The organism is Roseateles sp., assembly GCF_039595595.1.
Classification (GTDB): Bacteria; Pseudomonadota; Gammaproteobacteria; order Burkholderiales; family Burkholderiaceae_C; genus Roseateles.
Genome location: NZ_JBCNLG010000012.1, coordinates 1 through 57,671, shown reverse-complemented (window position 1 = coordinate 57,671; position 57,671 = coordinate 1). Strand labels below are relative to the sequence as shown.

Annotated in this window: 40 protein-coding genes (1 of these 40 running past the window's edge); 22 read left to right on the top strand and 18 right to left on the bottom strand. The window is 70.2% G+C overall.

The genetic code is table 11. From position 1 onward, the window contains the following. A protein-coding gene (locus ABDW61_RS15605) for a methyl-accepting chemotaxis protein (RefSeq protein WP_343639915.1) crosses the window boundary here: on the top strand, positions 1-455 show its end. It extends 1,090 nt beyond the left edge of the window; 455 of the gene's 1,545 nt are visible here — the last part of the coding sequence; its start codon lies off the left edge, out of view; it ends in the stop codon at positions 453-455. A gap of 42 nt (positions 456-497) precedes the next feature. Here ABDW61_RS15605 and ABDW61_RS15600 read toward each other — a convergent pair whose 3' ends face one another. Then, positions 498-1,520, bottom strand: coding sequence for an expansin EXLX1 family cellulose-binding protein (locus tag ABDW61_RS15600; protein WP_343639913.1), 1,023 nt, complete (start codon positions 1,518-1,520; stop codon positions 498-500). 198 nt (positions 1,521-1,718) lie between these two features. On the opposite strand from ABDW61_RS15600, the gene ABDW61_RS15595 reads away from it, so the two are divergent. Continuing rightward, positions 1,719-3,692: a phosphatase PAP2 family protein gene (locus ABDW61_RS15595; RefSeq protein ID WP_343639911.1), complete on the top strand. Its 1,974-nt coding sequence runs from the start codon at positions 1,719-1,721 to the stop codon at positions 3,690-3,692. A gap of 14 nt (positions 3,693-3,706) precedes the next feature. Further along, positions 3,707-4,498 carry an NPP1 family protein gene (locus ABDW61_RS15590; RefSeq protein ID WP_343639909.1) on the top strand — a complete coding sequence of 264 codons (792 nt, stop codon included), beginning with the start codon at positions 3,707-3,709 and terminating at the stop codon, positions 4,496-4,498. A 24-nt stretch (positions 4,499-4,522) separates the two neighbouring features. On the opposite strand, the gene ABDW61_RS15585 is transcribed toward ABDW61_RS15590, so the two are convergent. The 3 genes from ABDW61_RS15585 to ABDW61_RS15575 form a co-directional block, all read right to left on the bottom strand. Continuing rightward, positions 4,523-5,179, bottom strand: coding sequence for a GNAT family N-acetyltransferase (locus ABDW61_RS15585; RefSeq protein WP_343639907.1), 657 nt, complete (start codon positions 5,177-5,179; stop codon positions 4,523-4,525). Between the two features lie 15 nt (positions 5,180-5,194). After that, positions 5,195-7,474 (bottom strand): LamG-like jellyroll fold domain-containing protein, encoded by a 2,280-nt coding sequence (locus ABDW61_RS15580; protein WP_343639905.1) that lies wholly within the window; start codon positions 7,472-7,474, stop codon positions 5,195-5,197. Positions 7,475-7,598: 124 nt separating this feature from the next. Next, on the bottom strand, positions 7,599-10,577 hold the full coding sequence (locus ABDW61_RS15575; RefSeq protein ID WP_343639903.1) for a diguanylate cyclase: 2,979 nt from the start codon (positions 10,575-10,577) through the stop codon (positions 7,599-7,601). Positions 10,578-10,831: 254 nt separating this feature from the next. Here ABDW61_RS15575 and ABDW61_RS15570 point away from each other — a divergent pair, with 254 nt between their 5' ends. From ABDW61_RS15570 to ABDW61_RS15540, 7 genes are read left to right on the top strand one after another with little or no spacing between them, the layout of a single operon-like run. Then, complete coding sequence (locus ABDW61_RS15570) at positions 10,832-12,901, top strand: TonB-dependent siderophore receptor (protein ID WP_343639901.1); 2,070 nt, start codon at positions 10,832-10,834, stop codon at positions 12,899-12,901. A gap of 40 nt (positions 12,902-12,941) precedes the next feature. After that, positions 12,942-14,147 (top strand): siderophore biosynthesis protein, encoded by a 1,206-nt coding sequence (locus ABDW61_RS15565; RefSeq protein WP_343639899.1) that lies wholly within the window; start codon positions 12,942-12,944, stop codon positions 14,145-14,147. Continuing rightward, positions 14,144-15,958: an IucA/IucC family protein gene (locus ABDW61_RS15560; protein WP_343639898.1), complete on the top strand. Its 1,815-nt coding sequence runs from the start codon at positions 14,144-14,146 to the stop codon at positions 15,956-15,958. The genes ABDW61_RS15565 and ABDW61_RS15560 overlap by 4 nt, the downstream gene beginning before the upstream one ends. Further along, entirely contained in the window at positions 15,955-17,136 is a 1,182-nt protein-coding gene (locus ABDW61_RS15555; protein ID WP_343639896.1) for an MFS transporter, read from the top strand. The genes ABDW61_RS15560 and ABDW61_RS15555 overlap by 4 nt, the downstream gene beginning before the upstream one ends. Before the next feature lie 22 nt (positions 17,137-17,158). Further along, positions 17,159-18,970, top strand: a complete 1,812-nt coding sequence (locus tag ABDW61_RS15550; RefSeq protein ID WP_343639895.1) for an IucA/IucC family protein — start codon at positions 17,159-17,161, stop codon at positions 18,968-18,970. 15 nt (positions 18,971-18,985) lie between these two features. Next, positions 18,986-20,212 carry a type III PLP-dependent enzyme gene (locus tag ABDW61_RS15545; RefSeq protein ID WP_343639893.1) on the top strand — a complete coding sequence of 409 codons (1,227 nt, stop codon included), beginning with the start codon at positions 18,986-18,988 and terminating at the stop codon, positions 20,210-20,212. Further along, positions 20,196-20,987 carry an aldolase/citrate lyase family protein gene (locus ABDW61_RS15540; protein ID WP_343639891.1) on the top strand — a complete coding sequence of 264 codons (792 nt, stop codon included), beginning with the start codon at positions 20,196-20,198 and terminating at the stop codon, positions 20,985-20,987. Before ABDW61_RS15545 ends, ABDW61_RS15540 begins: the two co-directional genes overlap by 17 nt. Positions 20,988-21,128: 141 nt before the next feature. On the opposite strand, the gene ABDW61_RS15535 is transcribed toward ABDW61_RS15540, so the two are convergent. Genes ABDW61_RS15535 through ABDW61_RS15525 form a run of 3 tightly spaced genes read right to left on the bottom strand, consistent with a single transcriptional unit; the run spans position 21,129 to position 23,753 of the window. Beyond that, positions 21,129-22,613 carry a PA domain-containing protein gene (locus ABDW61_RS15535; protein ID WP_343639889.1) on the bottom strand — a complete coding sequence of 495 codons (1,485 nt, stop codon included), beginning with the start codon at positions 22,611-22,613 and terminating at the stop codon, positions 21,129-21,131. A gap of 3 nt (positions 22,614-22,616) precedes the next feature. Beyond that, on the bottom strand, positions 22,617-23,051 hold the full coding sequence (locus ABDW61_RS15530; protein WP_343639887.1) for a hypothetical protein: 435 nt from the start codon (positions 23,049-23,051) through the stop codon (positions 22,617-22,619). A 60-nt stretch (positions 23,052-23,111) separates the two neighbouring features. Then, positions 23,112-23,753 (bottom strand): choice-of-anchor J domain-containing protein, encoded by a 642-nt coding sequence (locus ABDW61_RS15525; RefSeq protein WP_343639885.1) that lies wholly within the window; start codon positions 23,751-23,753, stop codon positions 23,112-23,114. A gap of 431 nt (positions 23,754-24,184) precedes the next feature. Here ABDW61_RS15525 and ABDW61_RS15520 point away from each other — a divergent pair, with 431 nt between their 5' ends. Beyond that, positions 24,185-24,964 carry an alpha/beta hydrolase gene (locus ABDW61_RS15520; RefSeq protein WP_343639884.1) on the top strand — a complete coding sequence of 260 codons (780 nt, stop codon included), beginning with the start codon at positions 24,185-24,187 and terminating at the stop codon, positions 24,962-24,964. Positions 24,965-25,130: 166 nt separating this feature from the next. Further along, positions 25,131-26,606 (top strand): HD domain-containing phosphohydrolase, encoded by a 1,476-nt coding sequence (locus ABDW61_RS15515; RefSeq protein WP_343639883.1) that lies wholly within the window; start codon positions 25,131-25,133, stop codon positions 26,604-26,606. A gap of 204 nt (positions 26,607-26,810) precedes the next feature. Here the strand turns inward: ABDW61_RS15515 and ABDW61_RS15510 are convergent, their stop codons facing one another. The 3 genes from ABDW61_RS15510 to ABDW61_RS15500 all read right to left on the bottom strand — a co-directional run bounded on the left by ABDW61_RS15510 (position 26,811) and on the right by ABDW61_RS15500 (position 30,949). Then, the gene (locus ABDW61_RS15510; RefSeq protein ID WP_343639881.1) at positions 26,811-28,031 is read right to left on the bottom strand and encodes an MFS transporter; all 1,221 of its coding nucleotides are present in this window, start codon (positions 28,029-28,031) and stop codon (positions 26,811-26,813) included. Positions 28,032-28,122: 91 nt separating this feature from the next. Further along, on the bottom strand, positions 28,123-30,174 hold the full coding sequence (locus tag ABDW61_RS15505) for an ATP-binding protein (RefSeq protein ID WP_343639879.1): 2,052 nt from the start codon (positions 30,172-30,174) through the stop codon (positions 28,123-28,125). An 85-nt stretch (positions 30,175-30,259) separates the two neighbouring features. Then, entirely contained in the window at positions 30,260-30,949 is a 690-nt protein-coding gene (locus tag ABDW61_RS15500; RefSeq protein ID WP_343639878.1) for a response regulator transcription factor, read from the bottom strand. A 421-nt stretch (positions 30,950-31,370) separates the two neighbouring features. Here ABDW61_RS15500 and ABDW61_RS15495 point away from each other — a divergent pair, with 421 nt between their 5' ends. The 8 genes from ABDW61_RS15495 (at position 31,371) to ABDW61_RS15460 (ending at position 45,548) form a co-directional block, all read left to right on the top strand. Further along, positions 31,371-33,983: a TonB-dependent receptor gene (locus tag ABDW61_RS15495; RefSeq protein ID WP_343639876.1), complete on the top strand. Its 2,613-nt coding sequence runs from the start codon at positions 31,371-31,373 to the stop codon at positions 33,981-33,983. 4 nt (positions 33,984-33,987) lie between these two features. Then, positions 33,988-34,971 carry a glycoside hydrolase family 43 protein gene (locus tag ABDW61_RS15490; protein WP_343639874.1) on the top strand — a complete coding sequence of 328 codons (984 nt, stop codon included), beginning with the start codon at positions 33,988-33,990 and terminating at the stop codon, positions 34,969-34,971. Between the two features lie 95 nt (positions 34,972-35,066). Then, positions 35,067-36,815, top strand: coding sequence for an IlvD/Edd family dehydratase (locus ABDW61_RS15485; RefSeq protein WP_343639873.1), 1,749 nt, complete (start codon positions 35,067-35,069; stop codon positions 36,813-36,815). A 97-nt stretch (positions 36,816-36,912) separates the two neighbouring features. Continuing rightward, complete coding sequence (locus tag ABDW61_RS15480) at positions 36,913-38,466, top strand: alpha-L-arabinofuranosidase C-terminal domain-containing protein (RefSeq protein ID WP_343639872.1); 1,554 nt, start codon at positions 36,913-36,915, stop codon at positions 38,464-38,466. Positions 38,467-38,512: 46 nt separating this feature from the next. Continuing rightward, positions 38,513-41,092, top strand: coding sequence for a glycoside hydrolase family 127 protein (locus ABDW61_RS15475; RefSeq protein WP_343639871.1), 2,580 nt, complete (start codon positions 38,513-38,515; stop codon positions 41,090-41,092). A 148-nt stretch (positions 41,093-41,240) separates the two neighbouring features. After that, positions 41,241-42,068 carry a MipA/OmpV family protein gene (locus ABDW61_RS15470; RefSeq protein WP_343639869.1) on the top strand — a complete coding sequence of 276 codons (828 nt, stop codon included), beginning with the start codon at positions 41,241-41,243 and terminating at the stop codon, positions 42,066-42,068. A gap of 9 nt (positions 42,069-42,077) precedes the next feature. Continuing rightward, positions 42,078-43,220: a sterol desaturase family protein gene (locus ABDW61_RS15465; protein ID WP_343639867.1), complete on the top strand. Its 1,143-nt coding sequence runs from the start codon at positions 42,078-42,080 to the stop codon at positions 43,218-43,220. A 186-nt stretch (positions 43,221-43,406) separates the two neighbouring features. Further along, positions 43,407-45,548: a glycerophosphodiester phosphodiesterase family protein gene (locus ABDW61_RS15460; RefSeq protein ID WP_343639865.1), complete on the top strand. Its 2,142-nt coding sequence runs from the start codon at positions 43,407-43,409 to the stop codon at positions 45,546-45,548. On the opposite strand, the gene ABDW61_RS15455 is transcribed toward ABDW61_RS15460, so the two are convergent. The 7 genes from ABDW61_RS15455 to ABDW61_RS15425 form a co-directional block, all read right to left on the bottom strand. Then, positions 45,509-46,390, bottom strand: coding sequence for a glycerophosphodiester phosphodiesterase family protein (locus tag ABDW61_RS15455; protein ID WP_343639864.1), 882 nt, complete (start codon positions 46,388-46,390; stop codon positions 45,509-45,511). The genes ABDW61_RS15460 and ABDW61_RS15455 overlap by 40 nt on opposite strands. An 87-nt stretch (positions 46,391-46,477) precedes the next feature. Then, the gene (locus tag ABDW61_RS15450) at positions 46,478-47,368 is read right to left on the bottom strand and encodes an ABC transporter permease (protein ID WP_343639863.1); all 891 of its coding nucleotides are present in this window, start codon (positions 47,366-47,368) and stop codon (positions 46,478-46,480) included. After that, positions 47,365-48,237 carry an ABC transporter permease subunit gene (locus ABDW61_RS15445; protein WP_343639861.1) on the bottom strand — a complete coding sequence of 291 codons (873 nt, stop codon included), beginning with the start codon at positions 48,235-48,237 and terminating at the stop codon, positions 47,365-47,367. The genes ABDW61_RS15450 and ABDW61_RS15445 overlap by 4 nt, the downstream gene beginning before the upstream one ends. Beyond that, entirely contained in the window at positions 48,234-49,307 is a 1,074-nt protein-coding gene (locus ABDW61_RS15440; RefSeq protein ID WP_343639859.1) for an ABC transporter ATP-binding protein, read from the bottom strand. The genes ABDW61_RS15445 and ABDW61_RS15440 overlap by 4 nt, the downstream gene beginning before the upstream one ends. Beyond that, complete coding sequence (locus ABDW61_RS15435; protein WP_343639857.1) at positions 49,307-50,578, bottom strand: extracellular solute-binding protein; 1,272 nt, start codon at positions 50,576-50,578, stop codon at positions 49,307-49,309. Before ABDW61_RS15435 ends, ABDW61_RS15440 begins: the two co-directional genes overlap by 1 nt. Beyond that, complete coding sequence (locus ABDW61_RS15430) at positions 50,575-51,435, bottom strand: DUF1868 domain-containing protein (protein ID WP_343639856.1); 861 nt, start codon at positions 51,433-51,435, stop codon at positions 50,575-50,577. The genes ABDW61_RS15435 and ABDW61_RS15430 overlap by 4 nt, the downstream gene beginning before the upstream one ends. Before the next feature lie 14 nt (positions 51,436-51,449). Next, positions 51,450-54,116, bottom strand: a complete 2,667-nt coding sequence (locus ABDW61_RS15425) for a TonB-dependent receptor (RefSeq protein ID WP_343639855.1) — start codon at positions 54,114-54,116, stop codon at positions 51,450-51,452. Between the two features lie 157 nt (positions 54,117-54,273). Between ABDW61_RS15425 and ABDW61_RS15420 the strand changes: the two genes are divergently transcribed. Then, entirely contained in the window at positions 54,274-55,449 is a 1,176-nt protein-coding gene (locus ABDW61_RS15420) for an ROK family protein (protein ID WP_343639854.1), read from the top strand. A gap of 18 nt (positions 55,450-55,467) precedes the next feature. Here ABDW61_RS15420 and ABDW61_RS15415 read toward each other — a convergent pair whose 3' ends face one another. After that, entirely contained in the window at positions 55,468-56,082 is a 615-nt protein-coding gene (locus tag ABDW61_RS15415; protein ID WP_343639853.1) for an N-methyl-D-aspartate receptor NMDAR2C subunit, read from the bottom strand. Positions 56,083-56,462: 380 nt separating this feature from the next. Between ABDW61_RS15415 and ABDW61_RS15410 the strand changes: the two genes are divergently transcribed. Then, positions 56,463-57,563 (top strand): YopJ family acetyltransferase, encoded by a 1,101-nt coding sequence (locus tag ABDW61_RS15410; RefSeq protein WP_343639852.1) that lies wholly within the window; start codon positions 56,463-56,465, stop codon positions 57,561-57,563. Positions 57,564-57,671: the final 108 nt, after the last annotated feature.

The following is a 57,671-nucleotide window of genomic DNA, read 5'->3' as shown; positions in this document are numbered from 1 at the left end:
TCATCGATGGCATCGCGTTCCAGACCAACATCCTGGCGCTCAATGCGGCCGTGGAGGCGGCGCGCGCGGGGGAACAGGGGCGCGGCTTCGCCGTGGTGGCCGGCGAAGTCCGCACGCTGGCGCAGCGCGCGGGCACCGCGGCCAAGGAGATCCGCGCGCTGATCGGCGAGAACGTCAGCCGCGTCGAAGCCGGCTCGCGCCTGGTCGAGGGCGCCGGCGGCACGATGGACGAGATCGTGCGGCAGATCCAGCAGGTGGCGCGCCTCATCGCGGAGATCGGCACCGCGACCGACCAGCAGAGCCTGGGCATCGGCGAGGTCAGCAAGGCAGTCCACGTGCTGGACCAGGTGACGCAGCAGAACGCCGCGCTGGTCGAGGAATCCGCCGCCGCGGCGGACAGCCTCAGCCAGCAGGCCCGGCGGCTGACCGAGGTGGTGGGCGCCTTCAAGCTATGAGCGGCCGGGCGCTCGTGGCGCAGGGCCGCCTGAGCGTCTCGATCAGCGGTTCGCGCAGAACCCGAAGCTGGTGTTCGCGCCGGCCTGCAGCGTCTGGTTCCAGGAGACGCCCACGGCGCTGGCCGTCGCGCCGCTTTGCGTCACCGTGGCGTTCCAGGCGGTGTAGACCGCGCCAGTCACCGGGAAGGACACCGTCCAGTTCAGCGGCGCCGCATTCGGATTGGTCACGGTGACATTGCTGCAGTAGCCCTGCCCCCAGTCGTTGGCCACGCTGATGCTCACGGTGGCGGACTGCGCCGGCGTCGTCGGCGAGCCGCCGCCCCCTCCCCCACCGCCGCTGCTGCCCGAACCTGGCTTGGGCAGCACCGCGGGGAACTGCTGGCCCAGATCGATCTCCGTCGTCACCGCGAGGGCAACACCTGGCGCCAGCAGTTGCTGACCGAAGACATCGGTGATGCGGATGTCGTAAGGCCCCGGTCCCATGCCGCTCGGCGCGATGAAGTAGTTGTACATCTCGCGCCCGAGCGCTGTGAACCCGCCGCCGCTGCTGGGGCGGTACTCGAGCGTCGCCACCGGGCTGCTCTGGTCGCGGACTTGCACGCCCGTCCACCACTGGCTGGACCCTTCCTTGAAGAAGAGCTTGGCCGAGCGCGCCGGGCACGACACATAGCGCCAGCTGATGGGAATGCGGCCCGCCTCGATCGGCGAAATCTTCGCGAAGGCCTCCTGCGACAGGTCCACGTCGCCCGGCGCGCACTCGGGGCAGCGGTCGTCGACGCGGGCCGTCACCGACTGCTGGGTGTTGAGGTTGGTGACCTCAATGCAGGCGCCGCAGGCCTGCGCGGTGTTGTAGTCCGCCGTGTTCATCGCCACGGTCAGCAACTCGGTGGGCTTGGGCAGCGAGCAGTTGCCGCCCCCGCCGTATCCGTAGAAGGTGCCCTGCCCGGTGTGGGTCTGCTGGTAGTTGCCCTGGGCCAGGGCGGTGAGCGGCACGCCGGCCGCCAGCAAGCCCCCCGCGAGCAGCGGCAGGAACGCGCGGCGATGCGCCGCAGGTCGTGAAGTCATGGCGATCTCCCCTCGTCGAATCTCGTTGAGCCTCGTGGAACCTCGATGAACACGGCTCAAGGCCGTGAACCGCCCGAGTGTCCGGACTTCCCCGGCAAGCCCTCGTGAGATTGGGTAACGGCATATGACTGCGTTGTCATCGGCACGACATCGACGCGTCCTAGAGTCCGCCGCCGTTCCCACCTGATCCCTCCATCGATGTCTCTCTCCGCCTTCCCTTCGAAGCGCAGCCCCCTGCTGCTCGCCTTGCTCCCCCTCCTCGTGCCGGCGCTGCTGCTGGGCGCCTGCTCGTCCGATGACGACAACCAGGACGCGCCCCTCGTCGTCCCCGCCGCGCCGAAGGGCCTGGGCACGGTCGACACCGCCGCCGTGCAGGACGAAACGCAGGTCCCGCCCTTCATCGACAACATCGCGAGCAACCAGCGCGGCGACGCGCGCTACGCGACGCTGCAGACCAACGCCGGCGTGCGCGTGGTCGCAGGCTTCCTCGACATCTGGCAACCGAGCACGCTGCTGGTCGACGCTGGCGTGACCGCGCCGGCGCGCGATGGCTTCGCGGCCGTGGCGAACTCCTCTTGGAGCGGCATTCCCGGCGACGCCACCGATGGCAAGGTGCTCAACGCCGCCGTGCACGCGGCCAACGTGCAGTACGTCGTGGACGCGACGACACGCCGCACCGCGGCGCAGGAACTGGCCGCCTACCTCGACGACCGGCGCAACAAGGGCTACAGCATCAGCGACGGCCTGGGCCCGCTGACGCCGGCTTGGCGCACCCTCAGCGAGCAGACGACCACCATCACCGACATCGCCCCGGACGCGACCACGGTGCTCTACAACGACAAAGGCAACGACATCGGCAACGCCGGCGCGGCCAACAGCCACGGCTTCGGCGCGGCGATCGACCTGGTGGGCAACATCGGCAACAACGCCTCGACCGAGCCGGCCAAGCGTTTCTACAAGTACGCGCGCCCGTGGCGATGGAGCGCCAGCGTCAAGGTGGTGCCGGCCCTGGAGCCCGCGAAGAGCGGCACGCCCGCGACCGACGGCGGCTTCATCAGCGGCCACACCGCCGAAGGCGTCCGCAAGGCGCTGGCCATGGCCTACCTCGTGCCCGAGCGCTATCAGGAGATGGTGACCCGCGCCCTCGTCATGGGCGAGAACCGCGTCCTCGCCGGCATGCATTCGCCGCTGGACGTGATCGGCGGCCGCATCCAGGGCGTCGCCGCGGCGGCGGCCAACCTGGCCACCGATCCCAACAAGTCCGGCCGCCAGGCCGCCTACGCCCAGGCCCGCACCGCGCTGATGGCGGCCGTCGGCGCGAAGGACGCGGCGGCGCTGCAGGCCTATGCGCATTCGCTGCCGGCCTCGCAGGATGCCTACGCGGACTACGCCGCCAACAAGGCGACGGTGCAGCGCCTGATGACTTTCGGCCTGGCGCCGATCGGCGCGACGACCAAGGCCGCCACCGTGCCCAAGGGCGCGGAAGTGCTGCTCGAGACCCGCCTGCCCTACCTGAGCGCCGACCAGCGCCGCGTGGTGCTGAAGACCACCGCGCTCGCGTCCGGCTCGCCGGTGATGGACGACGCCGAAGGCTGGGGCCGCCTGAACCTGTTCGCCGCGGCGGACGGCTATGGCGCCTTCGATGGCGACGTCAGCGTCACGATGGACGCCGCCCAGGGCGGCTTCCAGGCGCTGGACATCTGGCGCAACGACATCCGCGGCGCGGGCAAGCTGACCAAGCTGGGCAGCGGCACGCTCGTGCTCGCCGGCGGCAACAGCTTCAGCGGCGGGACCCAGGTCTCGGCCGGCGTGTTGCGCGCCGACAGCGCCAAGGCGCTCGGCACTGGCGACGTCTATGTCGACACCGGCACGCTGATGACGCAGGCCGCCACGCCGGTCGCGGTCACGAACTACACGCAGCTGGCCGGCGGCACGCTGGAGCTGCATGTCGGTGCCTCGGGCGCGGGCAGCCTGGCGGCGCAAGGCAATGTGGTCATCGCCGGCGGCACGCTGACGCTGAAGTTCCAGCCCGGCTTCACGCCGCGCAGCGGCGACACCGTCACGCTGATCCAGGCCGCGTCGCTGAAGGGCGTGTTCGACAAGATCGTCGCCGACGGCTACACGGTCACGGCGAACTACACCGCCACCGGCCTTCAGATCCGCATCAACTGACGAGGACCTTCTTCATGCATCACTTCCGACTCGCGTCGCTGACGCTCCTGTCCGCGCTGGCTGGCACGGCCGCGCACGCCAACGACTTCCCCGCGCTGTCGGCCGCCTGGCCGGCCAACGTGTCGATTGCGGCCAACTATCCGCTGTTCGACTTCGACACCGACGGCTGCCTGCCGAGCGCCGGCATCAGCCGCAGCGGCCAGCAGAATGGCGGCCTCAAGACCTCTGGCGGCGTCACCTCCGGCTGCCGCCGCTCGGACTTCCTGGACTACTCGAACACGCTGCACCGCCATGCCTGCGTGAGCAGCGGCGGCAACGTGTACTGCGGCCACTTCTACGCGCTGTACTTCCTGAAGGATCAGGTGACGCCGTTCGGCGGCGGCCACCGCCACGACTGGGAGCACGCCGCCATCTGGACCGTCAACGGCGTGGTCACGCATGCGGGCTACAGCGCGCATGGCAAGCTGACCAACGCGGAAGTCAACACGCTGGCCGTGCAGAACGGGCATGTGCGCTTCGTCTACCACAAGGACGGCGCGCTGACGCACGCGATGCGCTTCGCGGGCACCGACGAACTGGCCGCCGAGAACCCGTATGGCCAGTGGGTCACGCCCGCGATCATCAGCTGGACCGCGATGACCGGCGACGGCGTCAGCAATGCGACGCTGCGCGGGCTGTTCGACAGCTACGACTACGGCTCGGGCGACGTGCCGGTCAAGGACAGCAACTTCCTGAACAACCTCAACAACGGCCGCCCGGCCGGCTATCCGGCCTTCACCCAGGAGAGTCTGGACGCTACGCGCTGAGGCGCGGCTGCCGCCCGAGGCCTCTCAGACCTTGGGCGACCGCAGTTCCGCAGTGCTCAGCAGTCCCATCACGGACCACCCCAGCCGCTCGTACAACGCGCGACCATCGTCGGTCGCGACGAGCACCTGCGGCGTCGAAGGATTCCGCCGCGCCTGGCCAAGCGCGCCCATCACCACGCTGCCCAGGCCCCGGCGCTGATGGGCATCTTCCGTGACGATGCGGTCGTAGACGAACTGATCCGCCGTCTCCGCGGCGAAGCCGCTGGCGGCCAGCTCACCGGTCTCGGTGACGACCCGCGCCTGCGTCACGGCACCGTCCTGGATCACTTCCAGCCGATAGCCGGCGGGGACAGGCCTTGCCCGGCCCGCGGGCGCCAGGCCCTCATCGCCCGCCTGCATGAAGAAGCCGATTGATTGCAGCTCCCACCAGTCAGGCAACTGCGCCATCAGCGCCTCGGGCGGCCCGCAGAGCTTGAGGAAGTGCAAGGGCGCGGTGATCTCGCGTCCCAGCGCGGCCAGCCCCTCGAGCGGCTCGGCGAACACCCAGCGCCGCTGCTCCTTCTCGGACATCGTGTCGACCCGAAAGCCCCCGCGGTCGGCCACCGGCAAGGGCAAGCCCCGCCCGATCGACCGTGCGGTCAGCCACGCCCGGGCCACGCAGGCCGTCACTCGTCCACCCATGAATGCTCCGTTCGTTCAGGCCTGCGCGAGCGCCTGGACCTGCGCCGCGGACAGCGCGCCCCCATGGATGCGGAAGTCCTGCAGCCGGCCATTGAAGTACGGGTCCTGCCCGTACTGAGCCCGGCCCAGCCAATTCTGCCCGGTGCGGCCGAGCTGATACGGCGCCAGGTCCATCGTCGCGATCGAGGCCGCCGCCGCTCCATCGACATAGAGCGTGCAGGTCCTGTCCTTGAGCGTCATCGCCAGATGCACCCAGCGGCCCTTCGCCAGCGGGGCGGTCGAGACCGTCTGCTCGCCAAAGTAGGTGGTGTTGGTCACGCTCACCCGCATCGCGTCCGGGCTCACGAACAGCGCGAGGTAGGTGATGTCGCTCGAGCCGAAATCGAAGACGCGCGCGTTGCCCTTGCCCACGCCGTTCCACCAGACCCAGCCGGAGATCGTGACGTCACCGACGCCCGCGAGCACGCCTTCCGGCAGCGCGAGATAGCCGGATGCGCCGTCGAGCGCGAGTGCCTTCGTCCCGGCCTTGCGGCCCTCGCCCCAGGAGGCGCCGCCATTGAGCGTGCCCGTGAGGCCGCGGCCGCCGACATCACGCGCCGCGGTGCCCTGCCCGTCATCCAGCGGCAGGCTCAGCAGCACGGGCGCGCCCAGGTCCACCGTCGCGGTGACCGACGTCGACAGCGTCGCCCCCGCGGCATCGAGCGCGCGGATCTGGTACTGCCAGCGGCCTTGCGTGACCGTGCCGTCGGTCCAAGTGTTGAGTTCGCCCGCCTGGATGCGGCCCAGCTCGGTATACGTGCTCGAGCCCGCCGGCGCCCGCAGCACCGCATGCGACGCCGCGTCCGCGCTGCCCCACCAAGAGAGCTGCGCCGCGCCGCTGCGCACGATCGCCTGCAGCCCAGCCGGCGCCACGCGCGACACGTCCGCGTCGCGCGAGAAGGTCAGCGTTCCGAAGCTCAGATCGTCGCCAAGCCAGGTGTTGCCCTCCGGCCTCAGTTGCGCCGCCAGCGCGCTGACCCACGGCGCGGCCAGGCCCTTGCGCTTCACGTAATGGTTGTAGATCGGCTCCCAGCACGGCCGTCCGTTCGGGCGTCCGCCGTCGGACACCGCCGTGAAGGTGCCCTGACGGTTGATGTAGACGTAGAACGGCAGCGAGTAGAACGCGCCCGCCGCGTCCTTCAGGTTGGACTTGGCGACGTATTCGGCACCGGCGAGCAGGCGGTTGTCGTCCATGCCGTAGAGGTCGTCGCCCTGATTCCAGGCCATCTCGCACAGGTACCCCGCCATGCCCAGGCTCAGCGTCGAGTGGCCCTGGTCGCGGCCGCTTTCCTGCCACTGGCCCATGTGGCCGGGATGCCGCGCATAGACCATGTGCTGCGACGCGCCGTTGCCGCGGCCGCGGTTGAAGTAGTCCAGCGCCTCCTGATAGACATCGGCCCGGTCCGCGAAGACGCCGATGGCCAGCATGCCCGCCAGGCTCACCAGGTCCCAGTTGGCCCATTGATTGGTGATGTTGGTGGCGTTGTGATCCTTCAGGAAACTGCTCGTCAGCGGATAGAAATTGGCCATCAGCCACTTCTGGCAGGCGGCGATGTCGGCGGCGCTCCAGCCGCTGTAGGTACGCAGGATCTCGGCCGCGTTGGCCCATTGATAGCCGTAGATGCCCGCGGCAAGGAAGCGGTCGCCATTGCCGGTCAGGGTCGTCATCGTCGAGACCCACGCATTGATGTAGCGCACCGCCTGGTCGGCGTAGGCCGTGTCGCCCGAGACCTTCCAGCGCAGCGCCAGCTGATAGGCCCGCTGCACGTCCTCGACCATCGCGCGGAAGTTCTCGCCGTCGCCGCCACGGATGGCCGTCACCACCGGCTGCGGATCACGGCCAAGCTGCGCGCGGCCGCTCGACGTCAACGCGCGGAACCCAGCCACCCAGGGCTCCCGCCCGGCCGCGAGCTGCGCGCGCATGCGGGTGAAATCGGCCTCGGTGTGCAGCAGGCCAGGATGCTTGAAGACGCGCGCGCCGGAGGCACTGCCGCTGGTGGCCGCTCCACCGCTGACGCCGCCCGTTCCAGCCGTGCCGCCGCTGCCGGCCGAACCGCCGGCGGCCGCCTCGGCCGACGCGGCCCCATCGGATCCGCCGGACCCGCAAGCGGCCAGCCCGAAAGCGGCCCCGCCGCTCACGAGGGTCTGGCGCAGCCATTGGCGGCGATTGCTGGTGGACGCGAGCCACGCGTCGAAGTCGAAGTCCATCACGATGGGAGTGCCTGTGTCGAAGGGGAAGCCATGCAGAAGCGCCATCGGCGCGTGCCGTGCATCTTGGCTCGACACCGTTGTCACTTCAGTCGCTGTTTCACTCTGTGACCGCTTGCCGTCGGAGTCCCGCAACATCCGGCAAGGCTTGGGCCGTATTGTCACCAAACACTCACGACGCGATCACCGACCGGTTCCGGCCGCCATGCTTGGCGTCGTAGAGGGCGGCGTCGACGCGCTCGATCAACGCCTCGAGTGACGCGTCGTCGCCGGCCTCGACGCCGATCGCGCCGGCGCTGCAGGTCGCGCTCAGAGGCTCACCGGCACCGATGTCGAAGGGCTGGGCGCCCACGCTGCGTTGCAGGTGCTCGACGCGCCGCCGGCCGTCCGCCTGCGCCAGCGACATCCCCGGCAGCAACAGCAGGAACTCCTCGCCGCCCCAGCGGCCGATGGCGTCGTAGTCGCGCATGGTCAGGCGCAGCCGTCGCACCAGCTGAACCAGCACCGCGTCGCCGGCGGGATGGCCGTGGGTGTCGTTGATGCGCTTGAAGTGATCGATGTCGATCAGCATCAAGGTCACCGCCGCCTCGCCGCGCCGGGCCCGCGCGAGCTCGCGCGCCGCGAGGTCGGCGATGGCGCGCCGGTTCATCGCGCCGGTGAGTCCGTCGGTCAGCGCGAGCGTGCGCATCTGCTCGTAGGACTCCTTCAGTTCCGCCGTGCGCAGCCCCACGAGGGCCTCGAGCTCGCGCTGCCGGCGCACCCAGGCGCGCACCCGCCATCGATAGACCAGCGCCACCAGCGCCGCCGCGCTCGCCGCATAGGCGGCCCAGGCCCAGCCGCTGCGCCACCACGGCGGCCGGATCTCGAAGGACAGCGACGCAATGTCGGAGGTCACGCCCAGATCGGGGTTCTCCACGCGGGCCTCGAAGACGTAGCGCCCGCCGGCGAGCGCCGGAAAGCTGACGTCGTCATGCGGCGTCGTGCTCCATTCCTCGCTCAGCCCGCGCAACCGGTAGCGCACCTGCTGCGACGACCGGTTCATGAAGGCCGGCGCGGCCCACGCGATCTGCAGCGCGCCGGCCGACCAGTCCGCGGTCCACGCGCGGTCGCGCGGCATCTCCCGGCCATCGCGCGTGAGCTGCGTGAAATGCAGATCGACCCGTACCGGATCGAGCAATCGTTCGGGCGCCAGCACCTGCGTCGCGCCGCGGCTCGTGCCGATCCAGATACCGCCCGAGACATCCTCATGGAGCGCGCCCTGGTTGCAGTCGTTCCATCCCAGGCCGTTGCTTTCGTCGAAGCGCCGCCAGGCGCGGCCATTCCAGACGAGCACGCCATCGTCGGTCGTGGCCCAGAGCCAGCCGCGGCGGTCGGAGAGCAAGGCCATCACCGACCGCCGCCCGAGCGCGGCGTCGCTTGGCAAGGCCTGGGCGCGCCAGTTCGCGCCGCTGCCCGAGACCCGCCACAGCCGCCCGTCGCGCGTGCCCGCCCAGACCGTGCCGTCGCGCCCGCAGGCGATCTGCTCGACCGGCATGCCGGCGGGCAACTGGGCGATGGCGGGCTGCGTGAGGCCGGCGTCCGCATCGTGGGTCATCATCCCCGCCGACGTGGCGAACCAGGTGCGGCGCGACGGCGTCGTGCAGGCGGCGAAGACCGTCATCGACAGCGCCCGTTCCGGCTCCATGCCCGGCGCCGGAAGCAGCTTCGGGCGCTCGGCGCTGGTCTCCGAAGGGGGCACAACATGCAACCCCTTGTCCGCCCCCAGCCACAGGGCGCCGTCTGGGCTGGCGTGCAGCATCAGCACGAGCGGGAGGCCCTCGGCCACGCGCTGCCACGCCCCGCCGCGCAGGCGCAGCAGCTCGCCGGAGTAGGTGGCCATCCAGATCTGCCCGGACGCATCGCGAGCGAGTCCGCCGACTTGGTCGGTGGTGCCGCGCCGCGGCAGCGGGATCGCCGGCACGGTCGCGCCGGCGGTGTCGATCAAGGTCACGCCGCTGCCGGTCCCCAGCCATAGCCGGCCGTTCGAATCGTCCAGGAACGACCAGACATCGTCGCTGGCGACGCCCTGACGGCGCGTCCAGTGACGCCAGTGTTCATAGCCGCGCCAGTGCACCAGCCCGTGCCCGGCCGTGCCGATCCACAGGTCGCGATCGCGGTCCTGCAGGACCGCGGAGATACCGCCGGATTCCAGCCCCTGCGCCTCGCCGAAGCGCGTCCAGCGGCCCGATTCCCAGCGCAGCAGGCCCGCGTCGCTCGAGGTCAGGATCCGGCCCTGGCGATCCTCCATCAGCGGCTGGTGCAGCAGCACGGTGCCTTCGCTCAGCTGCTTCGGCGTGAAGTCCTCGAATCGCGTCTCGCCCGGTGCCGCGCGCAGCACCTGCTCCTGGCTGCGCGCCCACAGCGCCCCGTCGCGCGTGCGCAGCACGTTGGCCCAGCGCGCGGGTTTCACGCCCTCGCGTTCGCCGAATCGCCGCAGCGCCCCGCTTCGCCAGTGACACAGCGCCTGGCCGCAGCCCAGCCACCAGCCGCCGTCGGGCTCCACCAGCACGCTGTGAATCGCCGTCAGCGACGGCTCCCGGTCGCGCAGCGCCTGGGGGAACGCGGCGGAGGCGCGCAAGCGGCCGTCGGCGGCATCGCGCCGCACCGCGTAGAGACCGTCGAACGCGGCCACGAGGGCGCCTCCCTCCGCGGTGGCGGCGATCGAACGCTGCCCCTGCCGCACGACGATCTTGGACTGCCCTATGTCCACAGGCTCGAGCCCGCGCTCGTCCAGATGGAACACGCCATTGATCATCGCGACCCAGAAGCCGCCGCGGCCATCGGGCGCCAGGCCGCTCACGAGCCGGTTGCCGATCGGCGCGTCACGCTCGTCCACCCGCGAGATGCGGGCGCCATCGTGCCGATACAGGCCGTTCTCGGTGCCGATCAACAGACGGCCATCGGGCATCTGCATCAGCCCGGTGACCGCCAGGTTGGACAGCCCGTCCGGCTGGGCGTGCCGGGTGAGCGCGAGATCCTGCGCGAGCGCTCCGGCCGCGACACCCGCGGCGGCCGCGCCACCGGCGAGGCATCGGAGGAGGCGGTGCAGCCGCCTCAGCATGCGGGAATCCTTGTCCTGCTCAACGCGGGTCTCCAGGCCGGGGGTCGCCATGCGTTCGGACTATGCCTCGCTTCGCCGCCCTGTCGCGCGCCAATGACGCCCTCGGCCCGGTCACTTTTTCTCACGGGGACATTCACACCGCTCAGGGAAAACGTGTGTAGGATGGCCGCCGATGCAAATCGTTCGCATTTGCATCTGACACCGATCCACAGGCGCTACGCCGGACAACCAGAAATCGAGAAGCCATGCGCGAAGAACCCGTCCACCGTCCGACTCCCTCCCCCGTCGCCCTTGCGGCGCGACTGATGTTCGCTGCCGCGGCCTGCGCGGCGGCCCAGGCTCAGGCCCAGGAAAGCGCCTCGCCGCCGGCCCCCGAGGCCTCCGCGGCCCAGGTCGCCGCAGCCTCGCCCTCGCGGCTCGACACGGTCACCGTGAGCGGCGGCTGGCTCGGTTCGACGACGGCGGCCAGCGCCCGCAAGCATCCGGGCGCGCGCACGGCGATCGACGCCAAGGATCTGATCGACAGCGGTGCCCGCAGCGTCGACGACGCCCTGCGCCAGGTGCCAGGCATCACGGTCGTGGACGAGAACGGCTCCGGCACGCTGCCCAACATCGGGGTGCGCGGTCTGAACCCGCTGCGCAGCGAGCAGGTGCTGCTGCTCCAGGATGGCATGCCGATGACGCTGGCCCCGTACGGCCAGACCGGGGCGTCGCTGTTTCCGCTGACGCTGCAGTCGGTGGAGGCGATCGATGTCGTGCGCGGCGGTGTCGCGGTCCACTACGGGCCCAACAACGTCGGCGGCGTCATCAACTTCGTGACGAAGCGGATCCCGTCCAAAACCACCTTCACCGCGAGCGAGTCCCTCACCATCGGCCGCTCCGGCCGTGTCCTGACCGACAGCTACGTGCGGGCCGGAGGCTTCCTGAACGACCACCTCGGCGTGCAGCTGCAGGCCAACGTCATCGATGGGGAAGGCGAACGCGCTCATTCCGACACCTCGGTGAAGAACGTGACGCTGGATGCCGAATGGCTGGTCACCGACCGCACCGAGGTCCGCGCCAGCCTGCAGCGCTACCTCACACGCAACGAACTGCCTGGCGCGCTCACGCCGGCCGCCTACGAGCAGGACCGCCACCAGTCGACGCGGCCGCTGGACCGTTTCGACGGCGACACCACGCGCGGCTCGCTGACCTTCACGCATGATTTCGGCACCGGCACGCAGCTCACGTGGAAGAGCTTCGGCCATCGCAGCACGCGGGTGTTCGAGTTCGGCAACGCGACCAACGCCGACACGCCCTCGACGCTGCGCCAGACCTCGCCGCGCGAGTTCCGCGTCTACGGCACCGAGCCCAGTCTGAGCATCGACCTGCGAGGCCCCGTGCCGCAGAAGATCCTGGTCGGCGCGCGCCTGATGCGCGAGGAGGTCGACTACAAGGTCGACAGCCGCGTGCTCCCCACCGGCGTCTACAGCGTGACGCGCGACTGGCGCTTCGAGAGCGACGCCTACGCCGCCTACCTGAGCGACACCTTCTCGCTGCTCGACGGCCAGCTCAAGGTGACGCCGGGCGTGCGCCACGAGGACCTGCGGCTGCGCTATCGCAACAACGCCACGCAGGCGCAGACCTACAACCCGACCAAGGACTGGCTGCCCGGCCTGGACGTCGGCTACCAGGCGAGCGCGGACGTCTTCCTCTTCGCCAACGCGCACCGCTCGCTGCGGCCGGTGCAGTTCACGCAGATCACCTTCGGCGGCGACCTGGCCGCCGAGCGCGCGAAGAACTACGAAGCCGGCGCGCGCTGGGCCGCGAGCTCCTCGCTGGACCTCACGGCCACGGCTTTCCGCTTCGATTTCGACAACAAGCTCGAGTTCATCAGCGCCACCGCCGGCTATCGCAACCTGGGCCGCGCCCGCCATCAGGGCGCGGAGCTCGAGGCCAAGTGGCACCCGGCACTGGTGCGCGGCCTCGAGCTGGGCGTGGCCTACACCCGCGTGGACACCGAGCAGCGCTCCGGCGCCTTCCTCGGCAACGACCTGCCCTATGCGCCGCATCACCAGCTGGCGCTGGACGCGCGCTACCGCGTCGATGGCTGGAGCTGGAACCTCAACGGCCAGTACCAGAGCGCGATGTTCAGCGACGGCGCCAACACCGTCGCGGAAACCGCCACCGGCTCGGCGGGCCGCATCCCCGGCTACTGGCTGATGAACGCGCATGTGAGCCGCGGCTTCAGCTGGGCCGGCACCCGCATGACGCTGGGCCTGGGCGTCAACAACCTCTTCGACCGCGACTACTACTTCCGCGGCGTCGACTACAGCCAGGGCCGCATGCCCCAGCCCGGCCGCGCCGTGATGGCCCGCCTTCAGGTGGAAATCTGATGAACCTCTGACCCCGTCACCGATCCAGGGAGAACAGCAAATGAAAGAACTCGTGGTGCTGGCGCACGTGCCCACCGATGCCGTCAACGAAGGATTCCTGCCCGCCGCGCGGCGGCTGGGCCTGGCCGTCACGCTGGTGACCGACTGCGCGGAGGCGCATCGGGCGCACTTCGCCAAGCCGGGCCTGGCGGCCTATCCCGACGAGATCCTGAGCTGCGACGTCTTCAACCCGATCGCCGTGCTGGATCTGCTGTCGCATCGCGCCGGCCGGCCCGCGGCAGTGTTCTCCAACAGCGACCACCTGCAGACGAGCACCGCGGCCGTGGCCAGCTTCCTCGGCCTGCCGGGCAAGGACTGGCACACCACCTACCGGGCAAAGAACAAGGCCGAGATGCGCCGCCGCCTCGCCGCGCTGGGCATCGACGCGCTCTGGCACGCCACCGTCTGCGACGCGGCGATGCTGGATGCAGTGGCGGCGCCGCCCTTCCCCGTCGTGGTCAAGCCGCGCGAGGGCGTGGCCAGCCTGCAGGTGAGCCTGGCGCGCGACGCCGCCGAGCTGCGCGAGCAGTGCGCGCGCGTCTGGGCTGAGCATCCCGGCCGCCCGATGCTGATCGAGGAGTACATCGACGGCCCGCTGTACACGCTCGAGACCCTGGGCGACGGCCGCGACATGGCGGTACTGGGCGGTTTCCGCGTCGAGCTCTCGCCGCCGCCGCACTTCGTCGAGCATGAGGCCGTGTGGCAGCCCGGGGCGCCGCAGGGCCCGGCGGCCCGCGTGCTGGAGATCATCCGCGCCTTTGGCGTCGGCTTCGGCGCCTGCCACACCGAGTACGTGATGACCGATCGCGGTCCGCGCCTGATCGAGATCAACTACCGCAACATCGGCGATTACCGCGAGTTCCTGCTGCAGGACACGCTGGGCTTCCCGCTGTTCGAGACGGTGCTGCGCCTGTACCTGGGCGAGCCGCTGCCCGCGCTGCGCCTGGCCGACCATGCCGCGCGCATCCGCTACTTCGTCGCGGCGCAGGCCGGCGCGGTCGCGAGCGCGCCCACCGCCTTCTCCGAGGACGGCGAGCATGCCCGTCTGTCCTTCCAGCCGCTGCGCTCGACGGGCGACAGCTTCGCGCTGACCCATTCCAACAAGGACTACCTCGGCGTGCTGCGCGGCTGCGGGCCCGATGCGGGCCGGCTCGCCGCCGCGATGGACCAGGCGTCGCGCCGTCTGAACTGGGAGATCCGGGCATGAACCGCCGTGACCCGAAAGGCGCGGCGCTGGCCGATCCGGACGCCGTGTACATCGCCACGCGCGTGATCGACGCGCTGCTGCGCGAGGACGTGCGCGGCTGCGTGAGCCAGGGGCGGCTGGTCCAGGAGGCAGCCATCGCCGCCGGCATGACGCTGCCCGAGGGCCACGCCTGGCTCGCGATCGAGCATCTCGGCCAGGGGCGCCTCTGGATCCCGGTGGCACCGGAGCGTTTCATGCAGACCTGGCGCCTGTCGCGATTGCCGCTGCTGTCCGAGCGCGGCGGCCAGGTCGAGGCGCTGTTCTGCATCGGTGAGATCCTCGCCCGCTTCGCCGAGGGCTGCGATGCCGACACTGCCGCGCGCTTCGCCGAGTTCGCCGTCGAGAGCGATGTCGCGCTGGCGCATCGCCGCGCGGCCGAGTCGGCCCGCCGCGACTGGTTCGCCTCGTCGCCTCGGGCGGCGGACGCCGCCGAGACCGGCGAGTGGCATGACCGCATGCAGCATCACGATCGCCTGGCGTCGTACCTCGACCATCCGCTGTACCCGACCGCGCGCGCCAAGCTCGGCTTCGAGGTCGAGGACCTGCGCCACTACGCGCCGGAGTTCGCGCCCTCGTTCGAGCTGAACTGGCTGGCCGTGCCGCGCGCGCTGCACCACCCGCGCGGCGACGGCCTGCCGCCGGGCTGGCCGGCCTTCGCCGACGTGGGCCTGCCCGCATCGCTCGAGGCGGATCACGCCCTCATGCCTGTGCACCCCTTCCTCTGGCGCAACGGCCTGGACGTGATGCTCGAAGGCGCCGGCCTCGCCGGTCGCGTGACGCGCGCGCCCAGGACCCATCTGCGCGTCACGCCGACGCTGTCGGTGCGCTCGCTGGTGGTGCTGGACGCGCCGGAGTGGCACATCAAGCTGCCGCTGACGATCCGCACGCTCGGCGCGAAGAACATCCGCACGATCAAGCCCAGCACGATCGGCGACGGCCAGCGGGTGCAGGACCTGCTCGCCGCGGTGCTGGACGCCGAGCCGGCACTGCGCGAACGCGTGCTGCTCACCCGCGAGGACACCGGCGCGCATGTCGGCGGCCACAACTTCCTGGGCATGATCGTCCGCCGCTATCCCGCGCAGGCGCTCAGGGGCAGCACGCCGGTGCCCGTGGCCGGCCTGCTGGCGGAGACGCCCGATGGCCGCTGCGTCAGCCAGTCGTTGGCGGACCGCTTCCATGGCGGCGACCTGGGGGCCTTCTTCGATGCGTACCTCGACCTCACGCTGCGCCTGCATCTGACGCTGTGGGTGCGTTACGGCATCGCGCTGGAGTCCAACCAGCAGAACTCCGTCGTCGTGCTGTCGGAGGCCGCGCCGCGCCTGCGTCTGCTGCTCAAGGACAACGACGCCGCGCGCCTGCATCGCGCGAAGCTCGCCCAGGTCTCGCCGGCGCTGGCGGCCCGGCTGGACGCGCTCGAGGACCCGCGCCTGCTGGTGCCCGACGAACTGCCGCTGGCGCAGATGTTCACGACGATCACACTGCAGCTGAACATCGCGGTGCTCGCCGAAGGCCTGGCCGCGAAGGTCCCCGGCTTCGATCGGGCCGGCGCCTACGCGGCGGTGCGCGACCGCGTCGCGGCGATCCTCGACGACCTGGCCGCCTCTGGCGGCGATGTCGAGCTGGCCCGCCGGACGCTGCTGCGCGATGACCGGCTCTGCCTGAAGTACCTGTTGACCGCCGCCACGCTGCTGGACAAGGCGACCACCGGCGCCGCCGACGTCAACAAGTTCTACGGCCAGACCGCGCCCAACTTCCTGAAGTTTCCCGCGTGAGCGCCGCCGGATCGCGCATCGTCGTCCCGGCGGTGATGGCCGGCCACTTCGTGGCCTCGTTCGCGGCGCTCGGGATGCCGCCATTCTTCGGCCTGGTGCTGGAGCAATCGCTGCACAACGACGCCCGCTTCCTCGCGGGCTGGCTCTACGTGCTGCCGACCTTGCTGGCGGCGCTCAGCAGCCCGTGGTGGGGGCGGCTTGCCGACCGCTACGGCAAGAAGCGGCTGCTGATCCGCGCGCAGCTCGGGTTGGCCGCCAGCTTCGTGCTGGCGGGCTACGCCACCAGCACCTGGACCTTCGCCGCGGCGCTCGCGCTGCAGGGGCTGCTGGGCGGCACCTTCGCGGCGTCGAACGCGTACCTGGCGACCGTCGCCAGCGGACCCGCGCTGGCGCGCAGCCTGACCGCGATGCAGTGGTCGGCGCGCGCCGCGCTGGTGGCGGCACCGGCGGCGCTCGGTCTGGTGCTGCAGGCGGGCGGCGGTTCACCGATCGAGGTCTACCGCTGGATGGCGCTGCTGCCGCTGGCCGCCGCGGGGCTGGCCGCCTTCCTGCCCGCTGGCGGCGAGGCCCATCGCGCGCCCGGCAAGGCGCCGCCAGCGGCCGCGCCCGAGCTGTCCGCGCGCGGCGTCTATCTGCTGCAGTTCGTCTTCGTGTTCTGCACGGTGTCGACCTTCCCGTACTTCGCGCCGCACGTTCAGCAGCACTTCGCCGGTCTGTCGACGGCGGCAGCCGGCCTGCTGTTCGGCCTGCCACATGCCGTGTACCTGGTCGCCGCGTGGCCGCTGACGCGCTGGAGCACCCGAGGCCGCCGCAGCGCGTGGCTCGCCGTGTCGTTCAGCGCGCTGCTGGTCTCGCTGCTGGGCCAGGCGGTGGCCGATTCGACGCCGCTGCTCATCGCCTGCCGGCTGCTCATGGGCGTGGCGATGACGCTGGGCTTCATCGCGCTGCACGGGCTCATCGCGGCCACGGTCCATGCCGGCAACGCGGGACGCAGCTTCGGCTGGTTCGAGAGCAGTTCCAAATGGGGCGGCGTCGCGGCCGGCCTGGCCGCGGGCGTCGCCGCCCAGGCCTTCGGCCTGCGCTCGCCCTTCCTGCTGGCGGCCGCCGCGCTGCTGCCGGCGCTGATCGGGCTGGCCGCGCTCGCGCTCAGGCGCAGGCCGCAGCCGGCATTTTCCTGAACGAATCCCTGGGAGTACCCGCATGCAAGAGACCCAAGTCCGGCCTGCTGCGCTGACCGACCTCGCCGCGAGCGCGGCGGGCCAGCGCAGCCAGGAAACCCTGCTCAACTGCTACTGCCGCGAGGTCGCCGGCCCCGCTGGCGAAATGAGCGTGGGCCCGATGTTCTGGCAGAACGACTGGCCCACCGCCATCCAGCTGACGCTGCAGCGCGAGGGCGGGCAGGTGCTGCACGTGCAACTGCCCCACACCGGCGAGCGCCTGCTGGTGGTCGTCGCCGGCCCGGCGCTGACGGGCAGCTTCCGCTACCGCTCGCCGGTCTTCCACAAGGCCCCGGGCAAGCCCTGGACGCTGCTGGACTGGCAGAGCCAGGCCGCCGTGCTGCTGCGCGAGATGGCGCTGCGGCATGACGTGCCGCCCAACATCGAGCTGATGACGCAGGTGCGCGACAGCGTCGCGATGGCCACCCTGGCGCTGCGCACGCCGCCGGCCGCTGCGATTCCGGCCGATCCCGTCGACGCCTTCATCGAATCGGAGCAGTCGCTGGTCTTCGGCCATCCCTTCCACCCGGCGCCGAAGAGCCGCCAGGGCTTCTCCGCCCCGGACCTGCGGCGCTATTCGCCGGAGCTGGGCGCGCGCTTCGCGCTGCACTGGTTCGCGGTGCGCGAGAAGTTCGTGATCCAGCAGTCGCTGCTGCCGCAACGCTGCGAGGAGATCGTCGCCGCCGGTGCGCCAGCGGTGGAGCCGGGCTACGTGGCGGTGCCGGTGCATCCGTGGGAGGCAGCCCACCTGCTGCGTCTGCCGCTGGTGAACGAGGCCATTGCCGACGGCCGGCTGCGCCACCTCGGCGAGCACGGCGCGCCCTTCCACGCGACCTCGTCGGTCCGCACGCTCTATCAACCGGGCCATCCGTTCTTCTACAAGTTCTCGCTGCACGTGCGGCTGACCAACTGCGTCCGCAAGAACGCCTGGTACGAACTCGAAGGCGCGACCCAGGTCAGCGGCGTCCTGCGCGGCCTGCTGCCGGGCCTGCAGCGCGACTTCCCCGGCTTGGAAGTGCTGGAGGAACCGGCCTTCCTCTCGGTCGACCTGCGCGACGCCGACGAGGCACGCAACCGCGAGGTGGTCGAAGCCTTCGGCATGATCCTGCGCCGCAGCGTCGAGCCGCAGCTGCTTCCGGGCGCGACGGCGCTGCTGGCAGGCTCGCTGTTCGGCAACCACGTCTATGGCGAGCAGCGCATGAGCGCCCTGCTGGAGGCGCTGGCCGAGCGCGAGGGCAGCCCGCGCGCGGCCGTGGCCGAGCGCTGGTTCTCGGCCTACGTCGAGCTGTTGATGCCGCCGGTGCTGCACTGCGCCTTTGCGCATGGGGTGATCTTCGAGCCGCACTTGCAGAACGTCCTGCTGGGCCTGCAGGAGGGCTGGCCGCGCCAGCTCTTCCTGCGCGACTTCGAGGGCGTCAAGCTCGTCCCGGCCTTCCATCCGGCGCACACGCTGCAGGGCGTCAGCGCGCGGGCGCGCGACGCCCTCTGGTACGGCGAGGAGCAAGGCTGGAAACGCATCGCCTATTGCCTCTTCGTCAACAACTTCGCCGAGGCGATCGCGCAGCTCGCGCCCGACGACACGGCGATGCAGCTGCGGCTGTGGGCCGTCGTGCGCCAGCAGTTGCAGCGCTACCAGGCGCGCTGGGGCAATGCGGCGTCCGCGCGGCGCATCAACGCGGTGCTCGCGGGCGAGCCCTTCCCGGGCAAGACCAACCTGAGCAACCGCTTCCTGCAACGCCCGGATCGCAGCGCGGGCTACGTGCCGGTGGCCAATCCGATCGCGCTGGCCGGCTGAACGCGGAGGACCCCGATGGAACTGCGAATGGAGGCGGTCGAACGCCGCCTGCGCGAGCTGCTGGACGAGACGTCCGAGCCGCTGTGCGCCTACGTCTACGACCTCGAGGCGCTGCGCCGCCATGCGGCGGCGGTGACCGCGGCGCTGCCGCCGCGCTGCGAGCTCTTCTATGCGATCAAGGCCAACTCCGACCTGCCGGTGCTGCGCACGCTGGCACCGCTGGTAGCGGGTTTCGAGGTCTCGTCGGGCGGCGAGCTGGCGTGGGTGCGAGAGCATTTCGCCGACGCGCCGGTGATCTTCAGCGGTCCCGGCAAGACCGATGAGGAACTGCGTCTGGCGATCCGGTCAGGCGTCGAGGCGATCCATGTGGAGAGCCTGAACGAGCTGCGCCGCCTGGCCTGGCTGGCCAACGCGCAGGGCCGCCAGGCGCCGGTGCTGCTGCGGATGAACCTGTCGCTGCCCGGGCTCGCCGCCACGACGCTGATGATGGGCGGCAAGCCGACGCCCTTCGGCATCCCGGCCGACCAGTTGCCGCACGCGCTGCATCTGCTGCGCGATGCGCCATCGCTGCGCCTGCGCGGCTTCCACTTCCACCTGCTGTCGCACCAGCTCGACGCGGCCGCCCATGTCGAGCTGATCGCCGGCTACGCGGCCCAGGTGCGCGACTGGTGCCGCGAGCACGGCCTGTCGATCGATCACATCAATGTCGGCGGCGGCATCGGCGTGAACTACCGCGAGCCCGCGCGCCAGTTCGACCTGGCCGCGTTCGCGGACGGCCTGCGGCGGCTGTGCGAGCGCGATCCGTCGCTGCCGCGTCTGCGCTTCGAATGCGGCCGCTACATCACCGCCGCCTGCGGCTACTACGCGATGCAGGTCATCGACCTGAAGCACGCCTTCGGCCGCGACTACGTCGTCGCGCGCGGCGGCACGCATCACTTCCGCACGCCGCCGGCGCAGGGACACAGCCATCCGTTCACGGTGCTCCCGGTCGAGCATTGGCCCTATCCCTGGGAGCGGCCCGCGCTGAGCGATGCGACGGTCAACGTCGTGGGCCAGCTGTGCACGCCCAAGGACGTGCTGGCCTTTGACGCGCCGGTGACGCGGGTGCGCGCCGGCGATCTCGTGGTGTTCCCCTTCGCGGGCGCCTACGCGTGGCACATCTCGCACCAGGGTTTCCTGCGCCATCCGGCGCCGCGCCAGGAATTCCTTCCCGTGGAGGACGAGCATGCTGCGGCCGAATGAGCTCCGCGCCCGGCTGGCCGCCGGGCGGCGCGTGCATGGGCTGATCAACTCGATCCCGGCGCCGCTGCTGGTCGAGATGATCGGCTACGCCGGCTTCGACTTCGTGATCCTGGACCTGGAGCATGCCGGCGTGAATCCGCAGACGCTGGAGGACCTGATCCGCGCCGCCGAATGCTGCGGCCTGACGCCGCTGGTGCGCGTGCCCGGCGTCGAGCCGGGCCCCATCCTGCGCGCGCTCGACGCCGGCGCGATGGGCATCGTGGTGCCGCGGGTGCAGGACGCCGGCCAGGCCCGCGAGGCGGTGCGCGCGGCGCGCTACCACCCGCTCGGCGAGCGCGGCATCAGCGGCGGCCGCACGACCGGCTTCGGCACGCTGCCGCTGATCGAGTACATGGCGATGGCCAGCCGCGAGCTGATGGTGGTGGCGATGATCGAGGACGCGCGGGGCGTCGAGCACATCGATGCGATCGCGGCGGTGCCCGGCATCGACATGGTGCTGGAGGGCGCGATCGATCTGTCGCAGTCGCTGGGCGTGCCGGGTCAGGCGCAGCATCCGTCGGTACAGGACGCGATCCATCGCGTCGCCGCGGCCTGCCGCGCGCGTAGCGTGCCCTTCTGCGCGATCCCTCGCGCCGGCGGCCAGTACGAGGCCTGGTGCGAAGCCGGGGTCACCGCCTTCCTGCATGGCGACGATCGCGGCATCGCCGCGAAGGCGCTGCGCGCGCATCTGGCTGGCTTCGCCAACGCCGCAGCCGGCACTTCACGCGCGAAATGAAGAAAGCCCGGCGCTTTCGCACCGGGCGGGGACAGCGAAAAAGCCCGGCGCTTTCGCACCGGGCGGGGACAGCGAAAAAGCCCGGCGCTTTCGCACCGGGCTTCGGGGCTCACCGCGCCCGTCGCGCGGTTCGAGCCGGGATCACCAGCCCAGGTCCTTCAGCAGCGGCTTGGTCAGGTCCTTCGGCGGCACCAGCACCAGGCCCAGGTCGGGCGAGATGTTGGGCTCCATCAGCAGGTTGGGCGAGGCCGACACGTCCCAGTGCGACACCGATGAGCCCGGCACCAGCGGGTTCGGCGTGTACAGCAGCGGACGGCCCAGCGCGTCGGCGCCGGCGCGGCGGCTCGGGTCGCTGGACAGCGAGCCCGTCGCCACGCCCGGCTTGCTGCGCGTGCCGTAGGGGATCGACGCCGTGATGGCCGAGCGCAGCTTGACGCCATCGGCCTGCGACACGCTCACCGTCGGGATGGTGATGGTCGGGTCGGAGCCGCCCAGGCCGGGCGCGGCGCCCGCGACGTTGTTGGCGATGATCACGCCGATCGCGCCGGCGTTCTGCGCGTTCTTCGCCTTGACCGCGAAGCCGCACACGCCGCGATCGATGATCGCGACCTTGCCGCTCACGGCCGCCGTGTCCGCCGCGCTGAACGCGGTGCAGCCCTGGCCCTGGCCGGCGGCCGGCGCGGCGATCGTCGCCAGCGCGCCCAGGCCCTGCCCGCTGCTCACCGCCGGTCCGAAGGACGCGGTGCCGTAGGGGTACTGGCCCGAGGCGCCGGGCGCGGAACTCGCGACCTTCAGCACCGGCGTGGCCGCCAGCATGCCGGCGCCGGCCAGCACGTTCGGGCCGGTCCAGGCCAGGCCCAGCGGATTGATCGCCGAGGCCTTGCGCTCCGCGCTGGTCATGTTCAGCCACGACTTGCCAGCCGTGTTGTCGAACATGTAGCGCTCCCAGATGCTGGGCAGACCGTCGTCGGCGTAGACGCTGCCGTCGGCGCTGATGCGCTTGCCGGTGGAGGTCTGCACCGACAGCACGGTGAAGCCCAGGCCATGGCCCAGCTCATGCAGCAGCGTCTCGACGAAGTTCACGCCGGTGCCGAAGTTGCCGTCCAGGCCGAGGTAGAACGGCGAGCCGTCCAGGCAGCCCGGCTGGCCCAGGTTCACGTTGAACTGGGTCTTGATGTCGACGCCGGCGTAGCCGCTGCCGTCATCGGGCATGCCCTCGCTGAGGTTGACGCCGGAGAGCTTGTTGGCAAGCGCCTGCGGGTACCAGGTGCCGGGGTCGCCGCCGGCGAAGTCGTGCCAGAGGTTCCAGGGGCTGGCGCTGCCCAGCGTGGCCGACGACGAGGTGCAGGTCAGTGCCTGCCAGCCGGCGTTCACGGTGATCGTGACGTTGCTGTCCAGCGCCTTCTCCCACACGTCGGCGACGTAGCGGTAGACGTACATGCGCTGCTCGCCGAGCGTGGTACCCGGGTTGCCGCCCACCGGCGCCACCGGCGTCGGGTCGTTGAAGCCGACGCCCGCCGGGTCGCGGCTCTGGATCACGATGGTGGCGGCCTGCGCCAGGCCGGCGCCGCACAGCGCGGCCAGCACGGCCGAGCGCAGCAGGGTCTTCTTGAAGGTCTTCTGCATGGCTTACTCCGTGGGCAGGGCCGTCTTGGCGGCGGTGGCGCCGGACTTCATGAAGTTCTCGGCTTCTTCCTTGCTGGCGAAGCAGGCTTCGATCAGCTTGCCGTCGGCGCCGCGCACGACGACCGACTGGCTGGCCATGTCGTCGGTGACGCGGATGCCCACCGCGCCGCTGCTGTGGCGCTTGAGCTGCGGGCCGATGGCCATCGCGCGCAGGGCCACGCGGGCCTTGCCCGACGCGGGCAGCGCCTTCAGCGCGGCATGCTCCTCGGCGGTGGCCGGGCGCAGCTTGCCGGTGTCGGCGTCGCGCACGATGACGAGCGACTCCTGGGCCGCGGCGGCGGTGGAGTCCGGGGTCGCCGCGGCGGCGGCTTCGTGAGCCTGCGCCGCCAGCGGCAGGGCCGCGGCGATCGCCAGGCCCAGGGAAATGCGGGTGATCATGGACGTTGTCCTTGCTTCGATGACTCGGAGATGACTCGGATGATTCGACGGCTCGAAGGCTCAGCGCTGCGCGCGGCGGCGGCGGGCGGCCGCCAGGCCCAGCAGGCTGATGCCGGCCAGCGCCCAGCTCGACGGCTCCGGCACGTTGACGGCGACGTTGTCCACGCCGACGTAGTTCGCCTGGTCCGCGCTGCCGATGTACTGGATCGCGAAGCGCGCGGTGGCGCCGGCGCCCTGGCCGCCCAGCAGGAAGCTGTAGCGGGTCCAGTCGCCCTGCGCGGTGATCGTGGCCTGCGGCACGAAGCTGCTGAAGATGCCGGCCGCGTCGACCAGGCCATAGGCCAGCTGGTCGATGTAGCCGGGCTGGATGTCGCCGCGGGCCCAGAAGGAGACTTCGAGGTTCTCGGCGGTCGAGAACACCGGGCTGATCAGCCAGCTCGACAGCGTGCCGCCAGCGGCCGCGTTGTTGAAGTTGCTGGCGACGTAGGCATTGGGTGCGCCGCTCAAGGCGGTGAAGATCGACTGGTCGCCCTGGACCCAGGGATCGGTGAGGCCGCCGCCGCTGCCTTGGTTGGAACGGATCCAGCCGGCGCCGGCCAGCGTGTCGACGTTGTCGAATCCCTCGTCGAGGAGTGTCGGGCCCGCCTGGGCCGCGGCCGCGGCGCCCAGAAGCGCCAGGGCCAGACAGGTTTTCTTGAACATTGCTGCGTCCTTCTTCGAAAGGAAGGTGGGATGTCCACCTGGACATGGACGGCGGCGCCCCGTGATGCGGAGCGCCGCCGTGACTGCTGAGGGCCGGCGGGAGGGGCGGCCTTCGGGCGGGTCGATTCTGTGACGCATGTCACGTCCCATAGGAGAGGGGCAAAGCCGGGCTCCCCCTCGGAGCGGGGGGAGTTGTTTCCCTAACAGGTGCCGGACATGGCCCGATCGGGCCGGCCAGGCCGGGGTCAGGGCTTGCCCCGCGCTCGCGCGGCGCCGGGCGAGTGTGGCGTCCTCGGGGGAAACACCGATGGGCAGACCGCCGGCGCACGCGCGTGCCGGTCCGCCTCGGACATTCGTCCGATACCAGCGCGAGGCGCATGCCGGGATAGTCGAGTCCTGTTCCAACACCCCACCCTTCACTGGAGCCCACCATGAACCTCTCCCGCCGACTCCTCGCCACCGCCGCTGCCGCCACCGCCCTCGCCGCCACGGGCTTCTCCGGCGCGGCCCTGGCCGCCCCCGCGGCGGCCCAGCCCGCGGTCGTCATCGTCCATGGCGCCTTCGCCGACGGCTCCGACTGGGCCAAGGTCATCCCGCTGCTGCAGCGTGAGGGCCTGCAGGTGACCGCCGTGCAGAACCCGCTGAGCTCGCTCGCCGACGACGTCGCCGCCGCGCGCCGCGCCATCGACGCGCAGCCGGGCAAGGTCGTGCTGGTCGGCCATTCCTGGGGCGGCACGGTGATCACCGAAGCGGGCAACTCGCCCAAGGTCGCGTCGCTGGTCTATGTCGCCGCGTTCGCGCCGGACGCCGGCCAGAACACCGCCGAGCAGGGCAAGGGCTTCCCGGTGCCGTCCGGCTCGGCCCACTTCAAGGCGGACGCGCAAGGGTGGCTGAGCCTCACCGCCGAAGGCATGAGCCAGCACTTCGCGCAGGACCTGCCGGCCTCGGCCACCGCGGTGATGACCGCCACGCAGGGGCCGATCCAGGCCAAGGCCTTCGAACAGACGGTGGGCACGCCGGCCTGGAAGACCAAGCCGTCCTGGTATGTGCTGGCGACGTCCGACCGCATGATCGCCCCCGAGGCGCAGGCCGCGATGGCCCAGCGCGCGGGTGCCCGCGTGACCAAGGTCGACAGCAGCCATGTGCCGCAGCAGTCGCAGCCGGAAGCGGTCGCGAAGGTGATCCTGGACGCCGTCCGCCAATCCCGGTAAGGTCCGCGCCGGCCGCGGGCGCCCCGCTCCCCGGGCGTGTCCGCGGCCATCGACGCCCGACCTCACCGTGACCTATTCCAGCAGTTCCAGCCGTTCCAGCCCTTCCGCTCGCCCCGCCCCCCGCGCCGGCTCCCCTTCCCTCGCCCCGGCACGGCCGGGCTCGCGCGTGCCAGTGCTCGACGCCGTGCGCGCGCTCGCGTTTGTCGGTGACCTGAGCATGGGGCAGCCGGTCGATCACTCGACCCGTGCGGCGTGGCTCGCCACGCGCGTCGCGCAGTCCGCGCGCGCCGCCGGCATCGGCACGGGCGGGCCGGACGGCCACGCCGCCTGCGTCGCGCTGCTGCGCTGGTCCGGTTGCACGGCCAACGCGCCCGAGTTCTCGGTGCTGATGGGCGACGACGTGACCGGCCGCGACGCGATGCTGTCGATGGCGTCGGCCTCCGAAGCGACCGCGCTGGCGAGCACCTTCGGCGACGCCGCGCTGATCCATTGCGAGGTGGCCGGCGAGATCGCGCGCCTGCTCGGCCTGCCGGCCGACATCGAGCGGGCGATGCGCTGTCTCTTCGAGACCTGGGATGGTGGCGGCAAGCCCGCCGGTCTGAGCGGCGACGCGGTGCCCGCGGTGGTCTTCCACGTCGCGCTGGCCGGGGATCTGGAGATCTTCTCGCGCGTGCACGGCCTGCCGGCCGCGCTGCGCTACATCGCGGAGCGCGCCGATGGCAAGTACCCGAAGGCGCTGGCCGACCTCGTCGCGCGCGAGGCCGCCGGATGGATGGCCGCGCTCGACGACGGCGCGCATGAACGCGGCGGCGAGGCGGACGCCGGAGTCGGCGGCCTGGCGGCGCTCAAGACACCGCTCGAGCTGGTCGCCGACGTCATCGATCTGAAGATCCCGTGGATGACCGGGCTCTCGCGCCGCGTCGCGGAGGCGGCGCGCGACGCGGCCGCCGCGCTCGGGCTCGACGAGGCCGTTCAGGAACGGCTGCACCGCGCCGGGCTGCTGCATGGCATCGGGCGGGCCTCGGTGCCCAACGCGCTCTGGCAGGACGGGCGCCGCCTGGGCGAAGCCGATCGCGAGCGGCTGCGGCTGATGCCCTACTGGACCGGCCGCGCCGCGCGGCGGCTCTCCGCCCTGCAGGAGGAGGCCGAACTCGCGTCCTATGTCGACGAGCGGATGGATGGCTCGGGCGCGTTCCGAGGGGTCGCCGGCGCGGCGATTCCGATGCCGGCGCGCGTGCTGGCCGCGGCGTCGCGCTGGACCACGCTGCGCACCGCGCGGCCCGGCACGGCAGCGCTCGACGTGGAAGCGGCGCGCGCCGCGCTGCGCGCCGAGGCCGGCGCCGGCCTGCTCGATGCGCAGGCCGCCGAAGCGGTCTGCGGCGGCAAGGGCTGGCCCGTTCGCCAGGGCTCAGCAACGGCGGCCACGACGGCAACAGCGGCCACTGTGTCGCTCTCGGCGCGCGAGACCGAGGTGCTCGCGCGCATCGCCATCGGCGAGAGCAACAAGGAGGCGGCGAAGGTGCTGGGCATCAGTCCCGCGACCGTGCGCACGCACCTGGAGAGCGCGTTCCGCAAGCTCGAGTGCAGCACCCGCGCCGCGGCGACGCTCAAGGCGATGACGATGGGGCTGCTGCCGGTCTGACGCCGGCGCCGGAAATGGAAACAGCAAAAAAGAAAAGGCCCTGGTCGTGAGACCAGGGCCGAAAGTTCGTCCGCCTGCAGAGGGAAAAGACGGACCATGCGAGAGAGAAGCATGAACAACGGAAGCTCGAATTCCGTTGTCAGGATCAACTGTAGTGAAGGCATCGCGGCCTGACACGAGGCCGATGGCGCAAGCGCAGGGCAGTCATCGTCCGATGCGCGTGTCGGTCAATCGCCTACACGGCTGGCCGCCGCCCGGTTGCGTGACGCCCAGCGCGCGCTGCGCGCTCATCGCCATCACCAGCGCGAAGACGACCACGCAGGCCAGACCCGCCGTCAGCGACGAGTGCTCCGCGATCATCCCGATCAGCGGCGGACCGGCCATCATGCCGAGGTAGCCCAGCGAGGACACCGCCGCAATGCCGTGCGCCGCGCTGATGCCGGGCACTTTCGACGCCGCCGAGAACAGCACCGGCACCACGTTCGACAGGCCCAGCCCGACCAGCGCGAAGCCGAGCAGTCCCGCGCCGGCCACCGGCACCAGCAGCGCGGCAGCCATGCCCGCCGCCGCGAGCAGACCGCTGGCGATCATCAGCGGCACCGGCGCCACGCGCGCCCGCACCCAGTCGCCGCCGAAGCGGCCCAGCGCCATCGCCAGACTGAAGCTGGCGTAGCCCAGCGCCGCGATGCTGGCATCGCTGGCGCGCTCCTGCTTCATGAACAGGACGCTCCAGTCGTACATCGCGCCTTCGGCGATCAGGCCCAGCGCGGCCAGCGCGCCGATCAGCGCGAGCACGCCGCGCGGCAGGCTCATCGGCTGCTTCTCGCCGGCTTCGGTGCGCATCTTCAGCATCGCCGCGCAGGCACCCAGGATCAGCGCGATGCCCGCGCCGCAGGCCGCGAACAGGTGGGTTTGCGGCGTCCAGCCCAGCCAGGGCAGCAGGCTCCCGACGCCCGCGCCGACCATGCCGCCCAGGCTGAACATCGCGTGGAAGCCGCTCATCAGCGGGCGGGCGGCCAGGTGCTCGATCTCGGTGGCCTCGGCGTTGATGGCCACGTCGAACAGGCTGGCCGTGGCGCCGAACAGCATCAGCAGGCCGACCAGGCCGAGGTAGGCGTCCGGCACGATCAGCAGCGACACGCCGCCGGCGCACAACGCGCCCATCAAGCCCGCCACGCCGCGCGGCCCGAACCGCGCCACCACGCGCCCGGCCTGCGTCAGCGCCAGCAGCGCGCCCACGCCCGAGGCCAGCATCGCGATCGCCAGCGACTGCTCGCCCAGGCCGTAATGCGCCTTGACGGTGGGAACATGCACGCCCCAGGTCGCGAACAGCGCGCCGGAGACGAAGAACTGGATGCGCAGGGCCCAGGCCGCCGCCTGCAGGCGGCGCGGGGATGGAGGAGCGAGGGAGGCGGTCGAGGTCATCGCGGTGCTGCGTGAAGAACCCGTGACTGTAGGGGCCACCGCCGTGCCCGGGCGTGCCCGCCGCGCGGATCGCGCGATGCTCGCCCGCCGCTCAGGAGACCATGCCGCGCAGCGCGTTGAACAGCTTGCGCGGCTGCAGCGGCTTGAAGAGCACCGTGTGACCGCTCTCGGTGGCGCGGCGCAGTTCCTCCCGGCTGGTGTCGCCGGTGACCAGGATCGCCGGCACGTCGGTGCCGCAGAAGGCGCGCACCGCGCGGATCGCCGCGATGCCGTCCGGGCCGTCGCCCAGATGCAGGTCGGACAGGATCAGGTCGGGCGGCAGCACGCGCGCCCGGACCGCATCCGCCGCCTCCACCGCCGTCGCCGCCACGATGGCCTCGTAGCCCCATTCCTCCAGCAGCAGCTTCAGGCCGATGCGGATCGACTCCTCGTCGTCGATGACCAGCACCGAGCGGGGCTCCATCACCGGCATCGGCACGGTGTCGGCGGCGGTGGTGAACTCCGGGATCTCCGGCAGGCCGCCCAGCGGGATGCTGAGCCGGAACATCGTCCCCTTGCCCGGCCGCGACGCGACCATCAGCCGGTAGCCCAGCAGGTGCGCCAGCCGCTTGACGATCGCCAGCCCCATGCCCAGTCCCTGGGTGCGGCTGCGCTCGCTCTGACCGACCTGATAGAACTCCGCGAAGATCCGCGGCAGGTCGGTGGCCTTGATGCCGATGCCGGTATCCCAGACTTCCAGATTCAGATGCGTCGAGGTGGAGCGCGCCACCACCACCACGCCGCCCTCCTCCGTGTACTTCAGCGCGTTCTGGATCAGGTTGCCCAGGATGCGCTCGAGCAGTTGCGGGTCGCTGGTGACCGACTTGCCGCCCGGGGAGAAGCGCAGCCCCAGCCCCGAGGCCTCCGCCTGGCCGGCGTAATGCATGTGCAGGCGCCGGAACAGGTCGCGCAGCGGGAAATGCTGCAGGTTCGGATCGACCGTGCCCGCGTCCAGGCGCGAGATGTCCAGCATCGCGTTGAAGGAGCGCTCCAGACCCTCGATCGAGCGCATGACGTTGCGGATCAGCGGCTCTTCCTCGGTGCCCTGCAGGCGGCGTTCCAGGCTCGCGGCGAACAGGCCCAGCGCATGCACCGGCTGGCGCAGGTCGTGGCTGGCGATGGCCAGGAAGCGGCTCTTCTCCTGGTCCGCGCGGATGGCGCCGTCGCGGTCGTGCTCCAGTGTGCTGACGTGCAGGTCCTGCTCCATCAGCAGGCGCTTGGCGCGTTGCCAGCGGTGGTGCTCCAGCAGCGCGAGCCCGCCGATGACCGCCGCGGCCAGGAACCAGACCGGGCCGGCGCCGGGCCGGGCGGCGGGGTCGAACAGGCGGGCCAGCCCCTCGGACGCCGGCAGCAGCGCGATGACCGCCGACCAGCGCCCCATCGGCGCCAGCAGCACGCCGATCACCGCGGCGGCGGCGGCGAGCAGCGGGCCGGTGAGCAGGCCGCGCGACCCCGGCGACTCCGCGAGCCAGGGGTGCAGGCACAGCAGGCCCAGACAGCCGGCGGCCTGCAGGACCAGCAGGCGGCGGCCCTCGCGGTCGCTGAAGAGCGCGGGACCGCGGTGTTCATGGGCGCGCGGCGCGGCCCGGTGCGAGAGGGAGCGCGCGGTGAAGACGCAGCCCGCCGCCAGCGCGATGACGCTGACGATCCACGCGATCAGCCCCGGCGTCGGCATCCCGCGCAGCAGCGCCGACACCAGCGGCGCGGCCACCGCGCCGAGCAGCGAGGGCCAATGGCTCCAGGCTTCTTCGAAGCCGGCATCCTGCAGGCGGCGCGCGATCGCGCGGCGCTCGCGGCGCTGGCCTTCCTGCATCGATTCGTCGGTGTCCGGCGTCGGGCCGGCGACGGCGACGAACAGTCCCGGACGCGGCGGGCGCTTGGCGCGCCGTGTCCGCGGCGGCGGTGCGGGAGGCGGTTCGCCGTTCCGCTGCGAGGGCGGCGAGGCCGCGTCCCCGGACGGCTCGGCATCGGCCGGCAACGGCGAGGCGGCGTCGACAGTCGCCGGATCCGGCGCCGCGCTGCCGATGGCGTGGGTCGCGGAGGAAGGAGCGATGCCCGAAATGGCACTCGCCGGCACGTCAGGGACGTCCGGCGAGTCGATCATGATCTCGGTCGGCGCAAAGGTGGTGTCGGGGGCCGCAGGCCCCCTCGCCCCGCGGTCGCCGCCGCGGTGAACCGTGGCCACTCCGTCAGCGGAACAGGCTGATCATGTGCGAGCGTGACTTGACGTCCAGCGCCAGCAGCAGCGACGACACGTAGTTCTTCACCGTGCCCAGCGACAGTTGCGTGGAGTTGCTGATCTCCTGGTTGCTGCAGCCCGACAGGACCAGCTCCAGGATTTCCAGGTGGCGCGGGCCCAGTTCGGCCACGCGGTCGTACATCGCCGACGACGGGAAGCGCGGGAACAGCGAGCCCGCCTGCGCCGCACGGTGGCGCGGCCCCTCGGCCAGCAGGGCGCGCAGCGTGCTGCGCATCTCGGCCATCAGCGCACCCTTGGGCAGGTAGCCCACCGCACCCAGCGCCCGCGCCTGGCGGACGACGAATTCGTCCTGCGTGCCGCTGAAGACGACCACGCGCGCCTCGGGGAAGGTTTCCATGAACTGCCGCAGCCCTTGCAGGCCCTTGCAGTCGCCCAGGTTCAGGTCCAGCAGCACCGCGTCGACCGCGCCGCCGTGACCGTAGGCCTGCAGACCCTCTTGCAGCGACGAGGCTTCCACCCATTCGATGTCGATCTCGTCCAGGGTCTGGTACAGCGTGCGGATCCCCGCGCGCACCAGTTCATGGTCGTCGACCAGCAACACCCGGCGCTTGACCGCCGGCATCACGTAGCCACCATTCCCGACCGACTCGAAAGTACGGACAACGGACACTGCTTCCATAGGGCCTCCCTTCTTTTGACTCGCCGATGCTCTCCGGCTCGGCTGTCGTCACCCTTTACTACCCGCCGGAGAAGGCTCGCATGATAGGCCGATGGTCACTTGCGTCGCCCCCTCTTCAGGGGGAAGCCGAACGGCCCGACTTAGAAACACTTGTGACTACATGTTGCCAAGCTGATTGTGGGTGTGAGCGCCGCTCGCGTCCTTCCCCAGTTCCTTGCTTGAAACCGCGTGAAACACGATAAAAAAGAAAATTCGGGCCTGCCCTGATTTCGGATTTGGCATTGCACATCCGGAAAATGTGATTGGCCTCGAATCGGTCGTCTTCCTAGCATCAGCTCCGCTCGATCAACAACCCTGCGGGGGTTGTGGGCGTCATCCGGGTCCAGCCGGATCGACCAGCCAGAAAAACGACGGAGACAACATGAGCCATATTCCATTCGCCTTGCGCGGCACCGCGGCTGCCGCCACCGTCCTGGGCCTGATCACCGGCGCCCAGGCCCAGCAAGCCCCCGAGGAAAAGAAGAAGGACGACAGCCAGCTCGAGACGGTGGTCGTGACCGGCATGCGGCGCTCGGCCGAGTCGGCGCAGACGATCAAGCAGAACTCGGACCAGGTGGTCGATTCCATCGTGGCCGAGGACATCGGCAAGTTCCCCGACAAGAACGTGGCCGAGATCCTGGGCCGCGTCACCGGCGTGCAGATCCAGCGCGGCAATGGCGAGGCCGGCACCGTGATCATCCGCGGCCTGGGCGGGGTCACGACGCTGCTCAACGGGCGCGAGTTCTTCTCCGACTCCAGCCGCAGCCTCTATCTGGCGGACGTGCCGGCGACGATGCTCAAGCGCATCGACGTCTACAAGACGCAGGAAGCCGCGCTGCCCGAGGGCGGCACGGCCGGCGTCATCGACGTGCGCACCAACCGCCCCTTCGACTTCAAGGATGCGCAACTGGTCATCTCGGCGCGCGGGGAACATCGCGACAAGGCCAAGTCCAACAACCCCGACGTCTCCGGCATGGCGTCGAACCGCTGGAAGACCGACCTGGGCGACATGGGCGCCCTGATCGGGCTGTCCTACCAGCGCGGCAAGTACCACGATGAGCGCGCCTTTGTCGGCGATCCGCAATCCATCGTCGTCGACGGCCGCGCCGACCCGGTCAAGGGCACCGACGCGATGGGCCGCGTGCTGGACCTCGGCGATCGCAAGCGCCTGGCGGGGAACTTCGCGCTGCAATGGAAGCCCAGCACGGAGTCGGAGGTCTACCTCGAGGGCTTCGGCACCCGGATCGACCATCGCTACCAGCAGTCCTTCCTCGTCGGCGGCATCGGCATGATCAATGACGCCGGCGTCTGGCGCCCCGCGCCCGGCACGGTGATCACCACCCGGCCCGGCACGGACAACCTGGACACCGCGGTCAATACCAACTATCCGGGCTGGGGATTCACCTCGACCCAGGCCAAGCATGACGAGGCCAGCAACAACCAACTGGCGCTGGGCGGCAACTGGCGCGTCAATGAGCGCCTCAAGCTCAGCACCGAGCTGGTCCGCACCCGCAGCCAGATCGACTGGGTCAACCGCATCCTGGACACGGGCTACAACCCCACCAGTACCGTGGCGGCGGTGCGCGACGGCGGCGGCTTCATCGACTACCCGAACCTGGACCTGACCGACGCGGCGAACTTCCACATCAATGGCGGGGTCGACGTGCGCGGCCGCCGCGAAGGCCGCGCCACCGACTGGCGCGGCGACGCCGACTACGACCTGGGCGACGGCTTCTTCAAGGAGTTCAGCACCGGCGTGCGGCTGGCCAAGCGCGACGCGATGTCGATCGGCACCAGCATGCCGTGGACGACCACCTTCCCGGCAGCCGGTCAGACGCTGACCAACTTCCCCGGCCTCTATGAGGTGGCGCAGCCCACGTCCGGCGACTTCGGCGTCAAGCGATATGTCTTCGCGTCGCGGGACTGGCTGCTCGACAACGGCGAGGCCTTCCGTCAGATGCTGACGGGCAGCACCGCGCTGACGCCCTACGACCCGATGACGCTGTTCAACGACACGGAGAAGACCAGCTCGATCTATGGCCGGCTGAAGTTCGGCTTCGATGCGCTGGGCGTGCCGGTCTCCGGCGTCGCGGGCGTGCGCTGGGTGCGTACCCAGCAGACGCTGCGCGGCAACTCCAAGGACGCCGCCACCAACGAGATCACCCCGGTGCTGGTGGACACGTCCCGCACCGACGCCCTGCCCTCGCTCTCGCTGCGCGCCGAACTGACACCGCGTCTGGTGGGCCGCCTGGTCTGGGGCAAGACGATTGAACGGCCGGCCTTCAACCAGTACAACCCCGGCCAGACGAACAGCCCTCCGGGCGGCGGCACGATCTTCGGCACGCTCTCGGGCGGCAATCCGGAGCTCAAGCCGACCGAGTCCAACAACACCGACGTCGCGCTGGAGTGGTACTTCGCACGCACGGGCTCGCTGACCGGCACCGTGTTCCAGCACAAGTTCAAGAACCGCGTCGCGACCGACACGATCCAGACGACGATCAACGGCGTCCCCTACAACGTGACGCGGCCGATCAACGTGGCCACCGCCGACCTGCATGGCTACGAGCTGGGCTACCGCCAGTTCTACGATTTCCTGCCGGGCTGGCTGGGCGGGTTCGGCATGGAGGTCAACTACACCTTCATGACCGGCAAGCAGGGCGATGGGCCGTTCCTGGGGCAGTCGAAGAACGCCTTCAACGTCGTCGGCATGTACGAGCGCAACGGCATCTATGCGCGCCTGGCCTACAACTGGCGCGACAAGTTCCTGGCCGAGGCGCCGTACCGCAGCACGCAGAGCAAGCTCTACGTCGCGCCGCTCAAGACCCTGGACCTGTCGCTGGGCTATGAGGTCACGCCGAAGATGACGGTCTCGCTGGACGTGACCAACCTGCTGAACCAGGCCTACCACGACTACTTCGACCAGGACCCGTCGCGGGTGCGCGATGTCCGCTACTACGACCGCACCGTCGCGCTGGGCCTGCGCTGGAAGCTGTGATCCGATGACCGCCCCGACCTTGGCGCCCGAGGCGCACGAGCTGGCCCCGCTGATCCTGCAACGGGCCGATCCGCACCTCACGCGCCATGTCGACGGCGCGGGCCGGGCGCGCTACTTCTTCACCGCCTCGGTGCCGGAGTACGACCGCATCGAACTGCGCGCCGCCGGCCGCTGGGGCGAACTGGCGGCGGCGGAGCCCCGCGTGATCTGGCGCAAGCCGGACACCGGGCCCTGGTCGGAACTCATCTGGGCCCCGGAGCTGCACTTGCGCCGGGGCGCCTGGTACGTGTACTTCGCCGCGGCGCCGAGCCGCGAGATCGTCGGCGGCCTGTTCCAGCACCGCATGTATGCGCTGCGCTGCGGCTCGGCCGATCCGATGACCGGCGACTGGGAATTCCTGGGCCAGGTCGACAGCGGGCTCGACACCTTCTGCCTGGACGCCACCACCTTCGAGCACCGGGGACAGCTGTACTACCTCTGGGCGCAGAAGGACAACGCCATCGCCGGCAACTCCAACCTCTACATCGCGCCGATGCGCACGCCCTGGCAGCTCGGCGGCGAGCCGGTGCGGCTGAGCAAGCCGGAGTTCGAGTGGGAATGCCGCGGCTTCCTCGTCAACGAGGGGCCCTCCGTGCTGCATCGGAACGGGCGGCTGTTCATCAGCTACTCGGCCAGCGCGACCGATCAGAACTACGCGATGGGCCTGCTGTGGATGGACGAGTCGGCCGACCCGCTCGATCCGGCGAGCTGGACCAAGTCGCAGACGCCGGTGCTGACCACCAGCCCGACGCGTCCGGTGTTCGGCCCGGGGCACAACAGCTTCGCGCTCGACGAGGACGGCCAGACGGAGCTGCTGGTCTATCACGCCCGCACCTACACCGAGATCGTCGGCGACCCGCTGTGGAATCCGGACCGCCACACCTTCATCAAGCGCCTGCGCTGGACGTCGGACGGCATGCCGGACTTCGGCGACGCCGGGCTCGCCTGATACCCGATCCGATATCGAAACCCGAGAAGTTTTGATTGGATCCGAATCACCCGTCTCCCTAGCATCGCTCACGGAGACATCACCGAACACCTGCAATGACCGAGGCCAAGAAGAAGATCAAGCTGCGTTCCGCCGAATGGTTCGGGACGCAGGACAAGAATGGATTCATGTACCGGTCCTGGATGAAGAACCAGGGCATCCCGGACCATGAGTTCGAGGGCAAGCCGATCATCGGCATCTGCAACACCTGGTCCGAGCTGACGCCGTGCAACGCGCACTTCCGCAAGCTGGCCGAGCACGTGAAGCGGGGCATCCTGGAGGCCGGCGGCTATCCGGTGGAATTCCCGGTGTTCTCCAACGGCGAGTCCAACCTGCGCCCGACCGCGATGCTCACGCGCAACCTGGCCAGCATGGACGTCGAGGAATCGATCCGCGGCAATCCGATGGACGCCGTCGTGCTGCTGGTGGGCTGCGACAAGACCACGCCGGCGCTGCTGATGGGGGCGGCCAGCGTGGACCTGCCCACCATCGTCGTCACCGGCGGGCCGATGCTCAACGGCAAGCTGGGCGGCAAGAACATCGGCTCGGGCACCGCCGTCTGGCAGCTGCATGAGCAGGTCAAGGCCGGCGAGATCTCGATGCACGACTTCATCGCGGCCGAGGCGGGCCATTCGCGCTCGGCGGGCACCTGCAACACGATGGGCACGGCCTCGACCATGGCCTGCATGGCGGAGTCGCTGGGCACCTCGCTGCCGCACAACGCCGCGATCCCGGCGGTGGACGCGCGCCGCTACGTGCTGGCGCATCTGTCGGGCATGCGCATCGTCGAGATGGTCTGGGAGGACCTGCGCCTGTCCAGGATCCTGACGCGCGAGGCCTTCGAGAACGCGATCCGCACCAACGCCGCGATCGGCGGCTCGACCAACGCGGTCATCCACCTGAAGGCGATCGCCGGCCGCATCGGCGTGCCGCTGGAGCTCGAGGACTGGACCCGCATCGGCCGCGGCACGCCGACGCTGGTGGACCTGCTGCCTTCGGGCCGCTTCCTGATGGAAGAGTTCTATTACGCCGGCGGCCTGCCGGGCGTGCTGCGCCGGCTGGGCGAGCACGGCCTGCTGCCGCACAAGGACGCGCTGACCGTCAATGGCAAGACGCTCTGGCAGAACTGCCACGACGCGCCGATCTATGACGAGGAAGTGATCCGCCCCATCGCCAAGCCGCTGATCGAGGACGGCGGCATCTGCGTGCTGCGCGGCAACCTCGCGCCGCGCGGCGCGGTGCTCAAGCCGTCGGCGGCGACGCCCGCGCTGATGCAGCATCGCGGCCGGGCCGTCGTGTTCGAGGACTTCGACGACTACAAGGCGCGGATCATGGATCCGAACCTGGAGGTCGACGCCGATTCCATCCTCGTCATGAAGAACTGCGGCCCGATGGGCTATCCCGGCATGGCCGAGGTCGGCAACATGGGCCTGCCGCCCAAGCTGCTGGCGCAGGGCATCAAGGACATGGTCCGCATCTCCGACGCCCGCATGAGCGGCACCGCCTACGGCACCGTGGTGCTGCACGTGGCGCCGGAGGCCAAGGCCGGCGGCCCGCTGGCGGTGGTGCGCGAGGGCGACTGGATCGAGCTCGACTGCGCGGCCAACCGGCTGCACCTGGACATCAGTGACGCGGAGCTGCAGGCGCGCCTGGCCGACTGGGCCGCGAAGCAGCAGCCCGATCCCGCGGACCAGAGCGGCTACCGCAAGCTCTACGTCCAGCACGTGCTGCAGGCCGACGAAGGCTGCGACTTCGATTTCCTGCGCGGCTGCCGCGGCTCGGCGGTGCCCAGGCACTCGCACTGAACGCGCGATGACATCACAGCGAAGGACCGGAGACGGTCCTTCGTCGTTTCGGTACCGCAGAGTCCGAACGGAATCACAACGACAACCGGAGACAAGCATGACCCTCAACCGAATGGCCATGGGCCTGGCCACGGGCGCCCTGCTCGCCTGGAGCGCGCACGCGGCCGACATCCAGCTCAGCATCGATGCCGGCAAGCCCGGCCCGGTGATCCACCGCAACGTGTACGGTCAGTTCGCCGAGCACCTGGGCACCGGCATCTACGAAGGGATGTGGGTCGGTCCCGACTCGAAGATCCCCAACGTGCGGGGCTGGCGCAAGGACGTGGTGGGCGCGCTCAAGGCGCTGCACGTGCCGCTGGTGCGCTGGCCCGGCGGCTGCTTTGCCGACGAGTACCACTGGCGCGAAGGCATCGGCCCGCGCGGCAAGCGGCCGGTCAAGGTCAACACGCACTGGGGCGGCGTGGCCGAGAACAACGCCGTGGGCACGCACGAGTTCTTCGACCTGGTCGAGCAGATCGGCGCCGAGGCCTATGTCAACGGCAACCTGGGCACCGGCAGCGCGCAGGAGATGGCCGAGTGGCTGGAGTACATGACGGCCGAGGGCAACTCCTCGCTGGCGCAGCTGCGCCGCAAGAACGGCCGCGACAAGCCGTTCAAGGTCAGCTACTTCGCCGTGGGCAACGAGGCCTGGGGCTGCGGCGGCAACATGACGCCGGAGTACTACGTCAACCAGTACCGCCAGGTCGCGACCTTCCTGAAGACGCCGGAGCACAACCGGCCCAAGTTCATCGCCAGCGGCGGCAATTCCAACGACACGCGCTGGACCGAGGTGCTGTCGACGCAGAACATCAAGTTCAACTTCGACGCGATCGGCCATCACTACTACGTGTTCCCCACCGGCAAGTGGGAGCGCAAGGGCGCCGCCGCCGGCTTCCAGGAAGACGAGTGGATCTCGCTGCTGTCGGCGACGCAGGACTTCGAGAAGACGGTCGCCGCCAACATCGCGATCCTGGACAGGAACGATCCGGACAAGCGCATCGGGCTCTACCTCGACGAATGGGGCAGCTGGTACGACCCGGAGCCGGGCACCAACCCGGGCTTCCTGGTCCAGCGCAACACGCTGCGCGACGCGGTGCTGGCGGCCCTGCACTTCCACATGTTCCATGCGCATGCGGACCGCGTGCACATGACCAACATCGCGCAGATGGTGAACGTGCTGCAGGCCATGATCCACACGGACAAGACCCGCATGGTGCTGACGCCGACGTATCACGCCTTCGCGCTGTACACGCCCTTCCAGGACGCGACCTCGCTGCCAGCCGCGCTGAGCGGCAATCCGGAGTACGCGCTGGCCGGCAAGTCGCTGCCCGCGGTGAGCGCCTCGGCGGCGCGCGGCAAGGATGGGAAGCTGTATCTCGCGCTGGTCAACGTGCATCCGCGTGAGGCGCAGACGATCAAGCTCGCCGTGCAGGGCGCGGCCGCGACGCGCGCGGTCGGCCAGGTGCTGAGCGCCGAGGCGATGGATGCCGAGAACACCTTCGCCAAGCCGGACGCCGTGAAGCCCAAGGCCTACGAGGCGCAAGCCAAGGACGGCGCGCTGAGCCTGCCGCTGCCGCCCAAGTCCATCGTCGTCGTCGCGCTGGAGGGCTGAGCATGAGTGGCGGCGTCTCGAGCCGGGCGGCGCGCGCGGGCAGCTGATGCGACGCGACCTCGCACGGCGCGGCTTCCTTCGAGGATGCCTGTGCGGCACCGCGGCCGCGTCGGCTGGCGTGGTCGGCGGGCCGGCCTTCGGCGCGCTGATCTCCAGCGACGGCGCTGTGGACGCCGGCGCCAACACCAGCACCAACACCGGCGCGTGGCCGGCCAGGCCCGGCACCGCCGCGGCCAGCCGCTTCCCGCTGGCGCGCGTGCGGCTGCTCGACGGACCGTTGAAAGCGGCGCAGGACGCCGATCTGCGCTATCTCATGGCGCTCGATGCGGACCGGCTGCTCGCGCCCTTCCGCCGCGAAGCGGGCCTGCCGCTGCCCAAGCCGTCCTATGGCAACTGGGAGAGCAGCGGCCTGGACGGCCACATGGGCGGGCACTACGTGTCGGCGCTGGCGATGATGGCCGCGTCCACCGGTGATGAACGCGTGCATCGCCGTCTGGCCGAGGTCCTGAAGGAGCTGCGGCTGTGCCAGCTTGCGAACGGCGACGGCTACCTCGGCGGCATTCCCGATGGCAAGGCCGCGTGGCGCGAGGTCGCGCGCGGCGAGCTCAAGGTCGACAGCTTCTCCGTCAATGGACGCTGGGTCCCTTGGTACAACCTGCACAAGACCTTCGCCGGTCTGCGCGATGCCTGGCAGCTGACGGGCGAGCCGCTCGCCCGGGAGATGCTGATCGACCTCGGCGCCTGGGCGCTGGCGCTGCTGGAACCGCTGAGCGACGCGCAGCTGCAGGACATGATGCGCGCCGAGCATGGCGGCATGAACGAGCTTTTCGCCGACATCGCCGCGATGAGCGGCGGCGCGCGCTACCTGCGGCTCGCTGAGCGCTTCTCGCATCGGGCGCTGCTGGATCCGCTGCGCGAGCGGCGTGACGCGCTCACCGGCCTGCATGCCAACACGCAGATCCCGAAGGTGATCGGTTTCGCGCGCATCGCCGAGGAACGCGGTCACGACGCCGCGGACGAAGACTGGCTCGCGCCGGCGCGCTTCTTCTGGCGGACGGTGCGCGAGCGCCGCAGCGTGGCCATCGGCGGCAACAGCGTCAGGGAACACTTCCATCCGCTGACCGACTTCCAGCCGATGGTCGACGAGGTGGAAGGTCCCGAGACCTGCAACACCTACAACATGCTCAAGCTCACCGAGCTGCTGCATGCGCACGCGGCCGGCGATGCCGAGCGCGCGGCCTTGGCCGACTATTACGAACGCGCGCTGTTCAACCATGTGCTGGCGTCGCAGCACCCGGCCGGCGGCTTCGTGTACTTCACGCCGATGCGGCCGAACCATTACCGCGTGTACTCGCAGGTGGACCTGGGCATGTGGTGCTGCGTCGGGTCCGGGCTGGAGAGCCACGCACGGCATGGCCAGTTCATCTACTCGCGCGGCGAGAGCGAGGGCAAGCGCGAGGGCCAGGACGGCGCGCCGGTGCTGTTCGTCAACCTCTTCGTGGCCTCCTCGCTCGACTGGCGCGAGCGCGGCCTGCGCGTGACGCAGCACACGCGATTTCCCGACGAGGCGGCGACGCGGATCGTCGTCGATGAGGCGCCTCGCGGATCACGCATCACGCTCAAGGTGCGCCATCCCGGATGGCTCGCCCCCGGCGCGTTGCGGGTGAAGCTCAACGGCGAAGCGGTGACGCTGAGCGCCGCCGAGCGCACGCCCGGTGGATATGTCGCGTTGACGCGCGAGTGGCGCGCGGGCGATGTCGTCGAGGTCCGCCTGCCGATGCGCACGGCGCTGGAGCCGATGCCCACGCGCACGGACTTCTTCGCGGTGCTGCATGGGCCGATCGTGCTGGCGGCCCGCACCGCGCCGATCGCCGATGAGCAGCTGGCGTTCCGGGCCGGCGACGCGCGCATGGACCACGTTGCGCACGGCGCTGTCGTGCCGCTCGCGCAGGCGCCGCTTTTCGTCAGCGCCAAGGCCGACTTCGGTGGACGTCTCGTGCCGGTGGCGGGCCGCTCGCTGACTTTCAGCGCTGGCGCGCTGCTGCAGAGCGCCGATGGCACACCGGCGCGCGAGCTGCTGCTCGAGCCCTTCTTCCGCGTGCATGACTCGCGCTACGTCGTGTACTGGCCGTACAGCACGCCGGCCGAGGCCCGAGCCCGCCGCGAGCAACTGGCGCGCGAGGAACGTGAGCGCCTCGCGCTGCAGGCGCGCACGGTCGACGCGGTGGCGCCCGGCGAGCAGCAGCCCGAGAGCGATCACGGTTTCCTGGGCGAAGGCGTCGAGACCGGGCTCAACAAGGGGCGCCGCTGGCGGCATGCGACCGCGTGGCTCAGCTATCGCCTGAACGATCCGAAGCGGGAGGCGCGCGTGCTGCGGCTCGCCTTCTCATCGCTGGACGACGGACGGCGGTTCTCGATCTGGATCAACGACCGGCAATTGGCCGGGCTCACGCTGCGTGCGGCGGATGCGCCTGAACGCGCCGCGGGCGCCGAGATCTACAGCCGCGACTTCGCGCTGCCCGAGGACTGGCCACGTCCCGCGGATGGCTCGCTGCGCGTGCGGCTGGTGGCCGAGCCCGGGTCGATCGCGGGCGGAATCTACGACCTGCGCCTGCTTCGCCCCTGAGCGTCCGGGGACGACAGACAAGCGCAAGGTTGAGGCGGGGGCCGCTGCCTAGAATCCCGCGATCCGTTCCCCGATCCGTGTTCGCGGTCTGATGTCGCGATCCGCTTTCAGCCCCTCCGCCTTGCGCCGATCCGTCTTGCCTCGTCCCATGCGCGGCCCTGCCGCTGGCCGTGTTCTGCCGTGGTCTCCCCTGCCCGCGCTGTGCGCCGCCCTGCTGGCGGGTGCCGCGCCCGCCTGGGCGGCCGGCAGCCTGGTGCTGATGGATGCGCCGCCCGCGGAGCCGAGCTGGTCCGGCGGCGTCTCGCTGCACAGCTGGCCCTCCGCGCCGGGCAGCAGCCAGCACAGCGACAACGTGCTGCCGGCCTTCGAGTACCTCTCGCCCAAGGGCGCGTTCGTTTCGACCGACCTGGGCGCCGGCTGGAACCTCGTGCCGCTGCTGGCCGGCGCAGAGGCTGCCAAGACCTGGCAGGCGGGAGCGCGGCTGTGGCCGCAGTTCGGCCGGCCGAGCCGCTTCACGCCCAAGGGCGTCGACCGGCTGGGCTCGCGTCTGACGACGGAGGCCTTCGCCAACGTGCAGGCGACCGACTTCCTGCTGCTGCAATCGGGCCTGTCGTGGGGCAGCGGCCGCAAGCACGATGGCGTCGAGCTGGAGCTGGGGGCCACCACCGGCCTCCCGATCGGCGAGGACTTCATCGGCGTCACGCTCGGCGCGACCTGGGCCAACGGCGCGCACCTGCGCGGCGGCTACGGCATCGGCGCCGGCGAGTCGCGCGCCAGCGGCCTGCCGGAATGGCATCCGCGCGCCGGGATGATGGACTGGAGCCTCACGTTCAGCGCCGAGCACAAGTTCTCCGAGCGCTGGTCGCTGAGCGGCGAGTGGCAGAACGCGTGGCTGGTCGGCGACGCGGCGCGTTCGCCGCTGACGCGCTCGAAGCTGCAGCAGACGGTCAGCGTCAGCCTCTGGTATCACTTCTGAGCGCGCGCCATGCACCTGGTCCTGGTCTTCGCCGTGCCGCTGTTCGTGCTGTGCATCGGGCTCGAGTGGTGGTGGAGCCGGCGCACGGGCCGCGGCGGATATGGCTTCGCCGATTCGATCAGCAGCCTCAGCCAGGGCCTGATGAGCCTGGCGGTGGCGGCGGTGACGCCGCTGTTCCAGGGCGGGCTGTACGCGTGGCTGCAGCCGCATCTGGGCCTGCTGCCGGCGTCGGTGTGGAACGGCTGGTGGGGCTGGGTGGCCGCGATCGTCCTGTACGACTTCTGCGATTACTGGCTGCATCGCGTCAGCCATGAGAGCGCGATCTTCTGGGCCGCGCACACGGTGCATCACCAGAGCGAGCATTTCAACCTGACGACGGCGCTGCGCCAGGAGAGCTTCTACGCGGTGATGGGACTGCCGTTCTTCGTGCCGATGGCGCTGATGGGCATTCCGCTGGAGCAGTACATCGGCGCGGGGCTGTTCGTGCTGCTGTATCAGTTCTGGATTCACACCGAGCACATCGGCCGGCTCGGCTGGCTGGACCGCGTGTTCTCGACGCCCTCGAACCACCGGGTGCATCACGCGGTGAATCCGGGCTACCTGGACAAGAACTACGGCGCGGTGCTGGTGATCTGGGACCGGATGTTCGGCACCTTCGCCGAGGAAACGGAGGCTTGCGTCTATGGGACGGTGAAGGCGCTGCACAGCTGGAATCCGCTCAAAGCGGTCGGGCAGTTCTATGGGGAGCTGTTCGAGCGCGCGCGGGCCACGCCGCGCTGGCGCGACCGCGCGCGGGTGCTGTTCAAGTCACCGGGCTGGATGCCGCCGGGCGTGAGCGTGACGGCGGTGCCCGATGGGGAGCGGCTGAAGCAGGCGCGCTTCGATCCGCCGATTGGCGGGCTGGATCGATGGCGGGCGCTGAGCCTGTTCCTCGTCACGGGCGCGGCGACGGCGGTGTGGCTCGACGTCAGCGACGACCTGGGCGAGGGGCTCAACCTCGCCGCGGTCGCGGTGATCGCCGCTGGCCTGTACGGCGTGGGCGCGTTCATGTCGCGAGGCACCCGGCCCGAACGCCGCGGTCGCTGGAATGGATGGGGCCTCTATGGCGCGTCGATGGCGCTTTGCGTCGGGTTGATCGCGGCGCTGTTCTGATCGGGCGCCAAGGCCGCGAGGCACACCATCGTGCCTGCGGATCGCACGGAGGCGTGTTCATGCGTGTTCCCGGCGAACTTTCGCGCCGTGGGTGTTTGCTTCGGGAGCGTCAAAAGGGTGTCAGGTCTGCTTTCGACAGTGGCCGTGTTGCCAATCAGCGATGTCACATCGAACAGACCCCACACCATGACCATCAACACCACCCCCTCCCCCATCGCGCCGCAACCCGGCCTGACCCCGGCGGCGCCGTCCGCTGCGACGGGCCACGCGCCCGCCACGGCGCCGGCCCTGCCGCAAGCGCTCGAGGGGCTCATGGGCCGAAGGGCCGGTCCCGACAAGCTCGAAGGCGCTCCGCGCCGCCATCTGCGTGCCGAGCTGCCCGTGAAGCACACGCCAGCGGCGTTGGTCCGCCCCTACGAGTTCGAGCATGCCGTCTCCGGCAGCAGCAAGACACTGATCCCGCTGGGCGCCGCGCTGTGGAAGGGCCACGACGCACAGCTTGCAGCCCATCGCATCGTGCTCGAGGCGGTGCAATCCCATATGGCCAAGCAGCTTGCCCAGCGAGGCACGGCGCCCCCGGCTGGCAGTGCGCTCGAGAAGTTCAGCGCCGGCAAGCTGGATCACGTGTACGCCGATGCAGGCAGCTTCAAGGACCTGGCGACGGCGGCCGGACGTTCCGACAAGTCGCCGGTGTACGTGGACATCGCGCACAACCAGTTGGTGGTGAATGTCGACAAGGCCTTTGTCGTCAACGATCAGCTGTCCCCGGCCGCTGAGCAGGGTTTGTCGGCGGCGCTGGGGCTCGGCAAGAACGGACTGGACTTCCTGCCGCGATACCAAGGCCATGCCGTCAGCTCCAGAACCAAGGGCGCGGACTTCTTCAAGGCCAATACCCATGCGCAACTGCATGGCGAGAAACCGGATGCCTCGGCCTTCACCCACCCGCGCTACTTCGAGGCGGAAAACACGAAGGCGCTCGGCAAGGAGATCGTGGTGCACCGCGGCATGTTCGACAACCGCAATGGCATTCCGGAGAACTCGCTCGCCGCCATCGACAACGCCTACAAGGCCGGCTATCGCAGCCTGGAGATCGACATCCAGGTCACGAAGGATGGCGTGCCGGTGCTGCTGCACGACTTCACCATCGGACGGATGACCGCGGACGACAAGGACCGCCTCGTCAGCCACGTCGACTGGAACGAGCTCAGGAACAAGCCGCTCGTGATCCGCAATCCGGTCGATGGCAACTTCGTCGAGACCGACCAGAAGGTCGCCAGCGTCAAGGAGGCGCTGCTGGACATCGCGCGCACGAAGCCGGACATGGCGATCGCGCTGGACTGCAAGGAGCAGACCGCCGAAGCCGCCTTCGATCTGCTGAAGAACGAGCCCGAGCTGCGCAAGTTCACCGCGCTCAAGCTCTACGCGAAGGCCTATCCGGGCGGCTTCGATCAGTTCCTTGGCAATCTCTACGAACGCTACAACATCGACCCGAAGCACCCCGAGGACCGCGCGAAACGTCAGGAACTGCTGCAGACGCTCAAGGGGATCAAGGTCGAGCCGGTCTTCAGCGCGGGCGTCGTGACGGATCCGACGATCCACGCGCTCCATCCCGCCACGACCGCCAAGGGCCAGAACAGCGCTGAAGGCGCTGCGGAATCCGCGATGGCATGGATCCAGGGCTGGCGCGCCATGGACATCAAGGTCCTCGAAGCCCCGCCGTCAGACGCGAACCCGCTGCAGAAGCAGGCCATGGACCTCCTGCGGCAGCGCCTGGCGCAGCCGGAGAGCGGGCTGTCGCACGTGGCGAGTTCGGCGGCCTATCGCTCGGAGGACTTCTCCGTGCCGCAACGGGACGGCAGCAGGAAGTTCTTCACCAATCAGATTTTCGGCCTCATGAAGGACGTGACGAACGACCCCGTCGCTGCCCAGTCGGAGACGGCCGGCACCCTGCGGCATGCCGGCGAGAACGTCCTCACCGACCAGCCGCAGGAAGAGGTCTTTGCCACCGTCCACGACAAGGCGCTGGCCCGCGGGCATTCGGGCCTGGTGCTGGCCGTGCCGCCCGGAACGACCATCGACGCGACGCGCAACAAGGAGATCGTCGATCTGCGCGTGCAGGTCTTCGGCGTCGAGAAGCCGAAGGTCGACGCGGACCGCATTGCCGCCGTGCGGGAAGGCTTGGCGGCCGACAAGGCGGCCGCCGCGGCCCCCCAGGAACCGGGGACGTCCAACCCCGCCTGGGTCGCCGCGCCTTCGGTGCTGGCGGTCGGCGTGGCGGCGGGCGCGGCCTACGCCATGGTCAAGCGGGGATCGCGAGCCGCCAGATAAGCGGCGAGCGCGGCCACGGCATCGGTCTGGATCGCTCCCGCGCCGGCTGACAGCAGCCGGCCCCAGACCGCGTCCGGATCGGCCAGCGCGCGTTCGTCGTTCAGGTCCAGGCTGTGGGAGACCTGGATCGTATTGATCCAGAGCCGCGCCTGCAGCCGCGCCAGTTCGGGCCGGGCCGCCTCCAGCTCCTCCAGGGTCGCGAATGCCACCTCGACCATCGGACAGCGCAGCGGCGCGAGGCGCTGGAGTTCGGCCGTGAGCCGGCCGCTCGGCGGCCGCAGCATCGGCACGAACGGCACCCGGCCGAAGAACGGACTCGACCGCGCGCGCTCGATGTCCTCCTCCGTGTCGATGAACGCCTTCACGAAGACCTGGTCCGCCATGCCCGCGTCGATCACCGCCTCCGCCACCTGGCCGGCGAGCGCCTCGACCTTGGTGTCGATGTTGAGGATCACGCGGTCCCGCGCGCGGACCAGCGCGTCGGCGAGCGTCGCGGGCCGCTCCGCGGTGACGGCCGCACCGGCGCCGCCCGCGCCGCCACGCAGCCGGCTCGCGCTGAGCTCGCACCAGTCCATCGTGGCGATCGGACCGCGGGCGGTCGTCATCCGGTCCGCCGTGTCGTCGTGCATCAGCACGAGCACGCCGTCGCGGGTGGCACGGACATCGCATTCGACGATGTCGGCGCCCAGACCGATCGCATCATCGATCGCGCTCAGGGAGTTCTCGGGGGCCCGATGCCAGGCGCCGCGATGAGCGGCCACGAGGACTCGGCGATTCGCCGGATGCAGCAGGCGTGACAGCGGCTCGGCGCCGGGTCGCGCGTTCAGAGGTGATGAAGTCATCGGGGACGCGTCAGACTGGAAGTCTGGAAACAGGGAAACAGAAGGGCGCGGACGAACCGGAAGGAACGGAAGGACCGGCGCGCGCCGTCACAGCCGGCCCATGCCGGAAGCCATCAGGTCGTCGCGCAGCAGGCGCCCCGACAGCACGAAGACCACCAGCACCGGGACCAGCAGGACGAGCGCCGTGGCCGCCGCCAGCGGGAACTGCAGCGAGTACGGGTCCAGGTGGTGGTACAGGAGCACGGGCAGCGTCTGCACGACCGGGGCGCCGACGATGAAGGTCTTGTCGAACTCCTCGAAGCTGCCCACAAAAGACAGCAGCGCGCCAGCGGCCAGCCCATGCCAGGACAGCGGCAGCACCACGTGCCAGGCCACGGCGGCCGGACCGGCGCCCAGCGAGCGCGCCGCGTGGAGCAGTTCGTCGGGCAGCGCCTCGAAGCTGGCCGTCAGCAGGCGCACCGCCAGCGGCAGCGTCCCCACCGTCTGCACCAGCACCACGCCCGTGGCGGTGTACGACAGCCCCAGCACCTGGAACACCAGGCCCACGCCGGTCGCCACCACGATGCCGGGCACGATCACCGGCGCCAGCACGAAGAGCTCCACGGTCCGGCGCCAGCGCATCGGAAACCGCGCCAGCGCCCAGGCCGTCGGCGCGGCCAGCGCCGTCGTGAGCAGCGTCACGGCGATCGCGATCCAGAGGCTGTTGACGGTGGCCGCCAGCAGGTCCCGATCGCCGAGCACGGCGCGCCAGGTGTCGGCGGCATAGGCGCGCGGCAGCAGGTCCGGCGCCGGCCACCGCGCCGCGACGCTCCACAGCAGCAGCACGATCAGCGGCACGCCGACCGTCAGCGCCAGCGCGGTGAACAGGCCGGCCGAGACCCAGAGGCGATCGTCCGCGCCGAATCGGCGGCGGCGCTCAGCCGCGCGATCGGGCGCCGGCATCGTGCCGCCATCGGCCAGGTTGGCGTTCGCGCTCATGGCGTGTCCTTTCCGTCCGCCGCGCCGCCCAGCAGCCGGCGCGCCCTCCCGGCCAGCGCCTGGTAGCCCAGCAGCACCACCATCGCGAAGACGCTGAGCACCACACCGATCGCGTTCATCAGGCCCGGATGGCCGTCACCGAACTCGCTGAGCATGTGCACCGCCAGCGGACGCGGGATGGCCGGCCCGAGCAGGTCCGGGATCGCGTACGCGCCCATGGTCCCGATGAAGGTCAGCAACACCGCGGCGGAAATGCCGGGCATCGCCAGCGGCAGCTCCACGCGCAGCAGCGTCGACCAGCGGCCCGCGCCGAGGCTGCGCGATGCGTCGATCACGTCCTGCGGGATCGATGCGAACGCGCCGGTGATCACCAGCGTCATGAAGGGCAGCTGCTTCCAGACCGTGGCCATGATGACGCCCACGCCCCAGGGGTCCCGCACCAGGCGCGGCAGCGCCAGACCCAGCGGCCCGGCCAGGCGGTCCAGCAGGCCGCCGCGCTCGGCCAGCGTCATGACGATCAGCGCCACGATCAGGCCGGGCACGGCCATCGGCAGCTTGTACAAGCCGCTGAACAGCGCGCTGCCCCGGAACGGCCGCCGCATCAGCAGCGCCAGCCCGATCGCCAGCACCAGCGTGACCGGCACCGGCGCGAGGCCGTAATAGATCGACATCAGCAGACCGACCTGCAGCGTCCGGCGATGCAGGAACTGCGCGTAGTGATCAAGGGTCGGACCGCCCTGCCCCATGCCGATGCCGATGCTGCCGAGCAACCCCATGAGCAGCGGCGCGGCGAACAGCAACACCAGGAATCCGAGCCCGGGCAGCAGCATCCAGCTCCCGCGCCAGCGGGCGTGGCCGTGTCCGGTCATGAGCGGTCCTCCTCCAGCGCATGCAGCGGCCAGGCGACGGCCTTCAGCGACACGGCCTGGCCGACCTCCAGCAGCGGCGCGGCGCCGCCCAGCGTCGCCCGCAGCGCGCGCTGGCCCACCTGCACCGTGTACTGCACCGACGCGCCGGTGAAGCAACTCGCCGTGATGCGGCCAGCGCCCGCCTCCTCCGCCGTCAACACGATGTCTTCCGGGCGCAGCGACACGCGGGCACCGCGCGCGCCGGGCACCGCGCCGGAGACAGGGCCGCGCTGCCCCCAGGGCAGCGTCGCCTGGCCCTGCTCGACCGGCACCTCCAGCAGGTTGGCGTGACCCAGGAAGCCAGCCGTGAACACGTGGCGAGGCCGGCGGTAGAGCGCCACCGGCGTGCCGGTCTCGACGATGCGCCCGCCGTTCATGACCACGATCCGGTCCGACATCGCCATCGCCTCCGCCTGGTCGTGCGTCACATGCAGGCTGGTCGCGCCGGTGGCTCGGTGCAGCCGCACCAGTTCGTCGCGCAGGCCCTCGCGCAGCTTGGCGTCGAGGCTGGACAAGGGTTCGTCGAACAGCATCAGCGCCGGTTGCATCACCACGGCGCGCGCCAGCGCGACGCGCTGCTGCTGGCCGCCGGAGAGCTGGGCCGGCATGCGATCGAGCAGCCCGCCGAGGTTGCAGATCTCCACCGCATGGGCGATGCGGCGCGACTGCTCCGCCGCGGCGACCCGCTTCATCCGGAGTCCGAAGCCCAGATTGGCGCGCACGCTCATGTGCGGGAACAGCGCATGCGACTGGAACACCATCGCGATGTCGCGCCGCTCCGGCGGCAGCGCCTCGATGCGCTGGCCGGCGAGCGTGATCGCGCCGCCGCTGGCCTCGGTCACGCCGCACAGCAGGCGCAGCAGCGTGCTCTTGCCGCAGCCCGACGGGCCGAGCACGGTGACGAACTCGCCAGGCGCCACCGACAGGTCCGCCGGATGCAGGGCCACGCTCGCCCCATAGCGTTTCGTGACGCCCTCGACGCGCAGCAGCGCCTCTTCCGCCCGGCGCTCGCCGTGTTCAGACCTCGTCATCACCACCATCGCCTCAACACCTTTTCTTCCAGCGCCCGCGACAGCCCGCGCGCGATCGACCAATTGACCGGCACCGACCATTGCCGGGCCTGCGCCGGCGGCAGGAGATAGGGCGCCGTGCCGGCGCTGACCGCGGCCGGGTCCACGTCCTCGCGCGGCGAGCGCGACGCGTGATGGTCCAGCTTCCAGGCCTGGAACTCGCGCGAGAACGCCATGTCGATGAACAGCAGCGCCGCGGCGGGACTGCGCGCGCCGGCGGCAACGATGAGGCCGTCGCCGCCCGCCGCGAGCCCGGGCTCGAGCGAGGTGACCCGCAGGCTCGGCGGCAGCAGCCCGGCGCGCGCGAAGGTCAGCGCGTGATCCTCCCAGGCCGTACCGATCAGCGCGCGGCCGTTGTTCATCAGGTTCAGCGTGTCGGCATTGCCATTGGTCAGCTCGGCGACCTTCAGCAGCCGGGCCAGGTAGTCCCACAGCGGATCGAGGCATCGCGCCTGCATCGCCCAGTCCTGCGCGCGGTCCGGCGACAGCGAGCCGTCGGCCAGCGTGGCGCGGCAGGCCGGATCCTTCACCAGATGCAACGCGGCCGAATAGACGAACGCGCCGCCGGACCCGCCCTTGGCCGGCGACGTGAAGGCGAACTGGCCCGGATGCGACTGCGCCCAGGCGAGCAGCGACTCGAAGCTGCGCGGCACCTGCGCGCCGGGCAGCCGCGCGCCGTCGTAGGCCAGCACCGACTGGCTCAAATGGACGATGGGCCAGCGGCCGCCGGTGTCCACGCCCAGCGGGCGATCGCCATACGCCGGGGCCAGCCCGCGCAGGTTGGGCAGCAGACGGGTCAGCGGATAGGGCGCCACCACGGAGGCCATCGCGGCGAAGTTGTCCGGACCGCCGGCGAAGTACACGTCCACCGGCGCCGCCCCGCCCGCGCGCTGCACCGCCAGCAGTTGCTGGTTGGCCTGGTCCTTGCGGACGTTGTGGTACTCGACCTTGACGCCGAAGCGGGCCTCGAAGCGCGGGATCAGCCCCTCCTTCCAGACCGGGTCGAAGTTGCCGGCGAAGTTGTAGAACACCAGCCGCCCCTCGCGGCGCGCGATCGGGTCCAGCACCTGATGGAAGTTCTCCGGCGTCAGGCGGCTGGCGTCGAACGCGGCCGCGGGCTCCTGGGCCCGCGCCGCGCCGGCCATGACCGTGACCATCACCGTGACCACGAGCAGCGCGGCGCGCTCGCAGAGCCCCCGGACCCAGGCACGCCGCTGGCCCGCGCGCCTCATGCCGGCCGCAGCTCGCGGAACGCGAACATGTCGCGCAGCGTGCAGTAGTGGAAGGCCGGGATCAGCAGCGGTCCGCGCGCGGCCAGCCGGCGGCACCAATCCGCGGTCGCGTCGCGCAGCGCGATCGCCTCCGCCTCGTCGAGGACGCGGACGAAGTAGCCGATGGTCACGTGATAGCGATAGGTCTCATGGTCCGGCCGACGCAGCTGGAACAGGTCCGCGTAGGCATCGCGTGCCTCGGCCAGGCGCCGGTCGGTGGCCGCGTCGGCCGGCCGCAGCGGTATGCCCAGCGTCCCGTCGTGGCGCAGCGTGGCCGGGGTCCGCGTGTCGACAACGAAGGCGCACGGGCCGGTCGCCGGCCGGTCCAGCCGCTCCAGGCGTTGCAGCATGAGGCGGTTGACCTCGGCGATCGGCAGGTCGCGCGCGAGGCCGCGGGGCCAGGCCGGCGTGCCGCGGTCGACGTCGTTGACGCCGCCAAACAGCGTCACATGCCAGCTCGACGCCGGCGTCTGCGTCAGCTTGCGGGCGAAGCCGTGACGCGGCAGTTCGCGCGCGATGTCCAGCCAGGCATCGAAGGTCTCGTAGTCCGGGCCCTGCGGGCGCAGGTGGCCGACGATGGTGTTGCCCTCGAAGGTCATGGGACTGCCGTCCGCATTGAACTTGCGGCCGACGTCGCGCGCCCGCGGCGCCCTGCCCTCGACATCGCCAGCGGCATCGTCACCGGCCTTGGCATCGGCTTTGGCATCGGCCGCTGCGAGCGCCGCGGCGCTCAGCAGGGAGGGCAATCCGGCTGCGGCCGCCAGCAGGCGGCGGCGCGTGGGCCGCGGGTCGGCGGAGGACATCGGATCGGCGGTCATGGCGGGCGGCATCCTCACAGCTTCACGTTGAGGCCGACCATCACGATCGGCGCGACCTTCCAGGTCGACTGCACGAATTCCTGCGACCGCCCGTCGTTGTACTGGAAGCCCTGGCCGGTGATGTTGAGCGCATCGAGGGTCAGCGACAGGCGGCGCGAGACATCGTAGGCGAGCTGCACGTCGAGCTTGTCCGTCGGTTGCTGGAAGCGGTTGCGATAGAACTGCGGCAGGCTGTCGTAGTTGGGGAAGCGGTCGTCCCACAGTTTGCCGGTGTGATTCCATGCGGCCTTGGCATGCCAGGCCCCTTCCTCGTAGGTGAGCGCGGCGTTCCACAGCGACTTGGGCTGCTGCGGCAGGATGCTCAGCGTGGTGGAAGTGCCGTCGCCCAGCGTGACGGGATAGCGCACCTTCATCGACATCGCGTTGAAGCTCACGGTGAAGCCCTTCAGCGTCGGGTGCAGCGAGCCGAGCTCCTTGATCGCGCCGATCTCGATGCCGGTGAGCCGCACCAGGCCCGAGGCGTTGCGTGGCTGCGTGACCAGCGTGTCCACGCCATCGAGGGTCTGCATCGCGCCGTAGCGGAAGATCTCGTCGCTGATGCGCTTGTGGAACAGCGCCACCGACAGCAGGCCGCGGCCGCCGTCGATCACCCAGTCGTGGCCGAGATCGACGTTGTCGCTGCGGCGCGGCTTCAGGTCGGGGTTGCTCTGCGTCAGCGTGTCCGGCGTGGCCGCGGTGTTGAGCGTGCCGCCCTTGAGCGCCATCTGGTCGGGCCGCGGGCGGCCGATCGTGCGCGACACGCCGAAGCGCAGCTTGCTCGACGGACCCGTGGCATAGAAGCCGGCCAGCGACGGCAGCCAGTCGCCGTACTTGCGCTCCGCGCCGACCGGCGTCCACGCCGTGCCGTTGGACAGCTGCCAGCCCGTGCTGCCGAAACGGGTGTGCTCGTAGCGCAGGCCGCCGGCCACCAGCCAGTTGTCGGCGTGCCATTGCAGCTGGGCGTAGGCGGCCTGGATGTCCTCGTCGACGGTGTAGGTCGCGTTGTTCTGCGCGGCGACATCCGTCACCGGCGTCACGCTGGCGCGGCTGGCGTTCCAGGCGTCGCTGGCCTTGCCGCTGTCGATCAGGAACAGCGGCGAACTGCAGTTGAATCCGCAGGTCGTGCCGCCCAGCACGTCGGCCAGCGTGTAGGGCACCGCGTTCCAGGTCTGGCGCGAGAACGCCGTGTCCATGCGCGTGCGCACCAGGCGCGCGCCGGTGGCCGCGCCCAGGCCGCGGCTGTCGTCGTCCATGTTGTGCCGCAGGTTGGCCTGCAGGTCGGTCACGCGCTGCGCGTAATCGGTGTTCTCTTCCTGGTGGTAGCCATTGCCGTAGCGCGCCGGGTTGCCGGCGTTCGCCGCGTTCACCGGCGTGAAGACCGGCGTGGGCGCGCTCCAGTCGTAGCGGTAGGCCAGGCCGTTCTGCGTGAAGTGATCCCAGCTCTGCGGGTTGTCGACGGTCGCGCGCGACACGCTGCCGCGGACGTCGGCCTGCCATTGCGGCGCGAGTTCCGCCTTGAGCTCGCCGTTGACGCCGTACAGCGCGCGATCCCAGCGCAGCCGGCCCATCTCGACGTACTGGCTGACATTGCTCAGCGTGCCGGAGGTCGGCGTCTGGCCGCTGACGGTGGCGGTGGCCGCGACCTGCGCGTTCTGGGTCGCGCGGTCGGAGCGCTCGCGCTGCTTGAAGTAGTAGCCGGCCAGATGCCCGCTGACGGCGCCCTCCGGCTGCCAGTCCAGGCGGGCGGTGAGGCCGCCGCGATCGCGGTCGTTGTCGTAGTTGTACCAACGGCGCTCCGTCGGCACCGCGAAGCCGGTGCCGCCATACGGCGTGGTGTTGCGCGTGCCGTCGGCGTTGTACCAGTTGAGGCTGCCGCCGCTCTCGATCTGAGGCACGTGGATGTGGCGCGTCCAGTAGCTGGCCGCACCGAGGAAGGCGAACTGGTTGCCGGGGCCGAAACGCCGGCCCCATTTGGCCGAGGCCTCGCCGGCCGGCTCGGCGCCGCCGAAGGCAGCGTCCATCAGGCTGGCGCCGCCCTTGGCCTGCAGCGCCAGCGCGCCGTCCGGGTGGTCGAAGCCGCTGGCCGTGACCAGATTGGCCGTGCCGCCGATGGATCCGCCGTCGCTCGAGGGCAGGAAGGTCTTGGTGACGTCGATGCGCTGCACGAAGTTGGACGGCAACACCTCCATCAGGATCTGGCGGCTGCCGATGTCGGTCGTCGCGAAGGCGAAGCCATCGATCAAGGTCGTGTTGTAGTTGCCGTTGAGCCCACGGACGATGACGTAGCGCGGCTCGCCCTGGTACTCGAGCGTGCTGACGCCGGTCACGCGCTTGAGCGCATCGCCGACGTTGAAGTCAGGCAGGCGGCCGACCTCGTCCGCCGCGACCGTGTCGACGGTCTGCACCGCCGACGACTTGGTCGCGATGCTGCGGGTGTTCTGCGTGCGGAAGCCGGAGACCTGCACCGTCTCCAGCGCCTGGGTGCCATCGCCCGATGTGCTCGCCGAAGGCGCTTGCGACTGCGCGATCGCCGGACCGCAGGCCGCCAGGACGGCGCAGCCGATCGCGCTCAGGCCGGGATGGCGGCTGGCGCCGCGAGCGCGCCGCTCGCTTGGCCATCGATGGAATCGGGGGGAAGACATGCCGCTCTCCTGTTCTGGATGTCGCTGGGAACAGGCCGAAGATTAAATTCGCGTCGTTAATTTAATATGACACAGCGCATGTCACCACCCTCTCACCGTCCTTTCACTGGGCTGTCTCAATGGGGCGCGGATGGTCTGTGTAGACTGCGCGCCGACCATGAGCAGCCCCTTCCCCGCCCCGCCACTTTCCCCGGTCCCGATCGGGCGCCGCTTCCTGCGTCACGACGACGGACCGGTGGCGAGCGACAGCGAGCGCTGGATGCTGGAACTGGTGCGGCGCGCGGGTGTGATATCGCGCGCCGACCTGACGCGCGCGAGCGGATTGAGCGTGCCGGGCGCCAAGGGGCTGATCGATGGACTCGTGGAACGCGGCCTGCTGCAGCTGGGGCCGCCGGCCACGCGTGGGCGGGGCCAGCCGAGTGCCAGCGTGTCGCTGGTCGCCGACTTCGCCTACAGCATCGGGCTGTCGATCATGGTGGACGGCTTCGAGTTGGCGTTGATGGACCTGTCGGGCCAGGTGGTCGGGCACTGCGCGGTGCGGGCGTTCCCGTTGCATCTGGAGGAGGCGGTGGCCGAGGCCGGCCGCCAGATCACGCGGCTGCTGCGCCGGCACGGCGTCGCGCGCGAGCGGGTCTTTGGCATCGGCGCGAGCATGACGGGCCCGCGCACCGGTCAGGGCTCGCGAGTCAATCCGCCGCTGTCGCTCGGGGCGGAGTGGGCGGAGGCGGAACTGGACCAGTTGCTGGCCGCGCGGCTGGGCCAGCCGGTCTGGATGGACAACGATGCCAACTGTGCGGCGCTGGCGGAATGCCTGTTCGGTGTCGGCCGGCGCTGCGCGGACTTCGTCTATCTGCACTTCACGGATGGCTTCGCGGCGGGGCTGGTCAGCGGCGGCGGGATGCTGCGAGGCGCTCATGGCAACGCGGGCGAGATGGGGCGGATCTTCGCGCTGACCGGTCTGCCGCGGCCGACACTGGAGTCTTTGCGCCGGCGTCTGAGCGAGGCCGGTCACGACCTGCCGGACCTGCACACGATGCTGGATCGCTACGACCCGGACTGGCCGCAGATCGACGACTGGATCGAAGAGGTCGGGCCCAGCATCGTCGTGGCGGTGGCGGCATCGATGGCGCTGGTCGATCCTCAGGCGATCGTCTTTGGCGCGCGGCTGCCGGAGGATCTGGCGCGGCGGTTGATCGGCCAGGTGGCGTTCGAGCAGGCGCCGCGGCGCGGCACGCCGTCACCGAATCCGGAACTCGTGATCGCCGAAGTGACGCAATCGCCAGCCATGGTCGGCGCGGCGGCGGTGCCGCTGAAGCTGCATTTCTTCGCGTGAAGGGCCGCGGAGCGGCCTTCAGCCGATCGCGCGCCGGAGGTTCTCTCGGGCTCGGGCGTCGAGCCGCTCTCGCAGCGCCGGCGTGCTGTAGAGCACTGGCCGGTCGAGGAAGGTCTTGAGGATCTGCTTGCGCTTGCGGCGGAACAGGAAGCCGGGGACGAAGCCGTACTCCTCGCGGATCTGGCGCTCGTACTCGTCGAAGCGCTGTCGCTCGGCGCCGAGGATGGCGAGGTCGATGTCGACGAGGACCTGTTCATCGGGGCTCGACGGCACGCCATCGTGCTTGGTCACCAGCACGAGCTGGCGCACGCGATCGGCGCTCGCGGCGTCAACGCCTGCCTCGATCAGCGCGCGATGGGCCCAATCGGCGCTGCGCTCCTCGTTGCCGCTGCCCTTGACGTCGTAGACGGCGTCGTGGAACCACAGCGCCATCTCGACTTCGGCGGGATGCGGGGCGAGCGCGATGACCTCCTCGAAGAGCGCGAGACATTCCTCGAGGTGCTGGCGCGTGTGGTATTTGCGCTGCGGCTCGGCGTAGCGGGTGAGCAGCTCATCGCGCAGCGCGCAGCCATCGAGGTCGCCGGCAAGTTCGGACCAGGCGCGATGCCAGGAGCGTTCGAAGAGAGCGGTCATGTTGGAAGCGGCTTAATTGAGCGAAGGCAACGGTCTGGCAACGCTTGAAAATGCCCTGAAGCTTATAGCGCAATTGGACCCCTATCCAAATTCAACCAGGGAAGAAGAACCTCCAAAAGAGCGATCTTGGAACGAGTGGTTCAACGCCGACTCAATGCGCGCTCCGAGCGGCTCGATCCGCCAAATGGCGGGGCGGGGGCTCAAGAAAGTTGAGGTCCGCCGCTTTCCAGCCGCTTCGTTACCTGCCGCCCTTCTTCGCGTTCAATCATTGAGCGGAACGCCACGCTGCCACCATCCCGAGGGGCTTGCCTTATCCATGGATCCAAAGATAAAGGCATTTCCATCGGCACACCGGAGTCGGGGCCTTACGGAGGCGTGAAATGAAGGACTGGACAAACTATCAGAACCCGGCGCATCTAAATCCCTTTGATTATGAGGCCTTCAGTCAAAGTTACAGCCAATACGGGCAGAGCAATCATGCGAGCACCCAGTCGTCGCAGCCCTCCAACGCGGCGTCTTTCGCACCGCTGCCGGCTCTCCAAGGCTTGAGGAATCATTCGAGTGATCGGCAGTCGACTGTGGACGAAGGATTGCCTCCTCGCTCGCCTGATCTGGCGGAAAGAATTCGCCAAATGGGCGGACCTCCGGCTCTCGGGGTGGACATGTCGATGTTGCCGTCGCCCGGCACCATCGCTGCGCATGAGATGGAATGGCGGGCCGCCGTCGGGTCGGAATTCGCCCCGCCATTCGCCTCAATAGGCGCCGGCTACTCAGGTTTTTCACATGAGGCCGAGGCGGGCAATATGTATATGCCCTATTTGCCACCGCTGCCTCAGTCGCCATGGGAGGAGTGGATGAGGCGAGATGATCTCGCGCTTCAGGGAGCAGCGACGGCCTATGGCGCTGTCGGCCCGGCGTCGACCTCTTCGGTATACAACGTGGAGAGCCCCCAGGCGCAGCAGGCACGATCAAATCTCGTGAGCACCCTGACTTCGGCGCTTGCTGATCTCGAAGGGCTCTTGCACAGCAACAGTGATCCTGAACTGGCGGGATATCCCATCAAGCAACTGGATCATCGGATCACGCCGCTATTGATCGCCGCGGAGAATTGGCGTCGCCCCGGGCTGAACTTGATTGCGCTTCATACCCATCAAGCAGCCACCGTCGACTCTGACGACGAAGAGATGGGCGAGCAAGCCCCGATGGCCGGCTCGCAGGAGATCCGCGATTTTGTGAGATTCCACCCTGACGGACGATATCGCGCATTGGTCGACAACGGTCAGCACACCCGGGCAGCCGATATTCATAAAAGCCCGTCGGGCGTTAGTGTCGTCCTTCTCGATCCGTTGAAGGTGGAGAAGGACGAAACGGATTACGACGATTACGCCGTCAACTTCAAGCAAGAGTTTGCTGCGCATGCTGCAGCCAGATGCGCTTTCATTCCACTGGACTTGCAGAAATCAGGGCGGTCTCAAGTTTGAACCGCAACACCTGTCATTGAATTGATACTGGAGCCTGATGCGCATTTGCCAAGGTGAGCGCAAAGGCCTGAAGCGGCGTGTTCCATCCGAGCGTCTGTCGCGGTCGGG

Coding starts and splice junctions, on each gene's coding strand:
- ABDW61_RS15600 (WP_343639913.1), bottom strand. CDS start 1,520: ATGACTTCACGACCTGCGGCGCATCGCCGCGCGTTCCTGCCGCTGCTC.
- ABDW61_RS15520 (WP_343639884.1), top strand. CDS start 24,185: ATGAACCTCTCCCGCCGACTCCTCGCCACCGCCGCTGCCGCCACCGCC.
- ABDW61_RS15410 (WP_343639852.1), top strand. CDS start 56,463: ATGAAGGACTGGACAAACTATCAGAACCCGGCGCATCTAAATCCCTTT.
- ABDW61_RS15445 (WP_343639861.1), bottom strand. CDS start 48,237: ATGACCGGACACGGCCACGCCCGCTGGCGCGGGAGCTGGATGCTGCTG.
- ABDW61_RS15440 (WP_343639859.1), bottom strand. CDS start 49,307: ATGACGAGGTCTGAACACGGCGAGCGCCGGGCGGAAGAGGCGCTGCTG.
- ABDW61_RS15590 (WP_343639909.1), top strand. CDS start 3,707: ATGCATCACTTCCGACTCGCGTCGCTGACGCTCCTGTCCGCGCTGGCT.
- ABDW61_RS15540 (WP_343639891.1), top strand. CDS start 20,196: ATGCTGCGGCCGAATGAGCTCCGCGCCCGGCTGGCCGCCGGGCGGCGC.
- ABDW61_RS15475 (WP_343639871.1), top strand. CDS start 38,513: ATGCGACGCGACCTCGCACGGCGCGGCTTCCTTCGAGGATGCCTGTGC.
- ABDW61_RS15575 (WP_343639903.1), bottom strand. CDS start 10,577: ATGGCGACCCCCGGCCTGGAGACCCGCGTTGAGCAGGACAAGGATTCC.
- ABDW61_RS15535 (WP_343639889.1), bottom strand. CDS start 22,613: ATGCAGAAGACCTTCAAGAAGACCCTGCTGCGCTCGGCCGTGCTGGCC.
- ABDW61_RS15490 (WP_343639874.1), top strand. CDS start 33,988: ATGACCGCCCCGACCTTGGCGCCCGAGGCGCACGAGCTGGCCCCGCTG.
- ABDW61_RS15565 (WP_343639899.1), top strand. CDS start 12,942: ATGAAAGAACTCGTGGTGCTGGCGCACGTGCCCACCGATGCCGTCAAC.
- ABDW61_RS15525 (WP_343639885.1), bottom strand. CDS start 23,753: ATGTTCAAGAAAACCTGTCTGGCCCTGGCGCTTCTGGGCGCCGCGGCC.
- ABDW61_RS15545 (WP_343639893.1), top strand. CDS start 18,986: ATGGAACTGCGAATGGAGGCGGTCGAACGCCGCCTGCGCGAGCTGCTG.
- ABDW61_RS15585 (WP_343639907.1), bottom strand. CDS start 5,179: ATGGGTGGACGAGTGACGGCCTGCGTGGCCCGGGCGTGGCTGACCGCA.
- ABDW61_RS15505 (WP_343639879.1), bottom strand. CDS start 30,174: ATGATCGACTCGCCGGACGTCCCTGACGTGCCGGCGAGTGCCATTTCG.
- ABDW61_RS15595 (WP_343639911.1), top strand. CDS start 1,719: ATGTCTCTCTCCGCCTTCCCTTCGAAGCGCAGCCCCCTGCTGCTCGCC.
- ABDW61_RS15500 (WP_343639878.1), bottom strand. CDS start 30,949: ATGGAAGCAGTGTCCGTTGTCCGTACTTTCGAGTCGGTCGGGAATGGT.
- ABDW61_RS15420 (WP_343639854.1), top strand. CDS start 54,274: ATGAGCAGCCCCTTCCCCGCCCCGCCACTTTCCCCGGTCCCGATCGGG.
- ABDW61_RS15510 (WP_343639881.1), bottom strand. CDS start 28,031: ATGACCTCGACCGCCTCCCTCGCTCCTCCATCCCCGCGCCGCCTGCAG.
- ABDW61_RS15550 (WP_343639895.1), top strand. CDS start 17,159: ATGCAAGAGACCCAAGTCCGGCCTGCTGCGCTGACCGACCTCGCCGCG.
- ABDW61_RS15415 (WP_343639853.1), bottom strand. CDS start 56,082: ATGACCGCTCTCTTCGAACGCTCCTGGCATCGCGCCTGGTCCGAACTT.
- ABDW61_RS15470 (WP_343639869.1), top strand. CDS start 41,241: ATGCGCGGCCCTGCCGCTGGCCGTGTTCTGCCGTGGTCTCCCCTGCCC.
- ABDW61_RS15435 (WP_343639857.1), bottom strand. CDS start 50,578: ATGAGGCGCGCGGGCCAGCGGCGTGCCTGGGTCCGGGGGCTCTGCGAG.
- ABDW61_RS15430 (WP_343639856.1), bottom strand. CDS start 51,435: ATGACCGCCGATCCGATGTCCTCCGCCGACCCGCGGCCCACGCGCCGC.
- ABDW61_RS15530 (WP_343639887.1), bottom strand. CDS start 23,051: ATGATCACCCGCATTTCCCTGGGCCTGGCGATCGCCGCGGCCCTGCCG.
- ABDW61_RS15560 (WP_343639898.1), top strand. CDS start 14,144: ATGAACCGCCGTGACCCGAAAGGCGCGGCGCTGGCCGATCCGGACGCC.
- ABDW61_RS15570 (WP_343639901.1), top strand. CDS start 10,832: ATGTTCGCTGCCGCGGCCTGCGCGGCGGCCCAGGCTCAGGCCCAGGAA.
- ABDW61_RS15480 (WP_343639872.1), top strand. CDS start 36,913: ATGACCCTCAACCGAATGGCCATGGGCCTGGCCACGGGCGCCCTGCTC.
- ABDW61_RS15450 (WP_343639863.1), bottom strand. CDS start 47,368: ATGAGCGCGAACGCCAACCTGGCCGATGGCGGCACGATGCCGGCGCCC.
- ABDW61_RS15425 (WP_343639855.1), bottom strand. CDS start 54,116: ATGTCTTCCCCCCGATTCCATCGATGGCCAAGCGAGCGGCGCGCTCGC.
- ABDW61_RS15495 (WP_343639876.1), top strand. CDS start 31,371: ATGAGCCATATTCCATTCGCCTTGCGCGGCACCGCGGCTGCCGCCACC.
- ABDW61_RS15580 (WP_343639905.1), bottom strand. CDS start 7,474: ATGGCGCTTCTGCATGGCTTCCCCTTCGACACAGGCACTCCCATCGTG.
- ABDW61_RS15485 (WP_343639873.1), top strand. CDS start 35,067: ATGACCGAGGCCAAGAAGAAGATCAAGCTGCGTTCCGCCGAATGGTTC.
- ABDW61_RS15455 (WP_343639864.1), bottom strand. CDS start 46,390: ATGACTTCATCACCTCTGAACGCGCGACCCGGCGCCGAGCCGCTGTCA.
- ABDW61_RS15465 (WP_343639867.1), top strand. CDS start 42,078: ATGCACCTGGTCCTGGTCTTCGCCGTGCCGCTGTTCGTGCTGTGCATC.
- ABDW61_RS15460 (WP_343639865.1), top strand. CDS start 43,407: ATGACCATCAACACCACCCCCTCCCCCATCGCGCCGCAACCCGGCCTG.